Genomic DNA, 57671 nt, shown 5'->3' with positions numbered 1-57671 from the left:
ATTGGGCAGCATCCACTAAGATTGGACTTTAAGCCCATATTGGATCAATGAACCGGGAGTATATTGCGGATCCAGATAATCGTCAAGGCGACATTCCAGAAGTCTGACTACCCGGCCAACGCCTGGAGCGACAGGAACCACCTGCATCCGTATTCCTCCTGACCAAACCTCCAGAAATTCATCCCGTTCTTCCTCTTTATTTTGGAGTACAAGCTCAAGCGGCATTGTTGTATACAAAGTCATATCGTCGCTCCTCCTCCCATAACAGGCGGCTGTCCAGCTAGCGGCAGCGGAGGCAATGGAGGAACGGGATTGCTGATATCCGGGGTTTGCCGTTTTTCAGCAATGAGGGCGTTCAGCGTCTTCAACGCATCACCCAGTCCTCCTACTGCATCAATTAGGCCGTATTTAACGGCGTCGGGGCCGATAATCGTAGTTCCAATATCCCTCGTCAGCTCTCCGGTTTTAAACATCAGCTCCTTAAAAGCATTTTCGCTGATGCCGGAATGGGAAACAACGAAACGGACAACTCTGTCCTGCATTTTGTCCAAATATTCAAAGGTTTGAGGAACGCTAATGACAAGGCCGTTTAGCCTTATGGGATGAATCGTCATCGTTGCCGATTCCGCAATCAAAGACCTCTTACCCGAAACCGCGATTGGCACGCCGATGGAATGGCCTCCGCCCAAAACAAGAGTAACCGTCGGCTTGGATAAGGAAGAGATCATTTCCGCAATGGCTAGCCCCGCTTCCACATCGCCGCCCACTGTATTGAGGACAATCAACACACCTTCGATTTTTTGGTTTTGCTCCGCCGCTACTAACTGCGGAATGATATGTTCGTATTTTGTCGTTTTGTTTTGTGGCGGCAAAATCAAATGTCCCTCAATTTGGCCGATGATGGTCATGCAAAAAATATTGGATTCCGACGGTGCAGGCAGCCCCGTCGTGCCAAGCTGCTGGATGCTTTCCGTCAGCGGCGCCAGCTTCCTTTCGTCGCCCGCAGCGCCCGGCTGCTGCTCTTGTCCGATTAATGGATTAGTCCCAATCTGGCTCATATTTCACTTCTCCCTTGTACTAATGCCCATTTTTGAATACGCGCCCTTAGTATGGAGCGGGGCCGGGATTTTATTCATGAAGGGCCTGAACATTCCGCAAACGCAAACAATCGCTCCCAACGCCTACGAAGGCGCACAGGAGCGATTGTTTCATGTGATGGGTCGGATCGTGTTAAACCTCCATGATAATCGGCAGAATCATGGGGCGGCGCCGCGTCTGTTCGTACAGGAAACGCCCAAGAGCATCTTTTACGTTTGTTTTAAGTGAAGCCCATTCATTTACTTTGTCGTTCATCAGCTTATTAAGCGTGGATGTAACGATACGATTAGCCTCGTCAAGCAGGCCTTCGGATTCGCGGACATATACAAAACCGCGGGATATGATGTCCGGACCGGACAAAATGGTGCCGTCTTGCTTGCTTAGCGTAACGACAACAACCAATATGCCGTCTTGAGACAGAAGCTTGCGGTCGCGCAATACGATATTGCCTACATCGCCTACGCCAAGGCCGTCAATCAACACATTGCCGGCTTGAACCTTGGCGCCTTTGCGGGCGACTCCACCCTGAATTTCAACGGTATCGCCATTGTCGACGATAAAGATGTTTTCGCGTTCGATTCCGATTGCTTCTCCCAGCTTGGCGTGCAACCGGAGCATCCGGTATTCGCCGTGGATCGGAATAAAATATTTCGGCTTAATCAGATTAAGCATCAGCTTGAGTTCTTCCTGGCTGCCGTGACCCGAGACGTGAACGCCGGATACGGAGCCTGGTCCATAAATGACATTGGCGCCTAAGCGGAACAATTCGTCGACTGTACGGCCAACATAACGCTCATTGCCAGGGATTGGCGTTGCGGCAATAATAACCGTATCCCCGGGCAAAATATCAACCTTGCGGTGAGTGGAGCGAGCCATGCGCGTAAGCGCAGACATCGGTTCGCCTTGGCTGCCCGTACACAAAATGACCACTCGGTCTGCAGCCAGCTTGTTAACTTCCTCTGGCTCAATCAACATGCCTTCCGGAATGTTGAGATACCCCAGCTCCGATGCAATGCCGACCACATTGACCATACTTCTGCCCACAACCGCGATTTTGCGGCGAGTAGCAATGGAAGCGTTAATGATTTGCTGAATGCGATGCACATTGGACGCAAAGGTAGCAACTACAACGCGCTGCGTGGATTTGCGGAAGATGTCTTCCAGCTCGTCCCCTACTTTGCTTTCCGATGGCGTATAGCCCGGACGCTCTGCGTTTGTGCTGTCGGACAACAGGGCAAGCACGCCTCTGCTTCCGATCTCCGCAATACGCTGCAGGTCCGCGAATTGATCATTTACAGGCGTATGGTCAAACTTGAAGTCGCCTGTGTGAACAACGATGCCTTCCGGAGTATCCAGGCATACGCCGACGGAATCCGGAATACTGTGGTTCGTTTTGAAGAAGGTAGCGGTAATAGAGCCCAGCTTAACCTCGGAATCCGCGTTGATCAGAATCCGTTTGGTATCGCCCAGCATCCCTGCTTCTTTCAGCTTGCCTTCGATAAGACCTAGCGTCAGCTTGGTTCCATATACAGGCACGTTCAGATGACGAAGCACATAAGACAAACCGCCAATGTGGTCCTCGTGACCATGTGTAATCAGGATACCGCGAACCTTGTCGCGGTTTTCCGATAGGTAGGAAATATCGGGAATAACAATATCAATGCCCAGCATATCTTCCTCCGGAAATTTCAATCCGGCATCTACTACAACAATATCGTTATTGTACTGGACTACGTACATGTTTTTGCCAATTTCGCCTACACCGCCTAGCGCAAAAATAAGCAGCTTGTCCTGGTTATTCTTTTTTGACAATTGAATCTATACCTCCTGACAGTTATTGGAACGTGACTTAAAACTCCGCAGGGAGGGGATGTTACCGAATTTTCGTTCCATGCAAGGCGCTTTTTCGCAGGCTTACCGGGGTAAGTCAAGGAAAAGTAACGCAGCATGGGGCGAAAAGGCGGTGATAGAGGCCCCTAAGCGGGATTTAAGACACGTCCTAGTAAGCAATATTAAGTAAACGTCAGATGCCGCTCTGACGGTTTCTTCCAACTTTTCACTTGCCGCACCCAATCACTTGAAATCATTATACATGATGAAAAAGCTTCAACACAAGTGACTGCCTGCCCTTAAATTGAAAATAGATTTCCTAAAAAAAAACCGATGCAATCCGCATCGGCTCTTTGCAAGGATGATGGCAACTATTGAATTAGTTTGCGAATAAATTGCTGCTCGGCTTCATCGGCGTCCACAAGCGGCAGCCTTACCCCGCCAACAGAAACGTCTTTTAGGCCAAGCGCGTATTTAACCGGTACCGGGTTTGGACATATAAAGAGGCCTTTGAATATAGGGAACAGCTTGCCGTGCAAAGCAGCAGCCAGCTTGGTGTCCCCACTCAGGTGGGCATGAATCATTTCTTTCATTTCCTGGCCGATCACATGGCTTGCAACGCTGATAATGCCGTAAGCCCCCACCGATAAAGCTGGCAAGCCAGCGCTATCTTCGCCGCTGTATACTCTGAAGCTTTCCGGCGCGCCGGCCGCAATCAGCGTAAGCTGCTCCAGCGATGCGCAGTCTTTGGTCGCAACAATGTTAGGGATTTGAGCCAGACGAAGCGTAGTTTCCGCAGAAATATTGACAGCCGTTCGCCCTTCGACATTATAGAGAATGATGGGAAGATCAACAGCTTCCGCAACAGCTTTGAAATGCTGGTAAAGACCCTCCTGAGTCGGACGGTTGTAGTAAGGAGCAACCAGCAACAGTCCGTCTGCGCCGCAATCCTTGGCAGCTTTGGACAAGTGGATGGAATGCGCCGTATTGTTGCTTCCGGTTCCGGCAATTATTTTGCAGCGGCCGGCGGCGTATTTGACGACGAACGAAAACAATGCTATTTTTTCATCGTCGCTAAGCGTCGGGGATTCACCCGTTGTTCCGCATACGACAAGGCTGTCGCTTTTTTGCTCGTCGATTAAATAATCAATCAGTCGTTCCGTTGCGCTCCAGTCAATTTGCCCCTCCGCATCGAAGGGGGTCACCATTGCGGTTATCAATCTTCCGAAATCCATTGATACTCCTCCTATATGCCTACAGTGATAAATGCAGTTCAAACTTGGCATGCAGCGAACGCAGCGCGTTCACCATGTCGCTTTCGCGAACCAGCACCCAAATCGTGGTATTGGAATCTGCCGATTGCATAATGGGAATTCCTTGCTCTGCCAGCGCTTCAACGATTCTGGCCATAACGCCCGGCTGCCCGTTCATGCCTCCGCCGATGACGGATACTTTGGCGCAGCCCGGCACTGCAACTGGAGCAAAGCCAGCTCCCTCCAGCAGTTCCACCGCTTTTTGCGCATCGCGGTCAAACACCGTATACAACGCTCCGCTTGGCGTTACATTAATAAAATCAACACTGATATGATGGCGCGCCATCGTCTGGAATACTTGAAGCTGCATGTCTCCCGCTGCACTCTGCGCATTAACCGAAATTTGCGTTATTCCGGCTACATGAGCGATTCCTGTAACATGACGGTCCTTCACCAAAGAGCTTCCGCCATATTCCCCCTTGTCCGTTACCAGGGTGCCGCTTTCCTCCGTAAAAGTGGAACGCACGCGAATGGGGATCCTCGCCTGTTGTGCAATCTCAACAGCCCTAGGATGAATAACTTTGGCTCCTTGTCTTGCCATGTTGCAAATCTCAGCGTACCCCACAACGGAAAGTTGACGCGCTTCGCTAACAAGCCGGGGATCGGCGGTCAAAATGCCGTCGACATCGGTATAAATGTCAACCATATCGGCATGAAGCGCCGAACCTAATGCGGTTGCCGAAGTATCGCTGCCCCCTCTGCCCAACGTTGTTAACTCGCCGCTGTCCGTAATGCCTTGAAATCCGCAAACAATGGCAACAGCACCGTTGTTCAGATGTTTTGTTACATGTTCAGGCTCTATCCGTTTGATTCTTGCGGATCCAAAATGATCATCGGTCCGGATTCCGGCAGCGCCGCCTGTAAGCGCCACCGCAGGAATCCCTCTTTCCAGCAGCAGGCTGCACAATGTTGCGGCGGAGATAATCTCGCCGCAAGCCATCAGCATATCCCGCTCCCGCGCTGGCAGCAGGCCCCCGCCGCCTGCCTCCAGCAACGTATCCGTCGCGTAGGGAGCTCCCTTGCGCCCCATCGCGGATACAACTACGGCCAGACTGTATCCATTGTTCCGCTCCCGAATAATATGTCCGATAACGCGCTCGCGGGAATCAGCGTCGGCAAGCGATGTCCCGCCAAACTTTTGAACGAGGATCCCCATTACAGGCTCCGCTCCACGAGAACGGGTTGAAGCTGTTTCCCCTGCAACGCCGCTTCGCAAGTCTCCATAACCAAATCCATTTTGGCTACAAGCGAGTTTGGTTTCTGAATCGGATTATCCTGGCCAAACGGAACAAAATAAATATGTTTAGCCACCAGCAATTTTGCGATGTTGGCGGCATTTAAACCAAGTCCGTCGTTTGTGGAAATGCCCAGCACCACCGGCCTGCTGTTGCGCATCTGCGCCTTGGCAGCCATAAGTACGGCACTGTCCGTAATCGCATTGGCAAGCCTGCTCGTCGTATTTCCCGTGCAAGGAGCGATAACCAGCACGTCTAGCAGCAAGGAAGGACCCAGCGGCTCCGCCTGAACGATCGTTGAAATAATTTCATTGCCGGTGATGCCCGTTAATTGCTCCTGCCATTCCTTTGCCGTGCCAAACCTCGTGTCGGTCGTAATCAGCGTTTGGCTGACAATCGGCACAACATTGGCTCCGGCATCCACAAACCGCTTGATCTGCGGCATCACTTCAGCAAAGGTGCAGTGAGACCCCGACAGGGCATACCCAACCGTAATTCCGTTCCAATTCATATCCCATTCCCCCGCTTATTACTGTCGTCCATAATCAACTGAGCCAAGCAGTCCGCTATAATAAGTCCAGCTGTTTTGGGTGCGACGATACCGGGGAGTCCGGGAGCGAGCATCGCTTTAATGCCCCGCTTCTCGGCAAAGCGGAAATCCGTTCCGCCTGGCTTGGAGGCAAGGTCAATAATGACGGCCCGCGAAGGTAAATTAGCGATAATTTGTGCTGTGACTATCATAGTCGGAATTGTATTAAAAAGCAAGTCAATATTACCCGATTCAGCCAACAAACTGTCCATATAAAACGGCTCAAATCCCATCTCTAAAGACCGTGCAAAATGCTCCGAACGCCGGACTCCGACCTTGACGCGCGCTCCTACTCCCTGGAGTGTCCGGGCCATCGTGAAGCCGGTCCGGCCAAACCCCAGCACCATGCAGACGGAGCCGTGAATGGTAATATCGGTGTGCTGGATCGCCATCATCAATGCGCCTTCCGCCGTCGGGATGGAATTGTGAATCGCCACATCATCCCGGTCAAGCAGCTCCGTCAGCACAAGGCCGCGGCTTTCGCATAGCTCGCTAAGATAAGGTTTAGCCATCCCGGTGTACACCTTGCAGTGCTGGGGCAGCCTTGCCATATGGCTAGCGGTCAGAATCATTTCGCGATCGCTGAACACAGCAGGGATTACGCCTTTGTCGTCGGTGCCGACAACTGGCAGCACGAGGGCGTCCACCCCCTCGAACAGCTCTTCGCCGAACTCTCCGTGAATCGCTCCGTCAAGCGGAGAATGCAGCCCGTCAAAGCCGCATACCGTCAAGGAAGCGTCAAGCATGCCCAGCTTGCGGATGACCTCCAGCTGCCTGGCGTCGCCTCCAAGCAAAAGCACCTGAACGCCGGTAAGCATCAGGCTTCACTCCTTTCTGGCCAGTGGATATAAAGCATCTTATGCCGTTGCCCAAACGGGGGTGAGGAAATGGGAAAGAAAAAAAGCCGCGCTCCCGGGCTGCCTGAACAGCAATCCGGTAACACGGCTCTGCATAACAATATAATTGCAAATCAGTTTTCACTTCACTCCGGTGTGGCCAAACCCTCCGGCTCCCCTGACCGTATCGGGAAGCTCCTCAGCTTCCTGAATCTCAACCTGGGGAATTTCCTGAAAGACCATTTGAGCGATCCGCTCGCCCCTTGTAATCACAAACGGCTCTTGGCCATGGTTAATCAACAGCACTTTGACTTCACCACGGTAATCCGCGTCAATGGTTCCCGGGGAATTCAACGAGGTAATGCCGTGCTTAAACGCCAAGCCGCTGCGAGGACGAATTTGCGCCTCCAGATTTGCCGGCATTGCCATGGCAAAGCCCGTTGGAATCAATTTTCGTTCGCCCGGGTTCAGCGTTACGGGTTCCCCGACTGCAGCCTGCAGGTCAAATCCTGCGGCCCACTCCGACATTTTGCGAGGCAACTGAATATCTTCATTGCCTTCAAGCCGCTTAAACAGAACTTGATACAAATTGGTCCCTCCTCAATCCCGAAGCATCCTTGTCGCTATTGCCCACCATTGCAACCGCAAATGGCTGGGACAATATTCTGCGGGTTACTTCCTGTATATCTTCCATTGTCACATTGTCAATTCGGGCAAGAAGCTCATCCAGCGTATAATGGCGTCCCAGCATCAGCTCGTTTTTGCCAATTCGATTCATACGGCTGCTGGTGCTTTCTAGGCTGAGGATCAGCGATCCCTTCAGTTGCTCTTTGCCCCGGAACAACTCTTCCTCCGAAAGACCTTTGACGGAAAGCTCTCCAAGCTGCTCCATAGTGAGATCCAGCACTTCCTTTGTTTGCTTCGGAGCTGTGCCGGCATAGATGGTAAACAATCCGGAATCTGCATATCCCATATGATAGGAATACACGGAATAAGCAAGGCCGCGTTTTTCTCTGATTTCCTGGAACAAGCGGGAGCTCATACCGCCTCCAAGCGCGTTGTTCAGCAAAATCATGGCATATAGCTTGGCATCCCGATTGGAGCAGCCCGGGAATGACAGACAGAGATGGTTTTGCTCCGTCTTTTTTTTGTAGAAAATATAATCCCCTTGAAACGCCGGCGCATCCGGGACGATTGGGGAGCTATGCCGGGAGAAAGCGCCAAAATGCTTCTCCAGCAGCTCCAAAATGTCCGCTTCCTGAATATTGCCCGCCACGCTGATCACTACGTTTTCGACCGTGTAACGTTCATTTATGTACGATCTAAGCGTATCGGAATTCATGAGCAAAAGGCGCTCTTCCAGGCCCAATATCGAATAAGCCAATGGATGATCGCCAAACGCAGCGCGCGAAGCTTCATCATGGACCTTGTCATCCGGAGTATCCTCATACATGGAGATTTCTTCCAGAATCACGTTTTTTTCCTTCGCCAGTTCGCCTTCATCCAGCTGCGAATTAAAAAACATATCGGCTAACGCGTCAACGGCAATGGGCAAATGCTGATCCAGCACCTTGGCGAAATAGCAGGTATACTCCTTTGAAGTAAATGCATTGACATTGCCGCCGATACCATCAAACAAATCGGCAATATCTTTTGCGGAGCGGGTATCCGTGCCCTTAAAAAGCATATGTTCGATAAAATGGGAAATCCCATTATTGTCTTTGGTTTCATGGCGCGATCCCGTTTTGACCCAAATGCCGAAGGAAACGGATCTTACCGTAGGTATGTATTCCACAACGACTCGCAATCCATTGCTAAGATTGTATTTGTTCACCAAGCGTCCCCCTATAAGTTCGTGAAATTCATGAATGATATCACTATATCAGAATCTCCCTATCCCCTCAACATTTGGAGCCAGCCGCGCCGGGGATAAGGTTTCGCTTACCGTACCTATGGCATACCCTTTACGTTTGGCAGCTGCGATCATGCCCGGCAACGCATCTCTGGAGGATTTTGTCGGATGCATCAAAATCAGTGCTCCCGGCTCCAGCTTCCGATCGATTTTGGCAACGATGGAATCAGGCGGCGGTTTCTTCCAGTCCACGGTATCGATGGTCCATAATACAGTGTGCAGCCCCAATTCCCGGGCGATTTGCACGGTTGTTCCGTTGAAGGAACCCGATGGCGGCGCAAACCATTTGTTCTGTACAGCAAGCTTTTCCTTCAGCAATTTTTCCGTTCGGCTGATTTGGTTGTATTGCTCGCCGCGGCTTAACGTAACCATATCGGGATGGGAATATGCATGATTGGACAGCTCATGGCCTTTGGCCGCAATTTGTTCCGCCAGCTCCGTATTTTTGGCTAACCAGCTGCCATCCAGAAAAAACGTCGCTTTTACATTTTCCCGCTCCAGCGTCTCCAGTATACTGGGCAAATACTCATTGCCCCACGCCACATTTACCATAAACGAAATCATTTTTTTGTCGGAATTTCCTCTATAGATCGGCTGGGCGCCTAGCTGCTGCAAGTTGATTCGCGGTTCAATTTCCTTATACCGATAGACGATGGAGCTGCCCCTTGGCGATGACAAGGTGTCCAGATAAGTTTGTTCGATATCCACCTCAAGACCGTTATATCCCGGTATAGCGTGCCAAACCCGGTCGATCCGTGCATCCACGGGAGGAATTCTGCTGCTCTCCGCAAATTGCACAATGGTGTTGTATAGCTCAAGCTTGTCTTGCTCGTTCAGCGACGGAGCTGCAAGAACCGTTGTTGCGTCGCTTCCCTTCACTGTTGCGATAAAGGAGCGGACATCCCCGTTCATTTTAATAAAAACAAGCAGCATGAGCATACTGGCTGCGATTACCGTTGCTTTTCGCAAAAACATGTCCTTCACTCCCGGTCCGCAGCTTAAATCTGCTGCGCTTGTCTCTTACGACCAAGTTTATGAGACGGCGGACAAGAATATAACCCCCGCAAAAAGCAGCGCACAGCAAAAAGAGACAGATGGACTCTGACTCTTCGGCAAAACTGTATGGAATTTGAATGTTTTCCGGCGATTACGTTTGGCTTGTCTCAGGAGCTGTCAGCAGCACTTTACGCGACAGGTTGACACGGCCTTGTTGATCAATTTCAGTAACCTTAACCGTAATTTGATCGCCGATTTTTACAACGTCTTCGCATTTAGCCACACGTTCCGTTGAAAGCTGCGAAATATGAACCAGTCCGTCTTTGTTAGGAAGAATCTCAACAAATACGCCGAACTTTTCAATTCTCTTGACTGTGCCAAGGTAAACTTCGCCAACAACAACTTCCTTCACAATGCCTTCGATAATGGATTTGGCTTTTTGGTTCATCTCTTCGTTGGAGGAAGCGATAAATACCATGCCGTCTTGTTCGATGTCGATTTTCACGCCTGTTTCTTCAATGATTTTGTTGATGATTTTGCCGCCTGCGCCAATAACATCGCGGATTTTGTCCGGGTTAATGCGAAGCGTCAAAATTTTCGGAGCATATTTGGACAGATTGCCGCGCGGCTCTTTCATCACTTCAAGCATTTTGCCCAGGATATGCAGACGTCCAAGACGAGCTTGCTCCAGCGATTGCTGCAGAATGCTGCGGTCGATGCCGTCGATTTTGATATCCATCTGAATAGCCGTTACGCCTTGAGCCGTACCCGCTACCTTGAAGTCCATGTCGCCCAGGTGATCTTCCATGCCCTGAATATCGGACAAAATGGAGAAATGCTCGCCGTCTTTGATCAAGCCCATCGCGATACCCGCAACCGGAGCTTTAATCGGAACGCCTGCATCCATCATTGCAAGTGTGCTTGCGCAAATGCTTGCTTGCGATGTAGAACCATTGGATTCCAGTACCTCAGATACCAAACGAATGGCATACGGGAACTCGGCTTCAGACGGAATTACTTTGGACAATGCCCGTTCGCCAAGCGCGCCATGACCGATTTCTCTGCGGCCCGGAGGACGGAGCGGTCTTGCTTCGCCTACGCTGAAAGGCGGGAAATTGTAGTGATGCATAAAACGTTTGGTTTCTTCCGGCGAAATGCCATCCAAAATTTGAACGTCACCCATAGCACCCAATGTACAAATGCTAAGCGCTTGCGTTTGTCCACGTGTGAACAAGCCGGAGCCGTGCGTACGCGGCAAAATCGAAACGTCGCAATCAATTGGACGGATTTCATCCAAACCGCGACCGTCAGGACGGACCTTGTCATGCGTAATAAGACGACGAACTTCTTCTTTAACGATATCGTACAGTACCTCTTTAACATCGCCAAGCAGTTCAGGAGTCCCCGCGTATTGCGCTTCAAAATGAGCTACGGCATCGCCGTTAACAGCATCGATTGCTTCTTGGCGAGCATGCTTTTCGGGTATGCGAATGGCTTCTTGAAGACGCGCGGATGCGAATGCACGAACAGCAGCATTCACTTCGGCGTTTACGCTATGCAGCTTAACAGCCATCTTTTCCTTGCCGGCAACTGCCTGCAGGTTGTTGATGGTTTCAACGATACCTCTGATCGCATCATGACCAAACATGATTGCTTCCAGCATCACTTCTTCGGAAACTTCGTTAGCCTCGGCTTCCACCATCATGATGGCGTCTTTTGTTCCGGACACGACAACAAAAATGTCGCTTTGCTCCTGTTGCTCAACAGTCGGGTTAATGACGAACTCCCCGCCGATACGTCCCACGATCACGCCGCCGATTGGGCCGCTGAAAGGCACATCGGAGATCGTCAAAGCAGCTGAAGTACCGATCATCGCAGCGATTTCCGGCGAACAATCCTGGTCAACGCTCATCACGATATTCGCGATTTGCACATCATTACGGAAACCATCAGGGAATAGCGGGCGAATAGGCCTGTCCGTCAAACGGCTGGACAGAATCGCTTTTTCGCTTGGACGTCCTTCGCGCTTGATGAAACCGCCTGGAATTTTGCCTACAGCATACATACGTTCTTCATAGTTAACAGTCAACGGGAAGAAATCAAGATCCTTTGGCTCCGTTGAAGCTGTAACGGTACACAAAATAACCGTTTCCCCATATTGCACGGTCACGGCTGCATTAGCTTGCTTCGCCAGGCGTCCTGTTTCCAGAATAAGCGGCCGTCCGCCCAACGTCATTTCAACACGTTTTGTCATGTACGTAAATCCCTCCTTTTCCTATTGCAAAAAGCAACCCGACACCCCCTTGTCCAGTTCATCCGGACGGCAGGACAATCAGGTTGCTTTTCGATACGCAGCTTAACGGCGCAAGCCGAGTTTTTCAATCAATGCGCTGTAACGTCTAACATCTTTGTTCTTCAGGTATGCCAACAACTTACGGCGTTGACCTACCATCTTGAGCAAACCACGACGCGAATGATGATCCTTCTTGTGCGTCCGCAAATGATCAGTCAAGTTAACAATGTTTTCCGTAAGGATAGCAACTTGAACTTCAGGGGACCCTGTGTCGCTTGCGTGCGTCTTGTGAGTCTCGATCAGTTCTTGCTTGCGTTCTTGAGTGATAGCCATCCTTGTTCACCTCCCTCATTATAATCGCCATTGGCCTCGCCGCCGTCGGTGAGAACGATCAACCAAGCCAAGGTTCAATGTACGGCTCCATTGCAAAACAATGGGAAACAGCCGCAACCTCAAACATCATAGCATATATAAATGCCAATGTACAGCCAGACAAAAAAATAAGCCTGCAAGAGCCTTGTCAGAGATTGTACGGATATATGAATAATTCCCCATTTTCTTGCATCTTAAACCATTCCTGTTGCTGGAACAAAAAATCGCCCCAAAGAAACTTTTCAGCTCCTTCGGGACGATGCTTGATTATTTCAAATGCTGATGAAGCCAAGACTCCGCCGTATCCCGGTCAAGCCCGATTTGCTGAATCAGTTCGGCTGCAGAAGAAAACTTCCGCTCCGCCCGTATAAAATGCCTAAACTGTATCTTCATGCTCTGACCGTAGATTTCGCGGTTGAACGAAAATAAGTGAGCTTCCATTACCGGCTTAATTTCACCCGTATTAAATGTTGGTTTCATCCCGAAATTCAATACGCCGCCATGCCGCTCTCCGTTTATCCATGCCGTGATTGCATATACGCCAAGCCGAGGCTGAACGTATGCGCCGTCAAGCTCCAGATTTGCGGTAGGAAAACCGATAGTCCGCCCTCTTTTGTCGCCATGAACAATAACGCCAGACACTTCATAAGGTCTTCCCAGCAGTGTATTTACCACTCCAAGTTCGCCTTGCTCAAGGGCTTCCCTCACGCGGGTGCTGCTGACCTTTTGCCCTTCCAAATGGAACGGCTCCACGATGTCAACGGAGATAGCGGGATTGCAAAGCTCCTGAAGCGTCTCAGCCTTCCCCGCTCCCTTGCTGCCAAACGTGAAGTCAAAACCAACAAAGGCATGAGCGACGCCGAGCGGCTCCAGAACGCTATCTACAAATGCTTTTGGCGGAAGCGCCGCAAACTCGTGATTGAACTTCATAATATAGACGACTTGCACGCCAAGTTCAGCAAACTGCTCCATCTTGATAACAGGAGGAGTCAGGCAGCTGAAGTAATGCTGGCCATGGCCCAATACTTCCTTGGGATGAGGCGAAAAGGTTAAAACCGCAGGCTTTAAGCCACGTTCCTTACCTGCATTGACCGCGCGCGCAATGACGTCCTGATGACCGCGATGTACGCCGTCGAAATGGCCGATGGCCATTGAAAGCTGCTGAATCGTTTCTCCTGATTCCGTTCCGGAAAGCGGATAAGAGATATGAATGATTTCCACAGATGACACACCTGCATTCCCTGATTGACCATGACGGGAAAACAATCGTTATCTTTCACCGGCAGGCCATACGTAATGTTAACTACTAAGGCAAAAATACCTTGACCGGCACAAAAAGTCCCGCTTCAACATCGCTGCGGTAGATACCCAGAAAGGTACCATTGCCGTCGTACAGACGAGCAAGTCCGTCCTGATTCAACGTCTCCGTGACTTCAGCGGCATCAAGCGGCAGCTTTTGTCCCAACAAAGCCTTTTTGGCAGCCCAAGGAGGGAGCGTGCCCGCAGGGATATGGGAAATCCCCTGGTCGGCTGGAATTAGACGCCCTTCAAGCTCGCCCGCGTCCGCTAGCTCCTGAATTTGCTCCAGCGTCAAGCAGCTTTCCGCCGTAATCCCGCCGGACATGGTGCGGACCAGCTTGGCCATTGTTGCAGGAAGCTCAAGAGCTTTGCCGATATCAACACATAGTGTTCGTATATAAGTCCCTTTTGAGCAAACGACCGAAAACGCAATTTCAGGCTGATCCATGTCCAGCTTTGCACTCAACAATTGAATCTCGTGAATGGTAACTTCTCTGGACTTGCGCTCCACCTGTTTGCCTTCGCGAGCAAGCTCGTACAATCGCTTGCCGTCCACCTTGACGGCGGAGAACATCGGCGGCACCTGCTGAATGGTTCCTTGAAACCGCTCCAGCACTTCCGCGATCTCCTCCTGCGTCAATGCGCGGACGGGACGCTGCTCAATAATCTGGCCGGTCATATCCTCCGTGTCAGTGGCAATGCCAAGCTTCAACACGGCTTCATACGCTTTTGGCCGTTCCTGAACATATTCCACCACGCGGGTGGAACGTCCTAGGCAAAGCGGGAGCACGCCAGTAACCATCGGGTCAAGGGTTCCGGCGTGGCCAATCCGCTTTAACCGGAGGATTCGCCGGACTTTTGCGACAACGTCATGCGAAGTCCAGCCTTCCGGCTTCCAGACTGCCAAAATTCCGTCCATGAATTAAATCAACGCCTTTCTTACGGCTTCCACCATTGCGGCCATAGCCTCTTGCAGCGGCCCTTCCAAACGGCAGCCCGCTGCGCGGACATGTCCGCCTCCGCCAAACGCTTGGGCGATAGCAGCTACGTCAGCTTTGCCTGCGGAGCGCAAGCTGGCTTTAACAGAACCGTCTTCCGCTTCCTTGAACAAAATGCCGACTTCGACGCCATCTACATTGAGGGCATAATTGACGATTCCCTCCAAGTCTTCCGGCACCGCGCCGATTTCGCTCAAATCGTTGCGGGTAACATAAAGCCAGCCAATTTCCAGGTTGTCGCTAAACACAAGACGGCTAAGCGTTGTTTGCAGCAACCGCAGCTTGGCGATTGTCATCCGCTCCAATAACAAGTCCGCAAGCTGGCTGCCGGAAACCCCTATGGCCAGCAAGTTTGCCGCGATTTCCATCACACGAGGGCTTGTATTGGAATAACGGAAACCGCCCGTATCTGTAAGCAATCCGGTATAAATAGCGGTAGCGCAATCCAGATCCGGGGTGAAGCCGGCCCGCAAAATCAAATCGTACAAGATCTCCACTGTTGCCGCTGCGTGCGGAACGATAACGTTCACCAACCCAAAAGAATCGTTTGTGGGATGGTGATCGATATTCAAAATTTCAGCCTGCGGTGCAAACAGCGCATCGGTTGCGCCTACCCTGCGGTAATCAGCGCAGTCCACCGTTATAACGGCATCAAAGGAGCCCTGTAGCGGGGACTCCTTCAATACGTTGATGTCGTGGAAACGATGCAAATATTGGAGCCTGGAAGGAAGCGGGCTTTCATTGACCAGTACAAACGTCTTGCCCAGCCGCTCCAGCAGCCATGACACCGCCACGGTAGAACTGATGGCATCGCCGTCCGGCTGTACATGAGAAACAACAAGAAAGGAAGAATGCTTCCTTATAAAAGCCAATGCGTCATCCAGCTGCTTGTTGTACTTTTCAGCTTCCGTCACTTGTCGCCGTTCCCTGTATTAATGCTTTCCAGCAGAGATTCGATTCTGCTGCCGTATTCAATACTGCTGTCGAACTTGAACAGCAGCTCCGGCGTATGGCGAAGCTTCATTCGCTTGCCAAGCTCGGAACGCAGGAAGCCCGTTGCGCTAGCAAGCGCTTTGAGCGTAGCTTCCTTCTGTTCGTCGTTGCCCAGCACGCTCAAATAGATGCGAGCCTGAGACAAATCGCTGGTTGTTTCGACGCCGGTTACCGTAATAAATCCGATGCGCGGGTCCTTCAACTCCGATTGAATAATTTGGCTCAATTCCTTTTTAATCTGCTCACTTACTCTTCCGACACGGATTTTTGCCATGTCTTATCACCTCTCTACCGTTTCCATGACGAAGGCTTCAATCATATCTCCTTCTTTAATATCGCTAAAGCGTTCCAGCGTTATACCGCATTCGTAGCCTTGCGCCACTTCTTTGGCGTCATCCTTGAACCGTTTCAGGGAATCGACCTTGCCTGTATAAACGACGATGCCGCTGCGCACAATGCGCGCTTCAGCTGAACGAGTGATCTTGCCATCAACAACCATACAGCCGGCGATTGCGCCAACTTTGGTTACTTTAAATACGTTACGAACCTCGGCATGACCGATAACCACTTCTTTGTAAATCGGATCAAGCATGCCTTTCATCGCTTGTTCGATCTCGTCAATCACGTTATAGATGACGCGGTGCATGCGAACGTCAACCTTCTCCTGCGCAATTGTAGCTTCGGCCTGCGGGTCAGGACGAACGTTAAAGCCGATCACGATTGCGTTGGAAGCCGATGCCAGAATAACGTCGGATTCTGTGATTGCGCCTACGCCGCTGTGAATGATTTTGACGCGAACGCCTTCGATGTCGATCTTGGCCAGAGAGCCTTTAAGCGCCTCAGTGGAACCTTGCACGTCACCTTTGATGATCACGTTCAGATCCTTGATTTCGCCCTCTTTAATATGGTTGTACAGATCGTCAAGCGTAACGCGAGTATTTGCGCCCATCTCCGACTGGCGGTGTTTGATGGCGCGTCGTTCAGCGATTGCCCGAGCTTTGCGCTCATCTTCAAATACCATAAACGGATCGCCTGCAAGAGGCACTTCCGTCAAACCGGTAATTTCAACAGGAGTGGACGGACCCGCTTCTTTCATGCGGCGGCCGCGGTCGTTGACCATGGCGCGTACACGGCCGAAACAGTTGCCCGCTACGAATGCGTCTCCTACCTTAAGCGTGCCGTGCTGAACCAGAATCCGCGCTACAGGGCCTTTGCCTTTGTCGAGCTCGGCTTCAATAACAGTCGCGCGAGCGCGCTTGTTAGGGTTCGCCTTGAATTCGTTAACTTCCGCAACGAGCAGAATCATTTCCAGAAGCGTCTCCAGGCCGATGCGCTGCTTAGCAGAAACTTCTACGAAAATGGTATCGCCGCCCCATTCTTCCGGAACCAGCTCATATTCGGTCATTTCCTGCTTGATTTTATCAACATTGGCTTCCGGCTTATCGATTTTGTTAACCGCAACGATAATCGGTACGCCAGCGGCTTTTGCATGGCTGATAGCTTCCACAGTTTGCGGCATAATGCCGTCATCCGCAGCAACTACGATAATGGTAATATCCGTTACTTGTGCGCCGCGCGCCCGCATGAGCGTAAACGCTTCGTGGCCCGGAGTATCCAGGAACGTAATTTTTTTATGGTTGATCTCGACTTGGTAAGCACCGATATGCTGCGTAATGCCGCCCGCTTCGCCGCCGGTTACATTGGTTTTGCGGATGGCGTCCAGCAAGGTTGTTTTGCCGTGGTCGACGTGGCCCATAATGGTAACAACCGGAGGACGACCAAGCAAGTTTTCTTCCTCATCCGTTTCTTCAACGGTTTCAAACGTATCTTCTTCAACCGGAATTTTCACTTCTACTTCAACGCCGTATTCGCCTGCAAGCAACAAAATGGCGTCCATGTCGATTTCCTGGTTAATGGTAGCCATAACACCCAGGAACAACAGCTTTTTGATAACCTCGGACGCGTCTTTATGAAGCAGTTTGGCCAGTTCGCCAACCGTCATTGTGCCGCGGACGATAATTTTCTTCGGTGTGTTGTCGATTTTTTCACGCGGAGGCGACTGCTGCTTGCCTCTGCCTTTTCCGCCACGGTTGCTGTTTCTGCCAAAACCGCCGGAACGTCCGTCTTCAAAACGTTTTTGTCCGTTTCCGCCTCTTGCTTTATCTTTGTTGAAACGGTCATCGGAGCCGCTGCGCGGCTGCGTGCCTCTGGAATCAAAGCTGCGGCTTTGTCCCTGGGAAGGAGCAGAGGAAGTGCGATTGCCTGCACCGCCCGTGGAAGCTCCGCCACCTTGACCGCCTCGGTTTTGGCCGCCGCCTCCGAAGGAGCGGTTTCCGCCTTGACCGCCGCTATTGCCGCCTTGGCCAAAGCCAGAACGTTGGCCGGAGCCGCCGCCTTGGCCTGCCGGACGATTGCCGCCTTGACCGCCGGTTGGGCGATTGCCGCCCTGGCTGCTTTGCGGACGGTTACCCGTACCTTGTCCGCCGGATGACGGACGGCTGCCTTGGCTTGAGCCGTTGCGATTTGAACTTTGGCTTCCTTGCGGACGATTATTTCCTTGGCCTTGACCGCCGCTGCGGTTCTGACCTTGACCTTGTCCTTGACCCGCGGGCCGGTCGCCCTGCTGTGGTCTTGGCTCACGTTGTTGTTCCGTTGGTTGTGTTTGAGTTTTCGTATTAATAGAGTTCATTGTCCCCTGTCTGTCTTGAGTTGTATTTCGATTGGCGCTTTGCTGCGACTGCGACTGCGGCTTTGCAACTGACGATGCCGATGCCGTACCGCTTTCTTGAGCGCGCTTTGCCGCTGCATTTGCCTTAATGTCGCGGAAAAAGCCCTCGACCTTGTGAACCATTTCATTTTCCATAACGCTCATATGATTATTGACGGGCAAGCTCAGCCGTTTCAATATCGTAATGATTTCTTTGCTGCTCATATTGAGGGATTTGGCGTACTCATAGACTCGCAGCTTGTCTTTATTGTCCTTGCTGTCCTGTTTGTTGCTCAATAGAATCCACCTCCGTATTTTGGCTCAGATGATGTGAGATCATTTTTCCGAATTGCACATCCGTAACGGCCAGCACTACGCGCTCGGACTTGCCAATCGCCTTTCCAAGCTGTTCACGGTGAAATGCCTCGGCGAGTTGTATTCCGTAGGTGCCGCATTTATCTGCGAACTTTTTTTTAGTATTGTCGGAAGCGTCTGCCGCGATGATAACCAGATGCGCCTTGCGGCCGCGAACGGCTTTCAGCACGATTTCATCGCCGGATATTAGCTTCCCCGCACGCATTGCCATGCCAATCATCGACAGCGCTTTATCAGGCTTCATCCTGCTCCAGCTCCTTTGCAGCTATAAATTCGTCCTCTACTGCTGCAAATTGCTTCTCCAGGCTGTCGTAGATGTCATCGCCCACGGGCAATTTAAGCGCACGGTCAAGCGCCTTGCTTTTCCGGGCCAGCTTGAAGCAGCTCGCCTTGCCGCACAAGTATGCGCCGCGCCCGGCTTTTTTTCCTTTGAGATCGATTTCCACCTCGTCGGACGGTGTCCGCACGACCCGAATGAGCTCCCTCTTCGGCATCATTAATTGACAAGCTACGCATTTGCGAAGCGGCACTTTCCTCGGTCTCATGTCACACCCTCCTCAAGCAAACCGCTAGTCGATGGAGACAGAATCCTGATGCATCGTTCCCGACGCCGTTTTTGGACGACCGTACTCCTGCTCCGCCTGGGTTTCGCTTTTGATATCAATTTTCCAGCCGGTCAGCTTGGCGGCTAGGCGGGCGTTTTGGCCCTTAATGCCGATCGCAAGCGAAAGCTGGTAATCCGGCACGATAACACGCGCCATTTTTTCATTTTCAAACACAATGACTTCCACCACTTTGGATGGGCTCAGCGCATTGGCTACGTATTCCTCGACGTTTTCAGACCAACGCACGATATCGATTTTTTCGCCCTTCAGCTCGCTGACGATCGTCTGGACGCGAATGCCCTTTTGACCAACGCAGGAGCCAACGGGATCAACCTCTTCGTTGCGGGAATGAACCGCGATTTTGGAACGGAAACCCGCTTCGCGGGCAACGGAGCGAATTTCAACCACGCCGTCGTAAATTTCCGGAACTTCCAGCTCGAACAACCGCTTCAGCAAGCCAGGGTGGGTACGGGACATAATAATTTGCGGCCCCTTGGTTGTATTCTCCACCTTGGTAATAAACGCCTTAATTCGATCGCCGTGCTTAAACTTGTCAGTCGGCATCATTTCGGTAAGCGGCAGCACAGCCTCAACCTTGCCCAGATCAACAAACAGGTTGCGAACGTCTTGACGCTGCACGATTCCGTTGACGATATCCTCTTCTTTGTCGATAAAAGCGTTGTAGACCAAACCGCGCTCCGCTTCGCGAATACGCTGCATGACCACCTGTTTGGCCGTTTGCGCCGCAATACGTCCGAAATCCCGAGGCGTCACCTCGATTTCGGCGATATCGTCGATCTGATAATGAGGATTGATTTCCCTGGCGGCTTCCGCCGCAATTTCAAGGCGTGGATCAAGCACTTCATCCACAACCGTTTTGCGTGCATAAACCCGAATAACGCCAGTATAACGATTAATATCGACTCTCACGTTTTGCGCGGTGTTGAAGTTGCGCTTATAGCTCGAAATCAATGCAGCCTCAATCGCTTCAAGCAGCACTTCCTTGGCTATTCCCTTGTCTCTTTCGATCTCTTGCAAGGCTTCAATAAAATCCATACTCATTGGAATGTTGTTCCCCCTTTCATAATAGAAACCATGTTAAAATACGACGGCCAGACGGGCGCTGGCTACCTTGCCATACGGAATGGACACTTTTTTCTTTCCTTCTTCCACAACGACAACATCGTCTTCGAAGGAGAGCAGTCGCCCTTCAAATTCTTTGGCTCCGCCAACCGGCTCGTACGTCGTTATAAAAACATGCTTGCCAACCGCCTTGCGCACATCTTCCGGTTTCTTCAGCGGCCTTTCGGCTCCGGGCGACGAGACCTCCAGAAAATAAGCTCCGGAGATGGGATCGTTTCCGTCCAGCTGTTCGCTGACATATTCACTTATGCGCCCGCATTCGTCTATGTCAATGCCGCCTTCTTTATCCACGAAAATACGCAGAAACCAGTTGCTGCCTTCCTTGATATATTCGATATCGACCAGTTCAAAGCCATTGTCAATGAGGTAAGGCTGCACCATGTCCTCAATGACGGATTTGATTTTGGATGTGCTCAACTTGAATGAACCTCCTGTTTGTGGCTGCGCCGTGCGCAACGTATAATACCGTAATACAAAACGTAAAGAGTGGGTTTCCCCACTCTTCTGCATCAAGATTCTATCCCCATCATTGCCACAAAAATTATATCATAATCGTAAAATCGTGACAAGAAATGATTTCTAGTTCTAAAACAGGGAAAGCTGATTGGATTCCGGCAAGCCGCGGAAGCAGCCCATGCCGCCAAGAACCTCAATAATGGTTTTGGTCGCTTTGGACTTCATTTGGAAATCCTCGATGGACAGAAATTCCCCTTCCTCTCTGGCGGCCGCTATATTGCGTGCGGCGTTATCGCCGATGCCGGCAATTGCCGCAAACGGAGGAATCAGACTGTCGCCGTCCACCTGGAATTTGGTCGCATGAGAGCGATACAGGTCAATCGGCTTAAAGGAAAAACCCCGCGCCGTCATTTCAAGCGACATCTCCAATTGGGAGGTCATGGCTTTTTCCTTTGGCGTAGCGCTGAAACCCTTGCCTTCAATTTCGATCAGCTTGCGCAGGATAGCGTCATAGCCCTGGCACAGCAGCTCCAGATCAAAATCGTCGGCCCGCACGGTAAAGTAAGTCGCGTAATAATGGATCGGATAATACAGTTTGAAAAAGGCGGTCCGCACGGCGGAAATAACATATGCGGCGGCATGCGCCTTCGGAAACATGTATTCAATGCGCAGACAGGAATCAATATACCAAGCCGGCACCTTGCAATTTTTCATTTCCTCGATCCACTCCGGCGTCAAACCTTTGCCTTTACGTACGCTTTCCGTTATTTTGAATGCCAGCCCGGCATCCATTCCCGCTTTATAAATGAGGTAAAGCATAATGTCGTCACGGCAGCCAATAACAGTTTTGATGTTGCAGGTGCCGTTTTTGATCAATTCCTGCGCATTGCCAAGCCATACGCCGGTGCCGTGCGACAAGCCCGAAATTTGCAGCAAGTCGGCAAATGACGAAGGCTGGGTTTCCTGAAGCATCTGGCGCACAAATTTGGTGCCCATTTCCGGCACGCCATAGGTCGCCACCGCCGAGCGGATCTTCTCCGGAGCTACTCCCAACGCCGTCGTGGAGTTGAACATGCTCATCACTTTGGGATCGTTCATCGGAATCGATGTTGGATCCACATCCGTCAGATCCTGCAGCATCCGCATCATCGTGGGATCGTCATGTCCCAGAATATCGAGTTTGAGCAGGTTTTCGTCGAAGGCGTGATAGTCGAAGTGGGTCGTTTTCCACTCCGCGCTGGTGTCGTCGGCCGGGTATTGAACCGGCGTTACATCCTCTACTTCGATATAATCCGGCACAACTACGATGCCGCCGGGATGCTGCCCCGTGCTGCGCTTGACGCCCGTACAGCCGCTTGCAAGCCGCGCGAGCTCCGCTCCGCGCCATTTTTTCTGGTGCTCTTCTTCATATTTCTTGGCAAACCCGTAAGCCGTTTTTTCGGCAACCGTACCGATTGTCCCGGCGCGAAACACGCTTTTTTCGCCAAAGAGAACTTTGGTATAGTTATGGGCCACCGGCTGGTATTCACCGGAAAAGTTAAGGTCGATATCGGGAACTTTGTCGCCCTTAAAGCCCAGGAACGTCTCGAACGGAATGTCTTGCCCTTCGCCCTTCATCGGCTTGTCGCAATGCGGGCAAAGCTTGTCCGGCAGGTCAAAGCCGCTTGGCACGCTGCCATCAAGAAACCATTCGCTATGCTTGCATTCCGGGTTTTTGCACAGGTAATGGGCTGGCAGAGGATTAACCTCCGAAATGCCCAAGAAGGTGGCAACAACCGACGATCCTACCGAACCCCGCGAGCCTACCAGATATCCGTCCTGATTGGACTTTTTAACCAGTTTCTCCGAAATGAGATAGTTGGCCGAAAAGCGATATTTGATGATCGGAACCAGTTCCTTCTCCAACCGGTCGATAACTACCTGCGGCAAATCTTCGCCGTACATCGACTTGGCTGTGTTGTAGCATGTGCTGCGGATTTCCTCGTCCGCCCCATCAATATTAGGGGTAAACAGTTCTTTCGGAAACATGTCGTAAGCCTCAAACCGGTCAGCGAGCTCCGACGTGTTGGCAACCACAACCTGGTGCGCCCTTGCTTCGCCGAGGAAGCTGAATTCCTGAAGCATTTCCTCCGTTGTCCGGAGATGGGCCTCCGGCTTCCGCATTCCTTTGAGCGGACTAAAGCCCGTTATGCCGTGAATCGTAATATCCCTGTACATTTTGTCCCTTGGGTTCAGATAATGGACATTGCCTGTCGCAATAATCGGCTTGCCCAGGCTGTCGCCGATTTCGCATACCCGGCGCATTGCGCCTTCCAGCTCTGCGCGGCTGCCTACCAAACCTTTTTCCACCAAATGCATGTAGAAGTCAAGCGGCTGGATTTCCAGCACATCGTAGAACTCGGCGACCTCCGTCGCTTCCTCCTGGGACTTGTTCAGCACCGTTTCGAAAAACTCGCCTTTTTCGCAGCCGGATATAACGAGGAGACCTTCTCTCAGTTCCCTCAGCTTGCTTTTTGGTATGGTTGCGACTCTTTTGAAATGTTCGGTATGGGATAAAGAAATCAGTTTGAACAGATTTTTTTTGCCCACTGCATTCAGCGCGTAAATATTGCAATGAAACGGCCTTGCATTGGACAAGTCAAGTCCGACATAGTCGTTCAATTGGTCCAGATTGCGGATGTTTCGTTCCGACGCATCCCCGATGAGACCAAACAAAACGCCGCCCAACGCCACGGAATCGTCTACAGCGCGGTGATGGTTTTCCAGGCTGATCTTGTATTTGTCCGACAACGTATTCAGACGATGATTCTTCATCGTTGGATGAAGGAATCTCGCAAGCTCCAGCGTGTCCAATACCGGGTTTTGCACCTCGGGCAAACCTATCGATTTGCAATTCGCCTGGATAAAGCCAATATCGAACCGCGCGTTGTGGGCAACCAGGACATCGTTTCCGATGTATTCCACAAATTCGCGAAGCTTGGGTTCCAGTTCCGGCGCATCCTTAACCATGTCGTCGTTGATGTTGGTCAATTGCTGGATGTGATACGGAATTTTTTCATGCGGATTAATAAAGGTCGAGAAACGGTCCACTTCCTTGCCGTTTTTCATCCGGACACCCGCAAGTTCGATAATTTTGTTGTTGACGACGGAAAGGCCCGTTGTCTCAATATCGAATACGATATAAGTGGTGTCGGCCAACACCTCGGAGCGGGGATTCAGCACCATGGGAACCGCGTCGTTGACAACATTGGCTTCCAATCCGAACAGCACCTTCATCCCATGCTTTTTGGCGGCTTTTACAGCGTCGGGATAACATTGAATGTTGCTGTGATCGGAGACGGCAATCGCTTTATGGCCCCATTTGGCTGCCATCTTCACATATTCACCGATAGGCGTTACCGCATCCATGGTGCTCATGGTGGTGTGCAGATGGAATTCCACCCGCTTTTCCTCTGCATTGTCCATCCGGTCTTTAGGCGCCCGCACCTCGTGAAGGTCGTTCGGCATCATGACAAGCTCGGGCTCCTGCATAAAGCGGTCGTATTCGATACGGCCCCGTGCTTTCACCCATTTGCCATTGGACAGCTGGGACAACACTTTTACGTCGTCCTTGGTTTTGGCAAACATCTTCATCGCGACGGAATCCGTAAAGTCCGTCACGTTAAATATAAACAATGTGCTGCCATTGCGAAGCTCTTTGACGTCCAGGCCAAACACCATGCCCTGTACCGTTATTTTCTTTTCTTCATCCTGTATATTCATAAGCGGAACGGGTTCTTCCCGAATATCATAGCCAACCGCCAACGGCACTGCCTCTTCGCCTTCAGGTCCCGGCTCCAGAGCTTCCGCGGCGCTTTCAGCCATCAATTGCTGGACGGCCTCCCGTTCTTCCTGCTCGATTTTCTGCATAAATTGATCGTAAACTTCCTGCCGCGGCTCGCCGACGGACAAGCTGACTCTGCAATCACGATCGAAATGACGTTTAAAAAAAGAAATGATGGCTTGATCAACCGACTTCCGCTTGGCGAGCTCCAGTCCCGTCGCATCCAGAAGCGATAGCGTAATGGCGCTGCCCTGCGCCTCCATGGAGGCCTTGGTTAACCATCCATTAACAGAGGACATTTCGCGTTGCGCCCACTCCAGAAAAAGCGGCCAATATTGCAAGATAATATTTTCCGTCTCCACGACGTCATCATAGTTCAGAACAAACGAAACCGCGGCGATATGCTGAAACTTGTTGCGTACCGCCTGGCAAAAGCCGTTAAAGGCCTGTAAAGGAACCATGGACGCTTTGCTTATGCAAAACGTCCACTCCTGATTGGATTTGCCAACGATTACCTGATCGATTTGACCATCCTGAAAATAGTTCTGAACAAGCTCCAGCGGCAAGCCTGCCTGCTGCAGCAGAAGCTCGAAGCTTTCGCGTTTGGATAATTTCAATGCCGATCTCACCCCTTGTTCAGTTTAAAGCTTAAATGGAATTTGGTGTGTCTTCAAACTCCGCAAGGAGCGAAAAGGCGGTGATCGATGCCCTTGAGTGAGTTTGAAGTCACGCCTCAATAAGCGCGGGCGAACACTACGGTGTGTTTGGCCGAATCGCCGCATACAAGACAATTTGATTTATGCGTGGAAGGATTAAATGGAATGTTGCGGCTTGTAGCGCCTGTTTCTTCCTTCACTTGCTTCTCGCAAGCTTCGGAACCGCACCAGCCTGCTTCAACAAAGCCGCGTTGCTCTTCCAGGAAGCTTTTCATCTCATCCAGCGTATCAACCGAACGGGAATTGTTTTCACGGAAGGACTTGGCTCTGTTAAACATCTCCGTATGGGTTTCGTCGAGCATTTTTTGGACTTCTGCAACCAGGTCGGCTTGCTGTACAATGCGCTTTTCACCGGTGATGCGTGATACTAGCACAACAACGCCATTTTCCATATCGCGTGGTCCAAGCTCCAGACGGAGCGGCACGCCGCGCATTTCATATTCATTAAACTTCCAGCCCGGGGATACGTCGCTGCGATCGTCGACGCGAACGCGAACACCGGCTTTTTTCAATTCGCTATAAAGCTCGTCCACGCGTCCAACAACTGCTTCGCGAGTTTTTGGAGGGCCGATCGGAATCATGATCACTTGAGTCGGCGCTACTTTTGGCGGCAATGCCAAACCACGGTCGTCACCATGCACCATAATAAGCGCCCCGATCAAACGGGTGCTGACGCCCCACGAAGTGGTGTGGGCAAACTGCAGCGTATTTTCACGGTCCAGAAACTTGATGTCAAACGCAACCGCAAACTTGGTTCCCAGGTAATGCGAGGTGCCAGCTTGTACAGCTCTTCCGTCCTTCATCATAGCTTCGATGGAATACGTATCAACAGCTCCGGCAAAACGCTCCGAAGGCGTTTTTTCGCCTTTAATAACCGGAATAGCGAGGAACTCTTCCACAAAGTCCGTATATACCTGAAGCATCTGCATCGTTTCCTGGCGCGCTTCTTCTTCCGTCTCGTGAGCCGTGTGGCCTTCCTGCCACAGAAACTCGCTTGTGCGCAGGAATGGAAGGGTCCGCTTCTCCCAACGCACAACGTTAGCCCACTGATTAATTAACAGGGGCAAGTCGCGATAGGACTGAATCCATTTGGCATACATATGGCCAAACATCGTTTCCGAGGTCGGGCGGATGGCAAGGCGCTCCTCCAGCTTTTCGCCGGCTGCTTCCGTCACCCAAGGAAGCTCGGGATTAAAACCTTCGACATGCTCTTTTTCCTTCTGGAAAAAGCTCTCTGGAATAAACAGCGGAAAATAGGCGTTGCGATGTCCCGTTTCCTTAAAACGTCTGTCCAGGTCGCGTTGAATATTTTCCCAAATTTCATAGCCCTCGGGCCGGAAAATGATACAGCCGCGCACAGGCGAATAATCCATCAGTTCTGCTTTTTTGATTACGTCGATATACCATCTCGAAAAATCTTCGCTTTGCGGAGTAATCTCCGTTACAAATCCTTTATCCTTAGACATGGGCTGGCCAGCTACTCCCCTCGAACTAAACGTAATATATCATTATAGGTGACTACCAGCATGAGCAGCATCAGCATCGCAAATCCGACAAAATGCACCATGCTTTCCTTGCTGGGGTCCAGCGGCCTTCTGCGAACCGCCTCAAGTCCCAAAAAGATCAATCGGCTTCCATCCAGCGCCGGGATCGGCAATAGGTTGAAAATACCGAGATACAGACTGAGCAGTGCGGTCCAGGATGTCAGCTGAACAATACCCTGTCTTGCGATTTCGCTGGTTACTTCTGCCGTTCTGACGGGCCCGCCGATATCGTCGAGCTTGAACTGCCCTGTAATCAACATTTTGAAGCCGTCAAAAATGTATACCGTCATATCCTTCATCAGCGTGGCGGAGCGGGTTATCGTCTCGCCAAAAGTCGCTTTCCGAAGCTCATACTCCGGCGTTACGCCGATTTTTCCGATACCCTTGTCATCCGCAAGCGGCGTTACATTGAGCTGCATGCTTTGGCCGTTTCGGACAATATCAAGCGTAACGGTTTTGTCGACCGATTCGCCGATCACATCCACCATCCGACCAAAATTGGTTCCGATCTCTTCTCCATTGACGGCAACAAGAATATCGCCTTTCTGAAGCTGAACGCTTTCCGCCGGGCTGCCGGATGTTACCGAACCAACCATCAACTTCTCTGCAACACCAGCCATCTGGACATATGCCGCAAAGAGCACAAATGCCAAAATAAAGTTCATCAGCGGACCGGCAAAAATCGTCATGGCCCGATGGCGAAGGGGTTTGCTGCCGAAGTGGCGGTCGATTGGCGCCACCTGCGTTTCTTTGCCTCGCGAAATAACCAGCGCCTCTCGATGGACGCTATACCGTTCGCTATCGCCCTCGACATTCAGCGTTATGCTCAGAGCTCTTTCCAAATCAACGGCTTCGACCTCGCCCCTTACGGCGCCGCTGCGCTCATCCAAGCGGTCCAGGTATATGCGGGTTACCTTATCGTCCTTCAGGCGGACGGCAATCGTCTGCCCCTCCTGAACCTCAACGATTTCGGGATCTTCGCCAGCCATTCGAACAAATCCGCCCGCGGGTATAAGGCGAAGCGTATAACGCGTCTCTCCCCTTTTAACGGAGAGAAGCTTGGGCCCAAAACCAATCGCAAACTCGCGCACCAGAATACCTGTGCGTTTGGCAAAAAAGAAATGTCCCCATTCATGAATGGTCACAATAACAAAAAACACCAGCACGGTCATAAAAACGACCTGAATTGTTCCCATGTATGGATTTCCTCCTGTTCGTTAAGGCCTGTACATAGATTATCATTATTCTCCCGCCCGAAACAAGAGAACCCCTTTTTTGGATTCGCTTTACGTGCATGTTCCAATTGCTCGTTATATACTTGCTGCCTCCGAACGCGCCCAGCTGTCAGCTTCCTTAATGACATCGAGCCCCGTAATCGGAAGCACAGTATGTCTCGCAACCGTAGTCTCCAATACTCTTTCGATTTCCAGGAAAGAGATTTCACCGTTTAGGAAGCGTGCGACCGCCACTTCGTTTGCTGCATTATAGACGGTTGGCGCCGTACCTCCAAGCCGTCCGCATGCATACGCCAGAGCCAGGCATGGATACCGCTCAAAATCCATTTCGCGGAAATTCAATTTGCCGATGGCGGCAAGATCAAGCCTGCCTGTACCTGATGCATGTCGCTCCGGGAAAGTTAGCGCATATTGAATCGGAACCCGCATATCCGGCAAGCCGAGTTGGGCTATGATGCTATGATCGGAAAATTCCACAAAAGAATGGATGATGCTTTCCGGATGAATCAATACATTGATCTCATCATAGGACAAGCCGAACAGCCAATGGGCCTCAATCACCTCAAGCCCTTTGTTCACCATCGTTGCGGAATCAATCGTAATTTTGGCGCCCATGGACCAGTTGGGATGATTCAAAGCCTGCTCAACCGTCACACCCTGAAGTTCGGCACGGGTGCGGTCGCGGAACGAGCCGCCTGAAGCGGTCAGCGTTATGCTTTTCACATCAACCCGCCGTTCACCGTTCAGGCATTGGAAGATGGCGGAATGTTCACTGTCGACCGGAAGTATGGCAACGCCGCGTTCCTTCGCCCTGGCCATCACCAATTCACCGGCGGTCACCAGCGTTTCCTTGTTGGCAAGCCCAATCGTTTTGCCTGCGTCAATGGCGGCCAGCGTTGGAATAAGCCCCCTGCTGCCGACAATCGCGGTAATCACAATATCCGCTTCGCCAAAAGAGGCGGTTTCCACCAATCCCTCTTCTCCATAAAGGACTGTCGTTACTGGGGATACATGGAGCTTTACCTCGTCTGCCAGCTCTTTGGTCGCTACGCTGACAAGGGCGGGCTGAAATTCCTTTGCCTGCGAAATGAGCAACTCGCTGTTGCTTCCCGCTGCCAAAGCAACTACTTTAAACCGTTCAGGACTATTGCGCACGATATCAAGACATTGGGTGCCGACAGACCCTGTTGAACCAAGCAGTGCAATTTTTTTCACGATTTTACCTCCAAGCTATGTACCGGACTCACGCTACTCGGCACTGAAAACCGAATCTTTTGAACATGCATGTTAAGCCGGAACGAGGCCGGTAAGAAGCAGTAGCGGGAACACGATCAGCCAACTGTCGCAGCGGTCGAGCACTCCGCCATGTCCCGGCAGCAGTTTGCCCGTATCCTTGATACCCCGGACTCTTTTGTATGCGGACTGGATTAAATCGCCAAACTGCCCCGCAACAGCCGCTACGGCGCCTATTAACAAGGCTCGTCCAATGCTTGCGCCGTCCGGTCCAAAAAGTGCGAACGCAGCGCCAACAAGTAGAGACAGCACAACGCCGCCTAATGCGCCTTCAATTGTTTTGTTAGGGCTTATAGCCGGCCACAGCTTATTGCGTCCGATTGCTCTCCCCGCAAAATAGGCTCCGATGTCGGATGCCCAAATGCACGAAAACGATAGGAACGTCCAGAATAAGCCATTGTTTTCAATCAGGCGCATATCAATCATAGCTGCAAAACCAAACCCAACATAGATGACGCCTAAAATCATTAGACCTACGCCATCAATGGTCGTTTTGTTTTTGGTTACGACCGTTACGGCAAACATCAAAAACGCCAGCACCCATACCACGGTTGACAACGGAGGCAGTTCAACGCCCCATTGCGACCAAGGCAGCACAAACAGCGCAACGCCGGCATAACCCAGCAGCGCAAGAGGATGAAACGGCGAAACGCCATTCATACGCACGTACTCGGTAAAGCCGATTATAGCCAAAAGGATGAGCAGTCCGGTATAAAACGCGCCTCCAACAACAGTCAGAGCCACAAACAACGCGCCAGCCAATATCCCCGTTATTAATCGCTGTTTCAAAGAATCGTCACACTCCATCAACTGCGTGCTACAAACCGCCGTACCTGCGCGCACGCCGCCCATATTCCGCTATGGCTTCATAAAAATGCTTTTCCGTAAATTCAGGCCAATATACATCCGTAAACCATAGCTCGCTGTATGCCAACTGCCAGAGCATAAAATTGCTCAGACGCAGTTCACCGCTGGTCCGAATAAGCAAATCAGGGTCCGGCAGCGTTGTGGAGAGCAGATGACGCTCCATCTCCGCGTCATTGATATCCTCCGGCAACAGCTTCCCGTCCCGAACATCCGCAGCAATTGCGCGGACGGCATTCACCATCTCCGCACGGCTGCCGTAATTCAGCGCAAAATTGAGCACAAGCCCGGTGTTATTCGCTGTTTTAACGACGGCTTCTTCCACTGCTGCAAGCGTATGAGGCGGAAGCTCGCTGCGATACCCCATCATTCTGACTTGAACATTATTTTCAATCAGCTCTTCAAGCTCGATCTCCAGAAATTGCTGCGGCAGCTTCATCAAGAAGTCCACCTCGGCTTTAGGACGTTTCCAGTTTTCCGTTGAAAAAGCATAAAGAGTCAAATATTTAACGCCAAGGTCATTGGCCGCCATTGTAATTCGTTTGACGGCTTTCATACCGGAGTGATGGCCTGCCACTCGGGGCAATCCGCGCCCCTTCGCCCACCGGCCATTGCCATCCATAATGATGGCTACATGCTCCGGCACGTGCTCGAAAGTCGGCGAATCGGCAGACGGCACGTCTTCCCGCCTTTGTTTGCCCCAAAAGCGCTTAATCATCCCGCTTCCTCCCAACACAAATGAGAAAACCCCTACCGCGCCTTCACTGATGAAAGGCTGCGTTTAGAGGCAAGTTTATCGCCAAAGTACATGCTGTATAATGATGTGATAAAAGCGAACCCCACCTGACGGAGGGGCATAAAAAACCAAACTTTTAAACTTCCATAATCTCTTTTTCTTTGCCGGACAATACTTTTTCGACTTCAGCAATAAACTTATCCGTCGACTTTTGGATGTCCTCTTGATGACGGCGCGATTCGTCTTCAGAAATCTCGCCTTTTTCCAGCTTTTTAATATCATCGTTAGCATCGCGGCGAATGTTGCGGATCGCCACTTTGGCTTCTTCGCCAAATTTCTTCGACTGCTTCACGAGGTCAGCACGGCGCTCTTCCGTCAATGGCGGCACCGAAATACGGATAGCGGAACCATCGTTGGAAGGCGTTAAGCCGAGATCCGATTTCAGAATCGCTTTTTCGATAGCAGCTACCGAAGATTTATCCCAAGGCTGAATCATCAGCGTGCGGGAATCCGGCGTATTAATGTTGGCCAACTGGTTAAGCGGCGTTTGAGCACCGTAATACTCCACTTGCACCCGATCCAGAAGAGCCGGGCTTGCCTTGCCGGCGCGCAGTGTAGAGAGGTCGCGTCTCAATGCGCCGATGGCTTTGTCCATCCGATCTTCCGCGCTTTTTTTGATGCTTTGCGGCATTATTTTGCACTCCCTTTCACGATTGTACCGATTTTTTCTCCCAGCACAACCCGTTTAATATTGCCGTTCTCCGTGATGGAGAAGACGATAAGCGGAATATTGTTGTCCATGCACAAGGAGGATGCAGTCGAATCCATTACCCCGAGGTTCCGGTTCAACATATCCATGTAGGTAAGTTCTTCAAACTTCTCAGCCGTTTCATCCTTGAACGGATCGGCCGAATAAACGCCGTCTACCTTGTTTTTCGCCATCAAAATAACTTCCGCTTCAATTTCAGCAGCACGCAAAGCGGCTGTTGTATCGGTGGAGAAAAACGGATTTCCGGTTCCGGCGGCAAATATAACGACCCGGCCCTTTTCCAAATGGCGGATTGCTCTCCGTCTAATATACGGCTCGGCAATTTGCTGCATCGCGATTGATGTCTGCACGCGCGTTGGCACATCAATTTGCTCCAGCGCATCCTGAAGCGCAAGCGAATTCATGACCGTCGCCAACATGCCCATATAGTCGGCCGTAGCACGGTCAATTCCTTTGGCCGAACCGGCAATCCCTCTCCAGATATTGCCTCCGCCTACGACGATTGCAACCTCTACGCCCAGGTCAATTACTTCCTTCACTTGATTGGCAATCGATGAAATGACAGTAGCTTCAATGCCGTAGCCTTCCTGGCCGGACAACGATTCTCCGCTCACCTTCAGAACGATGCGTTTATATACTGGATGTTCCAACGTTTCTACCTCCATCATGCACCTCAAAAGCGAGGCTGTTCGTATTAAATTTGAATAGGGTCGGGTTGATACTCTCTGATTCCAAAAAACAAGGCGGGGCGGACGCCCCGCCCCGCCTTTGCGATCGGATTAAAGTTTCGCTTGAGCCATAACCTCTTCAACGAAATTGTCGACTTTTTTCTCCAAGCCTTCGCCAAGTTCGTAACGAACGAAACGACGGATCGTGATGTTTTCACCGATTTTGCTGATTTTTTCGTTCAGCAGCTCGTTAATCGTTTTGTCCGGATCTTTAATGAAAGACTGCTCCAGAAGGCAATACTCTTCATAATATTTCGAGATGCGGCCTTCAACGATTTTTTCCACGATTTTTTCAGGCTTGCCTTCGTTCAGGGCTTGAGCCTTCAAAATTTCGCGTTCTTTATCAAGCTCTTCGCCGGAAACTTCTTCGCGGCGAACAAACTTAGGATTAGCAGCAGCGATTTGCATAGCGATGTCTCTAGCAAATTCTTTGAACTGATCCGTTTTGGCAACAAAGTCTGTCTCGCAGTTAACTTCAACGATTACGCCAATACGGCCGCCGGCGTGAATGTAGGATTCTACAACGCCTTCTGTTGCAACGCGACCAGCTTTGTTAGCTGCCGCGGCAAGGCCTTTTTCACGAAGCAATGCAACCGCTTTGTCGATGTCGCCGCCTGTTTCGTCGAGCGCTTTTTTGCAATCCAGCATGCCCGCTCCCGTTCTTTCGCGTAGTTCTTTTACTGCGCTAGCGCTTACTGCCATAAAAAAATACCTCCCGTTATTGTGGATCGTAATTTTGTTCAAAAAAAGGGTAGTGAGAGGTTTTCACCATCTGACCACCCTTTGTTGTTTGCTTCATTGTTGGTTATGAAATCCTAAGCAGTTGTTTGCTCGCCTTGGTTAGCTTCAACGATTGCGTCAGCCATCTTAGCAGTCAACAATTTAACGGCGCGGATAGCGTCGTCGTTGCCAGGGATTACATAATCGATTTCGTCAGGGTCGCAGTTTGTATCTACGATACCAACGATTGGAATACCAAGTTTGCGAGCTTCCGCAACAGCGATACGCTCTTTGCGTGGATCGATGATGAACAGCGCGCTTGGCAGACCTTTCATGCCTTTAATGCCGCCCAGGAATTTCTCCAGACGATCTTTTTCTTTGCGAAGAATGATAACTTCTTTCTTAGGCAGAACCTCGAAAGTGCCGTCCTCTTCCCACTTTTCAAGTTGTTTCAGACGATCGATACGCTTTTGAATCGTTTGGAAATTCGTCAGCGTGCCGCCGAGCCAACGTTGGTTGATGTAGAAGTTTCCGCAACGCTCAGCTTCTTCCTTAACGGAATCTTGAGCTTGCTTCTTTGTGCCTACAAACAGCATAGTGCCGCCTTCAGCTGCAATCGATTTAACAAAGTTGTATGCTTCGTCAACTTTCTTAACCGTTTTTTGCAAGTCGATAATGTAAATGCCGTTTCTTTCTGTGAAGATATAACGATCCATCTTTGGGTTCCAACGACGAGTCTGATGACCGAAGTGCACCCCAGCTTCAAGCAGCTGTTTCATGGAGATAACCGCCATTCTTCAACACCTCCTAATAATGGTTTTGTGTGTCCCTCCGCCGCTCGCATTTTCTGTCGTAACCTTCGCCGGGCGAAAGCAACCTGACAGAATTGATTGGCGTGCGTTTTTAACACCGTCAATTAATATACCATATCTGAGAACGCGGTGCAACAATTGGTTGGCAATCTCTTCATTTAACCGCGCCACAGAAGGTTATCCAGCTTCTCCGCTTCTTTGGGAGGCAGCGGAATTCCCGTAATGATTTCAATTACGTCATCACGCGAACTCACTCCCGGAGGAAATAAAAAATACCCGGCGCGAACAACCTTGTTCCGGGATTTCATTTCATTCGCAAACGATTCCGCCGATTCCAGCACGCCTGCAGCCGCCAGCATTTCTGCCGCTTCGGTCAGACTGCTTGCATACGGGATACGCACGATAACGGAAGACGATTCATTGTGGCCCGGATCCTGCGAAGCAGGCGTGGACGCCTCCGACTGGGCGGTCTCTCCGCCTTGCTCGTCTGTAGATTCAGGCGCAACATCCGGTTTCTCTGCAGAGGTTTCCTGATCAGCTTGTTCCGGTTGCGGGGAAGGCTCCGGCGTTGCCTGCCCGGCATCGCTTTGCCTATCATTATTGGAGGAATCCAGTTCAGGTGACGAAGACGACGTCGCCAAAGGCTGCTGCGTCGCCTGCTCCAGTTCTCGTCCGATACCTTCAAGCCCGCGCTGGCTTGCTTCGCCCATATAAAAAAGCTCAAGCAGCAAAGCTCCAATAATAATCCCCAATCCTAACCCGATCAAAAAGGAGCGTTTATTAACCATGAACGCCTCCCTCTTGCTTGGCCAAGCCGATGATAAGAGATACTTCTCCTTTGTTCATGCCCAGTTTTTTGGCGATTGCTTCAATCGATTTCCCTTCCCGGTAAAGCGTAAAAAGCTCGCCGTATCGGGATTCAATGGAGCGAGTGGGAACGGAATGCTCTGCAGCCACTTGCACTTGCTCAACCGCCATTGTTCCAGCGGGCGGAGCAGAAGGAGCAACAGAGGCCATTTGGCGGCTTGCGGCCGCCTCCTTAATGAAAATTGCAGCAGCTTGAAGCTGACCGTCCAGCTCTTGGCAACGGAGCTCCAGATCAGCGATGCGCTCTTCGAAGGCGGCATGGGCCTTCCGGTTGCTTTGCTGGGCGTTTTTGACCAGCTCCACCAGATCTTCATTGTCTCGCTCCATATTTTCCATAAACTGCTCCAAAGCCGTTTCCATGTTCTGCGCGCTTTGGCCGGGCGAGCCGGAGCCAGTCGCTCGTTTGGGCAAAATGATCGCGAAAACAACAACCACAGCTCCTAGCAGCACGATATATTGCCAAGCATCCATAATAATCAGCCTACCGCCCTTCGATAGTTCCTGCAGCTCTTTTAAAGCTACAACTTGATGTCCAAATGATGTCCTTTATAGGGATGGGCCGGTTCCTGCGGCTGCTCTTGCTCGGTTTCCGCCGACGCCTTTTTTCCTTGCCGGCCTTTGCTCCCTTCGCCGCCCTCGCCGTCTTTGTCCGTTCGCATGCTGCTTTTGGCTGTGTTTTCCGTTTCCGTGCTTTGCGTCCGAAGTTCTTCAGTACGTTTGTTTGTACGGTCTGCCAAAATGTTTTGTTCGGTGATCGGTCTTTGCGCGGCTTGCTGCTGCATGCTGCTGAACTCTTGCGTACGAGGTACCGATATTTGCAAGTCAAGCGGTTGAAACGTCACTTGGACCACCCCTTCCGAAATAGACGTTTGGCTTATCCTTTTGGCTGGTACGGCACCAGAGCAATATCGCCTTCCATCAGCCTGAATGAAATGCGCTGAGCGCTATCCTTAACAAACTTGGTATAACGTCCGATCACGATTTTTACGCCTGGAAAAACGGTTCCGCTTACATCAACTCTGGAACGGCCTGTTTCTTCAAGCGTTTTTTCGATTTCAAACATGCGCTCCTTGGCTTCTTCAATCTCTGCGGCATTTTGACGTTTGGTCGTGTTCAGCTTGATCCTCATAGCCAGTCTGTCCGGAGAAAGCTGGCCTGCTGCCGCAAGCTGGTCCAGAATAACCAGAGCTTTTTCTGTTTTTTCAAGCGCCTCGTGATTGGTTTTGATGGATGCGCGCAGCTCCAGCAGCTCCTCGCGAAGCTGAGGATTGACCCCCACCTCAATCGCGGTCGTGGTCGACATGGCGTTGCCTACCGTACGCGCGGTCACCAGTTCGCCAGCCTGTACCGAGCCTCCAACAATAATTCCTTTAGCGCCTGAGCAAACGACGCTTTTTCCCGCTTTAACAATGGAATGCATGATGCTTTGACCAACGATTACATCTTCGCCTGCATAGACATGGGCGTCCTGGATAAAAGCGCTTTTGATGTTGTTCCTTGCTTTGACATGTCCTTTATTGCTCGCCAAAATGCCGCCAGTCACTTCGATGGAGCCTTCCGACTCCAGCTCGGCCCCCTCCACGCCGCCGATGACGCGAATATCGCCGGAAGCGCGGACGCGAAAGCCGTTGAGTACGTTGCCCCGTATAACAACCGTTCCGACAAAATCAATGTTTCCAATTCCATAGTTGACATCGCCGTTTACTTCATACACGGGAAAAACATTAATTTTCCCCTTTTCGGTAAGGGTGATCAGGCCGTCGATAGCGGCATAAAGACCGGCACCATCACCGCCAGGAACGACATTTTTGCCAACTTTGAATCTTGCGCGTTTGCCAAGCTTGGGCGGGATCATCTCGCCGGTGACGGTTTGTCCCGGCGGTCCAGCCGTTGGTTCCACAAGTTCCGCTATCAACTGGCCCTTCATAACGTTTTTAAGCTGCGTTACCTGCTTCAGGTCCACATTGCCGTCCTGGTCCTCTGCGGGACGAATGGAATCATCTCCCATATTAACGGTAAACCGAACAATGCCATCTTTGCCGTTCTCAGGGTTTTGTCCCTGCGCGATAAGGGTTTGCTCTCTGCAATACGCAAGCGGGTTAATGCTAATCTGTGACAGCACATCGCTGCGGAGCCCATGGACAATCCCTTTGCTTCGAACAAATAGTTCCAACTCTGCTGGCGTGCAGGCAAACTCATCCGTCATCTTACTAAATAATAGAAAGGCAGACAGCTTGTCTGCGGTTGTCTGAACTTGCAAATATGATTCCAGCTGGTGATTGTCCACCTTAATCCCCTCCTTTGCTTAATGCTGCATCAGTTGATCTTTATGTTTAGCCAACGCTCCCCTAAGCCTCAATATGGCTTTGGAATGGAGCTGGGAAATTCTCGAAGGTGATAGCGACATAACCTCGGCTATCTCGCTGAGCGAAAGCTCCTCGTAATAAAAAAGCGAAACGACAATTCTTTCTTTCTCCGTCAATCGTTCGATGCCTTTCACAAGCGACTCTTTCAAATAGAATTCGTGAACCTTGTGATCCGGGTTTTTCGCTTTGTCATCCACAAGCAGCGACATGCGCGTTTCGGACTCTTCTTCGCGGATAGGGTCCTCAAGTGAACAAATCGTAGCTACGGAGATATCTTGAAGCATGGTCGTAAACTCTTTTTCGGTTACGCCCAGGTAAGCGCTGACCTCGTTATCGGTGACAGAGCGCATATACTGCTGCTCCAAATGCTGGTAGGCATCCTCAACCCGCTTTGCCTTTTCCCGAACGGATCTTGGCACCCAGTCTCCCTGCCTCAATCCATCGATAATCGCACCGCGAATACGCCAGGAGGCATAGGTTTCAAACTGCAATCCCCGCATATAATCAAACTTTTCGATTGCGTCAATAAGTCCCATTACGCCGTTGCTTGCAAGGTCGTCCTTGATGACGTTTTTGGGCAAGCCAATCGCCATCCGGTTTGTGACATAATCGACAAGCGGCAAATAATTTTCAATTAGCGCCTTTTTGGCATCGAGCTCTCCTTGCTCTCTCCATGCCTGCCACATCCCGATGTTAGTCAAATGAGGCGTTTTAAGCTCAGTCATCGACTCACTCTCCTGTCAGGTGACGTAGTACGTGTGCCAACTGCTCCGGGCTTTTGTTGTCTGCAGTGACCAGTTGCGGAGGATTAAGCGGCTTAAAGTCGCCACCCCGTCCTTCGCTTTCCGGCACGGCTTCCGCCGCTGCCGCTGTTCCTGCTCCGCCCTGCATTTGCGCTTTCAGCAAATCGTTTAATTCGTCAGGGTTGTCCGGCGTTGTGTAATCAAGCTGCGTGCCGGCATTTTCGGTACCTTCGTCGTGCGCCGCCAAGATGCCCGGCGGTTTTAGAATGAAGCCAAGTATAGCACGGGCTGCGTAAGCCAGAATAAAAAAAGCAATAAACGCGTACAAGCTTCTGAGCAGCATAGTGGTCAGAGGATTGCTGCCAATAGAGAACATGACGGTCAGTCCGGCGCCCAAAAACCCAAATCCCGTATTCCATCGCCAAGTTCCTATCATACTAAATCTCCTTTACTCCGTGCTGCATGCTGCGGATAAGCAATATGCCGCTGACGCTGTCAAATTCAACCGTTCTTCCATAGTTGCCGCCCGTATCCTGCGATCGGACGGGGATGCGATAACGCTGCAGCAAAACCAGGCAGGATTCTACATTGCGTGGTCCAATACGCAGGGAGTCTCCTTGTCCCGAAAAGGCAAACATCTGAGCGCCGCCGGCCATCTTGGCCTCCATGCGAGGCACCTTGGCTCCGCTGCTTTCCATACGCTGCAACAACAATGGTATTGCCGTATCCGCATATTTCGCTTCATTGATTTGTGCTTCCCTGGCAATTTCGGAAGAGGGCAGCATGACATGCGCCATACCAGCCACTTTTGCCACAGGGTCAAACAAGGTTAATCCTACACAGGAACCCAGTCCTGTCGTTTTCAGGATAGCTCCGGCCAGTCCAATGTTGAGATCCGCCATCCCTACTTTTACAAGAGTCTGTCCCGTCATTCCTGAACGACTCCCAGAGCCTTAAAGATTTTGCCAAAGGAATCCGGATCGGGAATAAGGAAAAAATGTCCTTCGAGAGACTGGCGGTCTTCCAGAAATTTGGATTCGATCAGCAGGGCGGAATCGCCCATTTCGCCGTATTGCATCAAGCCGTAGCTAAGAATGGCTCCGGCCATATCATGCGCCATTGCAGGAACGGATGGCGACATCGGAAGCTGTGTAAGATCGGCAAGGGCGGACAAGTAAGATCCTGCCATGATGTTGCCGATTTCGCATAACGCCGATAGCTCCATCTCCGAATATTCTTCGCCATCCAAATGGTTAATCCCTACCAATTGGTTCAAAATTCGTTTAGCCGACGGCTCATCGATAATAAAAAACAGGTTTCCAGGCGCTTCGCCTTCAACGCGCAGAAATACGGCCAATACGATTTGTTCCGCGCCGCCCACGCAATCCGCTACCTGCTCAAAAGGAAGCAGGCTAACTTTGGGCACCGCCATATCAACGGGTTTGTCCAACAGCTTGGATAACGCGGTAGCGGCATTGCCCGCGCCAATATTGCCGACCTCCCGAAGCACATCCAGTTCAAATGCTTCAAATGAATTGAATTTAGGCACGATTAAACCTCTAACTGCTCAAGCTGAATAATTTCGCTTTTATTGAGCACTTCGGACAGATTCAGCATGATAAGCAGTCTTCCTTCGCTCAGCTTGGCGATGCCGCGCAAATATTTGGCCTTGATGCCGCCTACGATTTCCGGAGGAGATTCGATCGCGTCGCTGTCAATATCGATTACATCATTTGCGGAATCTACGATAAAGCCCACTTCCAGCTCGTCAACCGCAACTACGATAATACGAGAATTTTCGGTAGGCTCAGTCTGTTCCAGACCAAAACGTCCACGCAAATCAATGACCGGCACAACTACACCGCGCAAGTTGATTACGCCTTTAATAAATGCCGCAGTTTTTGGCACTCGCGTGATCGGGGACATCCGTTCAATCGTGCGAACCTTGTCCACTTCAATGCCGTACTCCTCTTGGCCAAGCGCAAATACGATAACCTTCAATTCTTCTCCCATCGCAATAACCTCCTTATTTGATAAGCGCGTTTGGATCAATAATAAGCGCTACATAGCCGTCGCCCAGAATGGTTGCTCCGGAGATGCCGTATACGTTTGTCAAATATTTGCCAAGCGACTTCAATACGATTTCGCTTTGGCCGATAAATTCGTCTACCATTACCGCTGCCCACTTTTCGCCTTTTCGGATAACGATAATTTCCGTTTCCTGCTCCCGGCTTTCGTCATAGTCCGGAGATTCCAGCACCTGGCTAAGCGAAACGAGCGGAATGATGGAACTGCGGAATTGAATCATACGGTTGCCGTGCACGTTCAGGATTTTATCCCGTTGAATGATGCCAGTCTCCACAATGGAAGACAATGGAATCGCATATTTTTCGGAGCCAAGCTTGATCAGCATGGCGGAAATGATCGACAGCGTCAGAGGCAGCTGAACCGAAAATTTGGTGCCCTTGCCGTATGCCGAGGTGACAGTTACGTTGCCGCCAAGCGAGGTGATTTTGGTTTTCACCACGTCGAGTCCTACGCCGCGTCCCGAAATATCGGAAATTTTGTCCGCGGTGCTGAAGCCTGGCGCAAACAGCAGCATATTGATTTCATCCGGCGAAAGCTTGTTCGCCTCTTCTTCCGTTACGACGCCGTTTTTGATGGCAATGGATTTTACTTTTTCCTGATTGATGCCATGACCATCATCTTCGATTTCGATGAACACATGATTGCCGCTGTGATAAGCTCTCAAATGGATGGTTCCCGTCTCTGGCTTGCCTGCGGCCAAACGGTCCTGAGGCATCTCCACGCCATGGTCGCCGGAGTTCCGAATGAGATGGACGAGCGGGTCGCCGATTTCATCGATGACGGTACGGTCAAGCTCTGTTTCCGCACCGGTGATAATCAGATCCATTTTTTTATCCAGCGTTTTGGCAAGATCCCGCACCAGACGAGGGAACCGGTTAAATACGGTGTCGACTGGCACCATGCGGAGCTTCAGCACGATATTCTGCATATCGGATCCCACACGGGACATATGCTCCACCGCTTCCGTCAAATCGGTGCGTTTGATCTCGCTTGCCAGCTGCTCCAGCCGAACCCGGTCAATCAACAGCTCGCTAAACAGATTCATCAGCGTGTCCAAACGTTCGATGTCAACGCGGATCGTACGGCCAAGGCCGCCCCCCTGCTGGGATTGGTTTTGCGCTGCAGGAGCTTTCCTTGTTTGCTGCTCCGCTTGCGGTTGAGGAGATGCCGCTTGAACAGGCTCAGCCGGCGCTGCCGCTGCAGCAGCCGGAGCCGCCGTGAGTGCGTTTAGCGACTCCACGTCCAACGGAGTTACCGTAACGGACGCAATTTCGGAGATATTGGAAATTTGCTCGGTAAGCACTTCGACAGAAGCTGTGGATATCGTAAATACCGTAAACGAACGATCGAATTTCTCTTGCTCCAAATCCTGTACGGTCGGCTCGGACTTCACAATTTCCCCGTTTGCTTCCAGCAAGTTGAATACCATATAGGCGCGGGCCGCCTTCAGCACGCAATTTTCGTCTATCGTGACTTGTATGTAATAAGGCTGATGCCCGCTTTCCATCGACTGCATCATAATGGAGGTTTGGAATTGGTCCAGCAGAGCAGTACCCAACTCCGCGCTTGCCGCATCTTGAACGGCTGCCGCCGACACAGCCACTTCTGCCGCACCGCTCCGGTAATCGCTGTTTACGATTTTTTGCAGCGAAGCAACGATGGACGTAACATCCGCTTGCCCTGTGCCTCCGCCAACAATGTCATGAACCATGGCCTCCAATGCGTCAAGCCCTTTGAACAACGTGTCAAAAATAAAGCTGTCCATCTTCAGCTTGCTGTTGCGCACCAAATCCAGCACGTTTTCCATTTCATGCGTAAGCGACGCAAGGTCCTCGAACCCCATCGTTGCCGACATTCCTTTGAGCGTATGAGCGGAACGGAAGATAGACTGAACGATACTCAGGTCTTCGGGACTGCCTTCCAGTTGAAGCAGATTTTCATTTAAAGATTGAAGATGATCGTTTGATTCGTCGATAAACATGGACAAATACGCATTCATATCCAATTTCCAGCACCTCCTGTTAGTGTATTCGTTCAATCACTTCCTATTTGGACACTGCACTCACAAGCCGTGAGGCAATATGCTGCAGCGGCAATACCGTTTGGACACAACCGACTTCAACCGCGGAACGCGGCATCCCGTAAACAATACATGTTTCTTCGGCTTCCGCAATCGTTGATGCGGCGCCGCTATTGGCCAGCGACTTCATGCCTTTGGCGCCGTCGCTGCCCATGCCGGTCATAATGACCGCATGTCTGGTCAATTCCGTTAATGGAACAAGCGACTCAAACATGACGTCTACGGACGGCCTGTGGCCGTTGACCTGCGGCTGGCTGCCCAGTTGAATCCAATATCCCAGCGAATCCCGGGCAAGCTCCATATGATAGCCGCCTGGGGCGATGTACACCGTGCCCGCCGTCGCGCGCATGCCTTGCTCCGCCTCGACAACCCTTAAAGCGCTAAAGCTGTCCAGGCGCTGCGCAAGCGACTTCGTAAACCGCGGCGGCATATGCTGAACCACCAGCACAGGCGCCGGGAAATCGGCAGGCAAGGAGCAAATGACTTCATGAAGCGCCCGCGGACCGCCCGTCGAAGTGCCGATTGCAACCAAATGCTTGAAGGAACCAGCCGCTTGCGGCCTTGACTCCGGCTTGGGCGGAAGCGGAGCTTCCTTGGGCCGGGCGAAGTTCGGGGCAGGCTGCGTTGTCGCCGTTTTATCTTCAACGGTTTTCTTGATCCTTTCCGCCAATCCGGCAATACCGGAAACAGAATCTGCTTTAGGCGGAGCTTTTGGTTCAAGCGCCTTGCGATCAGGCACCGGTTTTTGCAACGGTTCCGCTTTGCCGAGCGGCTTGGGTTCTGCAACGATGTCCTTCGCTATAAACCTGCCAGGCGGCAGGTCTTGTTCCATCTGCGCCGTCGCTTTTTGCGGGATCGTCTCCGGCGGGGTTTCCGGCGAAGATAAGGCAGCCGTACCGCCCGTTGCTTCAGAAATGACGGTGCGGCTCGCGGCTTTAACGGAATCAATCGCCGCCCTCAGTTTGTCGCGCAATAACTCGCCAACTTGATAAATATCGCCGGATGCCGGCCCGGATGGCTTGCGGATAAAATCGAATGCGCCGTATTCAAGCGCCATGATGGTATCCCTTGTATTGGCTTCACTAATGCCTGACAACATGATCACCGGCAGCGGGCAATTTTTCATAATGTACTGTAGCGCCTGAAGGCCGTTCATAACCGGCATTTCGAGGTCCATCGTAACCACATCCGGCTTGTAGCGGGTTATGGCGGATACCGCTTCTATACCGTTAACGGCAGTTGCCACGATCGTAAATTGCTTGTCCCGCAAAATAAGATCGCCTATGATGGTCCGCATAAAGGCGGAATCGTCGACAATAAGCACACGATAAGGAGCCATCTTTTTTCCTCCTTCATTCAAAGGATTACCTTGATAGTCTGAATAGTTTTGTCAAAAATCCTTTGACGCCGCCATCCGCCTTGCTTTGCGGAATCGCCAAGAACGATTGGGCAATCCCGCCTACGGCAGCTGCAGCATCACAGTCCGGATATGCGAGAAGAAACGGAACTTGTCGTTTTACTGCTTTTGACACATGGCTGTCGTCAGGAATCATTCCCAGCCAAGGCAATTCCAGCTTGAGAAATTGACTTGCGACCAGTTGGAACTTCTCTGCGGTCTCCTTGCCTTCCCGGTTGTTGCTCGCCCGGTTGACGATCAGCCTGAACTCTGCCTGCACGTCCTTCATGCCGCTTACCATCTTGATAAGGGCGTAAGCGTCGGTTATCGACGTTGGTTCAGGCGTCGTCACAACCAGCGTTTCTTGGGCCGCCGCAATAAACTTTACCGTTTCTTTGGACAACCCCGCGCCTGTATCAAATAAAATAATGTCGTATTGATCATGAAGCTTTTCGACCTCCGTGGCAAAGCGGTTAAGCTGAGCTTCGGACATGTCGATGAGATCGTGGAAGCCCGAGCCTCCGGCAATGTAATGCAAACCCTCGGATCCGAGCTGAATAATGTCCCAAATGCTTTTTTCCTGCTTCAACAGATGGTATAGGCTGTATGTCGATGTTCGGCCCATCAAAACGTCGATATTGGCCATTCCGATATCGGCGTCGAACAGTAGGACCTTTTGTCCCAGCCTCCTCAAGGATAAAGCAAAATTCAAGCTAAAATTGGATTTGCCCACCCCGCCTTTGCCGCTTGTCACGGTAATGATCCTGGCGGATTTGCGTTCCCTTTCGGGATCATGCTGTCTAATGAGATGTCTTAAAGCCTCCGCCTGATCATTCATGCCGAGCCTCCCCCAGCAACATCGCTATGTAGGACTTTGCATGAAAGGGAGCGATGTCGTCCGGGACGGTTTGGCCGCTTGCCAAATGGGTCGGGTGCAATTCAAACCGGAGGATCAGATTCAGAATGGAGCCATAAACTTCTGTTTCATCCAGCTTTGTAAATAGTACCTTTTGCACGCCGTATTGAATAAAGCGTTCTGAAATAGCAACCATATCCGCCGTTTTTCCGGTCATGCTGAGCACCAGCACCGTTTCACCGGGCTCGCTTGACTGAAGCAGGCTGTTCACTTCCGAAACATGCAGCTCGCTGCGGAAATTGCGCCCCGCCGTATCCATGAGGATAATATCGCGTTCCTCCAACTGTCGATAAGCTTTTGGCAAATCCATTGGCGAAAATACGACTTCCAGCGGTACATTCAAAATATTGGCATAAGTCCTGAGCTGATCGACGGCGGCGATTCGGTAGGTATCAGAAGTAATAAATCCGACCTTTTTGCCCAGCTTGATGGTTTGCTCCGCCGCAAGTTTGGCAATGGTAGTTGTTTTGCCAACCCCTGTCGGGCCAACAAAATGCACAACGCGAGCAGTTGGATTAATGACCTTATTGTTGAAGGGTTCAAGCCATTCCTCCAGCTTCTCTGCCGACAACCGCCAAACCGTTTCGGACTCAAATTCCTGGGACTGTTGGCTTTGCTCTTCCTGCAGCCAATCCAGCAGCTTGTCTATCAGCTCTTCGTCCACCTCTTGCTTCAACAGCCTTTGCTTCAACGCCAGAATAGGCGGAGACATGGCATGAAGATCGCTGCGATCCTTCGAGAGCTTTACCATAAAGGAGCGCAGCTCGCGAATTTCATCAATAATAAATTGTTCCTTATCCCCCTGCTTGTCCTGGGGGCCTTCGGGCTTAGGGGACGCTGGTTTGGGTGGCTCGGCAACCGCGGTCGCCGAACGTTGCGCGGTTTGCAGAATCTGCTCTACCACGGCGGCCACTTCCGGTGCAGGTTTTCGCTGGGGAGGCTCAGGCGCTTTAGCAGCGCTTGTTTCCACCGCAGCAATAACCTCCATCTTTCGTTTGCGGAACATCCCCATAAAACCGCCAACCTTGATTTCTTTTGTTTCCAAGATAATGGCGTCTTTGCCAAGCTCAGTGCGAATGAGGGAAACCGCTTCGGGCAAGGCTTCTACTATGTAACGTTTCACTCTCATAGATTCACCACCCCGATGCTTTGCACTTCAATATTAGGCTCAAGCTCGCTGTAGGAAAGAACGGGCACTTCCTGCATTGTGCGTTCCAAAATCTGCCGCAGATACATCCGAATGGTTGGCGAAGCCAATACGATCGGCTGCTGCCCGGATTGGATTTGGCGGTTTACGTGTTCTCCTAACCGCTGGTAAATCTGCTGAGTCGAAACGGGATCAAGCGCAATGTAGCTTCCGGTATCGCTTTGCTGCACGGATTCCGCAATTTTTTTCTCGAGCTGCGGGCCAACGGTAATGACTCGCAGCGTATCGCCGCCCGGCGAAAACTGCTGAGTGATTTGGCGGGAGAGCGACTGGCGGACATATTCCGTCAAAATATCGTGGTCCTTCGTATATTGGCCATGGTCGGCCAATGATTCAAAAATCGTAACCAGGTCCCGAATGGATACTTTTTCTTTCAATAGCTTGGATAGCACCTTCTGCACATCGCCAACGGTCAAAATGGAAGGAATGAGTTCATCCACCAGCGCCGGGTAGGACTCCTTGACGTTATCGATCAGGAGCTTCGTTTCCTGGCGTCCGATCAGCTCGTGGGCGTGGCGCTTGATGATTTCCGTCAAATGAGTGGCTACAACCGAAGGAGGGTCAACCACGGTATAGCCTGACAGCTCCGCTCTTTCTTTGGTAGCTTCATCAATCCAGATTGCCGGCAAACCAAACGCGGGTTCCGTCGTTTCAATACCGGATACGGAATCATCCTCAAAGCCGGGACTCATGGCCAAATAGTGATTGAGCAGCAAATCGCCTCGAGCCACGGTATTGCCTTTGATCTTAATGACATATTCATTGGGCTTCAGCTGAATGTTGTCGCGTATCCGAATTACCGGAACGACAAGGCCAAGCTCAAGCGCGCATTGCCTCCGGATCATGATAATCCGATCCAGCAAATCGCCTCCTTGAGTCGTATCCGCCAGAGGAATCAATCCATAACCAAACTCGAATTCGATTGGATCAACCTGCAAGAGACTGATGACGCTCTCCGGACTGCGAACCTCTTCGATCTGCTGTTCCTCTACCATCATCTCGTCTTCAACCTGCTGACGATCCAATATGCGCTGCATATAATAAGCCCCGACAGCAATCGCAATAGCAAACGGCCACGTGCTCAAAACGCCAATTGGCGTTAAACCCAACACGGCAATTGTTCCCGCCGCGATATAGAGCATTTTGGGATAACGGAAAAGCTGACCTGTCAGGTCATCCGCCAAGTTGCCATCCGAAGCTGCGCGAGTAACGATCATGCCCGCGGCAGTCGAAATCAGCAAAGCGGGAATTTGCGAAACCAGGCCATCACCAATCGTCAAAATGGAAAAGGTTTCAAGGGATTCGCCAAAGCTCATACCGTGCATCGCCATACCGACGATAAAACCGCCGATCAAATTGATGATCAAAATAATGATCGTAGCGATGGCATCGCCTTTAACAAATTTGCTGGCGCCGTCCATGGAGCCGTAAAAATCGGCTTCGCGCTCAATTTTGGAACGCCGTTCGCGCGCTTGCTGCTCATTGATAAGCCCGGAGTTGAGATCCGCGTCGATACTCATCTGCTTACCCGGCATCGCATCCAGCGTAAAACGTGCGGCTACTTCGGCAACGCGCTCCGAACCTTTTGTAATAACGATAAATTGCACAACGACAAGGATTAAAAAGACGATAAACCCGATCGCTACCGCTCCGCCGCCGACCCAGCTGCCAAAGGTCGCTATGACCTCGCCGGCTTCTGCATGCGTCAGGATGCTCCGCGTCGTGGAAACGCTAAGCGCCAGCCTGAACAAGGTCGTAATGAGCAATATCGTCGGGAAAATGGAGAAATCCAACGCTTCTTTTGTATTCATCGCAACAAGCAAGATCATAAGCGCAAGCGAAATGTTCATTATAAGAAGCAAGTCAATCAGAAAAATCGGGATCGGGATAATCATCATGAGCACGATCCCGATAATGCCTATAATTATGAATAGATCTTTAATTTTCATGACGTCGCCTCCTCCCGCCAAATGATGTCTACTTGATGCGACCTTTTACCTTATATACGTATGCCAGCACTTCCGCCACAGCCTGGAACAGATCCCCCGGTATGACATCCCCGATTTCGGCCCGTTCATAAAGCGCTCTGGCTAGCGGCTTGTTTTCCATCGTAATGACGTCGTGCTCCTTTGCGATTTCTTTAATCCGCAAGGCTACATGATCCATCCCCTTCGCCAGCACCTTCGGCGCTTCCATCTGCGATGCGTCATATTTCAGGGCGATGGCAAAATGCGTGGGGTTCGTAATTACGACGTCGGCTTTTGGCACTTCCTGCATCATGCGCTGCAGCGCCATTTTGCGCTGCCGTTCGCGGATGCGGCCTTTAATCAGAGGGTCGCCCTCCGACTTTTTATACTCGTCCTTAATATCCTGCTTGGACATTTTAAGGCTTTTTTCATGCTCGTACTTTTGGTACATAAAATCCAGAAAAGCCAATACAATCAACACAGCGCCGATTTTAATGCCAAGATTAATCGTAATTTTTGCTGCAAAGGCAAAGATGGCGGGGATCGGCTGCATCGGCAATAGCAGCAGCTTTTCCCACTCGCCGGCTATCGTGGAATACACCATAACCGCGATAATCGTCACCTTGAGAATGCTTTTTAAAAATTCCGCAAGACTTCTCATCGAGAAAATCCGCTTGAAGCCTTGAATAGGATCCAGCTTTTTAATATCCGCCTTAAGCGATTCGCCCGTCAACAAAAAGCCGAATTGGGCAACGTTGCCGACCACGCCAACAACCATGGCGATTGCAAAAATAGGGAGCAGAAGCAACAGAACCTGCCAAATGATGTTCAGAAACAATCCCATGATGTTTTCGGTAGTCAGTTCCATCGTCAGCCAATCCTCAAACAGGCTTCGGAACAGCCCCATCACTCCGGAGCTATAATGATCACCCAGCATGAGGAACGAAGCGAACACAAAAAGCAGAATAAACGCGCCAGGCAAATCGGCGGATTTGGCAACTTGACCCTTTTTACGGGCATCGCCTCGTTTTTTGGGCGTTGCTTTCTCCGTTTTTTCCTGGTTGAACAGCTGGAGGTCAAGCTTTAAGCGATAGTTGCGCATTACGGCTTCCCCCCTATTCTCCGGATGGCGGCCCCTGCACAATGCCGAACAGTTGCTCTAGAGAATCAAACATAATCGAAAAGAGCTTTTCAAACAAAGCACCCATGCCCGGCATTATCAGGATCATAAGGAATATGCCAATTAACAATTTCAGCGGCAGGCCAATAACAAAAACGTTGAACTGCGGTGCGCTTTTGGTCAAAAAACCAAGTCCAACGTCGGTCAGAAACATGGCCACCATAATGGGAGCGGCGATCTGGATTGCAAGTACAAACGTGGTAGCAAAGGTCCGCACAAGAAAGTCTGAAATCCCGCCGCTCATCATGATGCTGTAAAACTCGTTGGAAAGCGGCATCCAGGTATAGCTGTTCATCAGCCCTCCCAGCAAGTAATGATGGCCGTTCATCATTAGAAAGACAACAAGCATTAGCATGTACTTGAAATTGCCCATCAAGGGAGCCGATATACCGGTATGGGGATCAACCACATTCGCCATCGCCAAGCCGATTTGCAAGTCCATAATGCCTCCGGCCATCTGAACGATGGCAAAGAACAAATACACTACAAATCCCAACAATACGCCAATAATGATTTCCCGCAGCACCGCCAGCACGTATTCTTCGTTCGGCATGGCCGATTCGCCTACTCCGTAGGTCAAATAGACCATAAGGGAGATAAAAAAGCCAAGGCCGATTTTAAAAGTATTCGGCACGCTTCGCGACGAAAAAATAGGCGCCACGACGAAAAAAGCGGTAATTCGACAAAATATTAACAAAAAAATAGGTGCTCCTTGAGCAATTGCACTCATCAGCTCACAGCCTAACCGATGTAGTTATGTAAGTTGCTGAACAACCTGTAGGTAAAATCAACAACTGTGTTTAAGATCCACGGCCCGAATATAATGACGGCAATAAATACCGCAACAATTTTGGGCACAAACGCCAGCGTCTGCTCTTGGATTTGTGTCGTAGCCTGAAAAACACTAATGAGCAATCCCACTACAAGAGCCAATACCAGCATGGGGGCACTGGCCTTTAATACCGTGTATAAAGCGCTGCTGGCCAGGCCGATAACAAAATCCGCGCTCATAACGCGTCCCTCCCGCCGTCATGTTGTATTAAAGCTCAGCAGCAATCCCCTGACAACCAGATACCAGCCGTCTACCATTACAAACAATAGCAATTTGAACGGCAGAGAGATCATAATCGGCGGAAGCATCATCATGCCCATCGCCATCAATGTGCTGGCTACAATCATGTCGATCACGAGAAACGGTATAAAAATTAGAAAGCCCATCGTAAAAGCTGTTTTGAGTTCGCTGATGGCATAAGCCGGAACCAGTACCGTGAGCGGAGTCTCCTGAATGGAAGCCGGAGGTTCCGTTTTGGTATAGTTCAGAAACAATTGCAAATCCTTTGGTCTGGTGTGGGCGCCCATAAACTCTTTCATAGGAATTGCCGCCTGCTCAAAAGCTTCCGTCTGGGAAATTTCTCCCTTTAGGTAGGGCTGAAGAGCTACATCATTCACCTGACCGAAGGTTGGAGCCATAATAAAAAAGGTCATAAACATAGCCAGTCCGATCAATACCTGATTGGGCGGCATTTGCTGCGTCCCTAGCGAGGTTCGGACAAAGCCGAGCACGATTACGATTCGAGTAAAGCTGGTCATCAAAACCATAATCGCGGGAGCTATGCTGAGCACTGTTATAAGAAGAAGCAGCGACAAGGCACTTGTACCCGGCTGGTCTCCCGAACTGTTGCCAATATTAATCGAAATATCCGGCAGCGGCTCCGCAAAAGCTTGTCCGTGAATGAACAGCGACAGCAGAAGAACCGTCAATAGGGTCAGCGTCTTCTTATTTCTCATCATCCATCAACCGTTCATGACTATTTTGAGTTTTGAGCAGCTGCTCAAGCTGTTGCTTGCGTTGCGATTGTCCATTAAGCTTCCCGTCCAGCATTTGCTGGAAGGAAGAACTCCCGTTGTCGCCGTTTTTATTGGAATCGGCGGCTTTACCCCGCCACTTGCCCAGCAATTCGGCGACGTTTCTGGGTCCCCACACGGCTGTCGTTTCCTTGTCCAAAACCTTCAAGATTTCGTCGACTTGCGCAGCATCATCAACCTTGTCCAACAAGGTGACAGTATCTCCTACGCCTACGATATAAATAGTTCCGGCGATCTCCAACACCTGTACGGAACTGTTTTGCCCTAAAGCTATCCCGCCAAGCGAACGCATGGAACGATTGATTCCCCAAGCACGGCTCCCTTTGGAAAGCCATTTGATCACGATCAGTATCAGCACGATGACAATGGCTAGCGCGACCATCAGCCATGCAACGCTGCCCATCATATCCCCCGGACTGTCGAACGGAATTTGCGATTCCAAATTATCCGTCCCATTATTGCCGGATGCGGCAGCCATTCCAGGGAAAACCGTCGATGCCGCGGCCGTTAGAATGGCCGTCCGCTTTTGCAGTACGCTCATTAAGGCTGTCCTTATCCCAAAGCTTTCTTGATCGCTTCAATTACGCGATCCGCTTGGAACGGTTTTACGATAAAATCTTTTGCGCCTGCTTGAATCGCATCAATAACCATCGCTTGTTGCCCCATGGCGGAGCACATAATGACCTTGGCGCTGCCGTCCAGCTTCTTGATTTCCTTCAATGCCGCGATTCCGTCCATCTCAGGCATCGTAATATCCATTGTGATAAGGTCCGGCTTCAATTCTTTATATTTCTCTACTGCTTGTGCGCCGTCTGGCGCCTCCCCTACTACCTCGTAACCATTTTTCGACAAGATATCGCGAATCATCATGCGCATAAACGCTGCGTCGTCAACGATAAGAATCCGGTTTGCCATCTTCATTTCCTCCCAGGAGTTATTGTAATTTTTGAATTCGGTCCCATTGACTAACGATATCCGTTACACGGACGCCAAAGTTTTCATCGATGACGACAACTTCGCCCTTGGCGATCAGCTTGTTGTTGACCAAAATGTCGACAGGTTCGCCCGCCAGTTTGTCCAACTCAATAATAGAGCCTTGGGACAACTCGAGAATATCTTTGATTTGCTTCTGGGTCCTCCCTAATTCTACAGTGACCTTCAGCGGTATGTCGAGCAATAAATTTAGATTTGTTGTATCTGGCCCTTCATAAGCCTGTCCGCCGAAATTCGCAAACTGGACAGGCTGCACATTCACGTTTCGCGCAGGCGGTCCAGCATAAGCAGCTGGACTAGGATAGCCGGCTGGAGCCTCGTAGTAAGGCGCTTGCGGCGGGTATCCAGGCGGTGCTGCAGCCGGTTGCGGCGGAGGCTGGTGGTAAGCTGCCGGCGGCGGCGGGGCTACCGGAGCCGCTGCTGCTGCGGTCTGCTGAACCGCTGCTTGTGTCTCTGCCACAGCAGGCGGGGCCGCAGGTGCCGGCGGGGAGCTCTCTTCCACGCTTCCCATCAAGGTCGATACCATTTCCTTGGCAAAGGAAACTGGTAGCAATTGCATAATCGTAGAATCTATCAAATCCCCGATTGTCAAATGGAAGGAGATTTTGATAAATACATCCACCGGAGGCAAATGATCCATGCCATTGCCGGCGTCTACATCCAAGATGTCGATGCCTGGTGGCGAAATGTTGACAAGCCGATTAAAAATGGTGGACATCGATGTTGCCGAAGAGCCCATCATCTGGTTCATTGCTTCCTGAACAGCGCTGATGTGAATTTCATTCAGCTCTTCCGGCGTAACTACCCCTTCTCCGCCTAACATCAAGTCCGCGATAATCTGTGCGTCCTGTGTACGAATAACGAGAGAGTTGATGCCCTCAAAACCGTCCACATATTCTACGCTGACAGCAACATGAGGTTTTGGAAAAATATCGCCTAGTTCCTCGCGCTTGACCATCGTAACCTGAGGCGTCGTAATATCTACCTTTTTTCCCAGAAGCGTCGACAATGCGGTAGCCGCGCTGCCAAAAGTGATATTGCCGATCTCGCCCAGAGCGTCCTGCTCGATTGCCGACAAGTAATCCGACAGCTGAACCTCGTTAGCAGGGGCCGGAACATCGTCGGGCTCGTTAGAGGACTGCCGAAGCAACGCATCGATCTCCTCTTGGGACAAATAGTCTTTACTCGTCATAATCTTTTTCAGCTCCTTCGCTTACAATTTCGTCCACCTGCACAGCCAGCTTGTCTCTAATGGAACCCGGGCTGCCGATAAACTTCAGCTTATCTCCAACTTTTATATTCAGTCCTTCATCAACCGGCTTGTTTAAGGTCAGAACATCACCGATATTTAAGGTCAAAAACTCGTGGATGGTTATAGATGTCTCGCCCAGCTCCGCTACGATCGGCAACTTGGCTTTATGCAAGCGCTGCTCCAGTATTTCGACCTCTTCGGGCGCCCGTTCCTTCTTCTGCGACACAAACCAGTGATGCACGGACAGTCTTGGCATAATTGGCTCCAGTACGACATGCGGGATACATAAATTGATCATGCCGGTTGTATCGCCGATTTTTGTACTGAATGAAATCAGCGCGATCGTTTCGTTGGGAGAAACGATTTGCATGAATTGCGGATTGGTTTCGAGCGCCTCGAGTCTTGGCGAAATGTCGATAACCGTTTTCCACGCTTCCTGCAGGCTGTCAAAGGTTCTGGCGAAAACTCGTTCCATGACTGTTGTTTCAATTTCAGTCAAATTGTTGATTTTGGACGGTGCGGTTCCTTGTCCGCCAAGCATCCGGTCCAGCATAGCGTAGGCGACATTGGGATGCACCTCAAGGACCATGCGGCCTTCCAGCGGCTCCGCTTCAAAGATATTCAAAATCGTCATTTTGGGTATGGACCGAATAAACTCGTCATAAGGCAACTGCTCTACGTCTACTACATTGATCTGAACGAAAGTGCGGAGTTGCGCCGAGAAATAGGTTGTCAAAAATCGCGCGAAGTTTTCGTGAATGCGGGTCAAGCTCCGTATATGATCCTTCGAGAAACGGACTGCGCGTTTGAAGTCATAGACGCTGACCTTTCGTTGAACTTCTTCCTTCTTCAAGTCTTCCGCGTCCATTTCACCGGACGACAGAGCTGCAAGAAGCGCGTCTATCTCATTCTGCGATAATACATCAACCAATTCTCTCACCTCCTTCGGGAATATCGCGCCGAGGGCGTTACAGTTCCGTAATTATGATATCTGTAATTTCAACCTTGATCATCTTCCCTTTGGGGAGGATGGGATTCAGCAGATTGAGCAGCTTGGTTTCCAGCGCGTCTTCGCCTTGCGAACCTTCCAGTTCGCTAGCTGTCGTATCGGCCAAAGTCCGGCTGATGACCGGTTTAATTTCGAGATCCAAAATCTGATCAAATTCCTCTTTCGTTTTTTTGCTGTCCAATTGGAAAGCAAAGCTCAAAATAACAACATAATTTTGATCCTTCAAGTTCCGGCGGTATTCTGTTAAAACAGACGTTACCTCGACTCTTTCTTTGGCCGACAAGGTCTCCACCTTCACTTCAGGTTTCGCTTCTTCTTTGCCGTCTTTGTCACCAAAGAAGCTGTTATAAGCGATAACCGCCACAATGGCGATCAGTACAATCGAGAGAATAATGGAAACTAACCAAGGCAGCATTTTTTTCATGATGCCGGACCCTCCAATCTATCCAACTTATGGTTCGCTCCTACAAGACCGATCGTGCTCAGGTACTGACTACTCAATGAAACAATTTCGGCGGCCTTTTCCTTAACCACAAGCTTGTTGCCTGTTGTGAGCGAGATTACGGTATCTGCGGCCTCTTCAACCGATTCAATCAAAAGAGCATTGATAACAACCTTCGTACCGTTCAAACGCGTTACAGGAATCATTAAGCGGCCCCCTTTATGTAAGGGAGGCTGAACCAGCCTCCCGGCTTGCTAAAAAAAGAATTAACGTTTCAGGTTAACGACCTCTTGCAGAATTTCATCGGAAGTACTGATGATGCGGGAGTTTGCCTGGAATCCGCGCTGCGCTACGATCATTTCCGTAAACTCCGCCGTCAAATCAACGTTGGACATTTCCAGCTGACCTGCAATAACTGAGCCGGTTCCGGCGTCGGCATCATTAGCCGCAACGATTTCGAATTCCCCGTCCGGATTCGCGTTAACAGTCACCCGATATAAATTGCCGCCGACTTTTTCAAGACCGCTAGGGTTAACTACCTTTACAATACCAAGCTGTCCGCCTTCCATTGCTCCATCAGCGGTTACCCCGTTAATCGTGCCGTCTTGACCGAAGCTGAATGCTGTAATGGTATCGTCAAGAACGATTGGCGCTCCGTCGACGCCAAGTACGAACATGCCATCCGCAGTAACAAGCTGGCGTGCCGCATCAATAGTGAAATTGCCGGCGCGTGTCAAAAATTGCTCTGTGCCGTCTCCGGCCGATACAACAAAAAATCCGTCGCCGTCAATCCGCAAGTCCTTGGCATCATTGGTTGTCATGGCGCTGCCCGCTGTATGAATCGTATCGATTGCGCCAATAGAAACGCCCAGACCGATTTGGCGTGCATTTACGCCGCCGCGAGCTCCATCTTCAGGCGCCGTTACGCCGGATACGGTTTGGCTCAAAATATCCTGAAACATAACCCTTCCGGCTTTGAAGCCGACCGTGTTGACGTTGGCAATGTTGTTGCCGATTACGTCAAGTTTGGTTTGAAACCCTCTCATGCCGGAAACGCCTGAATACATTGATCTCAACATGGTTTCAATTCCTCCAATATGGGGTAATTAGTTCGCAAATGCGGCTGCATCTGTCGGTCCGCAGCCGCAGGCCTCCTGAATGGTCCAGCCTTATTTTAAAATAATTGCGCTGTCGATCTGGGTAAACACGTTGCTTCGCATGCCGCTTTCATCCATTGCCGTTACAACGGTGCGGCTTGGCACGTTAACAATCATGGCGATATCCTTATAAACAATAAGAGAATCGCGAGCGCCCTTGGATGCCGCATCATCCACTGCCTTCATAATTTGGGACAGCGACTCCGGCTTTAGCTTAATGCCGCGCTGCTCCATTCTCATTTCGGCATGGTGGCTGAATTTGAGCACTTTGGATTGCAGCAGGTCATGAAATTCGCCGCCTTGCCGTTTGACCTCGGCTTGCGTTTTTTGATAGCTTTTGTCAACCTGCAAAGGCGATGGACTTAGAGGAAATAGATGTCCGACCTTCATGCTGTCGCTCATGCTGTCTCCACCTCGCCGTCCTCTTCAGCCGATTCCGAGCCCGAGCCTTGTCCAGGCTGATCTTCGGAAATGGAAATCAGGTAATCCAATGCTACCTGGCTGTCGCCGATTTTGGCGTACAACACGCCGTCCTTGGATAAAATGGAGTCGACTTTGCCATTTAAGGACACAATCTGCCCATCCTCACTGTACTCCTGCCACTCTACCCACTTCCCGATCATGCTGGAAGCAGAGCCGATGCTTTGCCGCAGCTTGCCGATTTCCGTCGCCATGTTCATCAACTGCTCCACAGAAGTAAACTGCGCCATCTGTGCGATAAACTCTCTGTCCTGCATTGGCTGCATAGGGTCCTGATTGCGCAGCTGCGTTACCAGGATGGACAAAAACTGATCCTTCCCAAGCGTGTTGGATGATGACTTGTCCGCTGCTTTCTGGACGTTGTTCTGATGATAGTTGGGCCATACATTATTAGTAGATACACTGCCGGCCATTACTGTTCACCCCCGTTCCTGTCTCATCGGAAATGCGCTAAGCCGTTTCATTTATGCTTCTTCCAAAGCCAAGGCCTTGGATTGCAGCCTGTTCGGCAACTTCCGCCTCAAAGGCGTTGTCCGTTACACGGTCGTCCTCCTGCTGATTCTGAGAATTGCGGAAAGGATTGCGATTACCCTGCTCCTGACCGTTTTGCCCTTGAAGAACCGAAGCGGATTCGCTTTGAGTAACTTCAAGCTTGTCAACGTTTAAGCCTTGAGCCTGCAACGCCGATCGCAACTGGGCCATTTGGTTTTCAAGCATATCCTTGGCTTGGGCCGTATCCGTCATGAAAACAGCTGTCAGCACGCCGCCTTGCATCGAAATTCGCACATCCACTCCGCCCAAATGCTCCGGAAAAAGAGTTAAACGCGCTTCTGAAGCTCCGTTCATCGTTCGGATGTCAAATTTCTGGACAATCATACCGCGCATTGTTTCTGCAAAATCCTCAGCCAGAACAAAAGTGCTGGCGGTCTGGCTTGCAGCGGGCATTGGTACATGCTCACGCACCGTTTGCTGAGCCAGCAAAGATACCGGCGATGCTGCAACCAAATCTCCTTGTGCCTGCAAACCGGCATCAGCCTGAGTCGCCAACTCGCCGTTTTGTACAGCTGCCGCCAAAATAGACGGATGGACAGCTTGCTGGGACATACGCTGTAGAAAGGAAGATGCATCCTTGGCCGCAATCGAAGCGGAATTGATCCATGCCGGCGTCTGCGAGGCTTCCTTCTGCGTAGACTGCTGCGATGCCGGGGACGCTTCACCTTTCAACAAGGCAGCTAGTTCTCCCAGTTGCTTTGCAACAAGCGCAACAGGCTCTTGGCCTTGCACTTGCTTCTGCGATCCTTGCTGTAGCACTGTTTGCATTTGCAACAGCGCATCTTGAAGATTGCTCTTCAAGGCCAAAGTCGCGGAGCCC

At 50.9% G+C, this 57671-nt stretch carries 59 protein-coding genes (1 of these 59 only partly in view); all 59 read right to left on the bottom strand.

Annotated elements, in window-relative coordinates:
* Nucleotides 1-15: 15 nt before the first annotated feature.
* Nucleotides 16-243 carry a YlzJ-like family protein gene (locus ACX93W_RS03030; protein WP_459390833.1) on the bottom strand — a complete coding sequence of 76 codons (228 nt, stop codon included), beginning with the start codon at nt 241-243 and terminating at the stop codon, nt 16-18.
* Nucleotides 240-1058, bottom strand: coding sequence for a ClpP family protease (locus ACX93W_RS03025; RefSeq protein ID WP_459390832.1), 819 nt, complete (start codon nt 1056-1058; stop codon nt 240-242). The genes ACX93W_RS03030 and ACX93W_RS03025 overlap by 4 nt, the downstream gene beginning before the upstream one ends.
* Nucleotides 1059-1230: 172 nt before the next feature.
* Nucleotides 1231-2910, bottom strand: a complete 1680-nt coding sequence (locus tag ACX93W_RS03020; RefSeq protein WP_459390831.1) for a ribonuclease J — start codon at nt 2908-2910, stop codon at nt 1231-1233.
* 389 nt (nt 2911-3299) lie between these two features.
* On the bottom strand, nt 3300-4163 hold the full coding sequence (gene dapA, locus ACX93W_RS03015; RefSeq protein WP_459390830.1) for a 4-hydroxy-tetrahydrodipicolinate synthase: 864 nt from the start codon (nt 4161-4163) through the stop codon (nt 3300-3302).
* A 19-nt stretch (nt 4164-4182) separates the two neighbouring features.
* A complete protein-coding gene (dapG, locus tag ACX93W_RS03010) occupies nt 4183-5397 on the bottom strand; it encodes an aspartate kinase (RefSeq protein WP_459390829.1) in 1215 nt (404 codons plus the stop codon).
* Complete coding sequence (locus ACX93W_RS03005; protein WP_459390828.1) at nt 5397-5987, bottom strand: dipicolinate synthase subunit B; 591 nt, start codon at nt 5985-5987, stop codon at nt 5397-5399. The genes dapG and ACX93W_RS03005 overlap by 1 nt, the downstream gene beginning before the upstream one ends.
* Nucleotides 5984-6883 (bottom strand): dipicolinate synthase subunit DpsA, encoded by a 900-nt coding sequence (gene dpsA, locus ACX93W_RS03000; RefSeq protein WP_459390827.1) that lies wholly within the window; start codon nt 6881-6883, stop codon nt 5984-5986. Before dpsA ends, ACX93W_RS03005 begins: the two co-directional genes overlap by 4 nt.
* A gap of 159 nt (nt 6884-7042) precedes the next feature.
* Nucleotides 7043-7489 (bottom strand): dUTP diphosphatase, encoded by a 447-nt coding sequence (gene dut / locus ACX93W_RS02995; protein WP_459390826.1) that lies wholly within the window; start codon nt 7487-7489, stop codon nt 7043-7045.
* Nucleotides 7470-8735 (bottom strand): M16 family metallopeptidase, encoded by a 1266-nt coding sequence (locus ACX93W_RS02990; RefSeq protein ID WP_459390825.1) that lies wholly within the window; start codon nt 8733-8735, stop codon nt 7470-7472. Before ACX93W_RS02990 ends, dut begins: the two co-directional genes overlap by 20 nt.
* Nucleotides 8736-8783: 48 nt before the next feature.
* Nucleotides 8784-9788, bottom strand: a complete 1005-nt coding sequence (locus ACX93W_RS02985; protein ID WP_459390824.1) for a polysaccharide deacetylase family protein — start codon at nt 9786-9788, stop codon at nt 8784-8786.
* 172 nt (nt 9789-9960) lie between these two features.
* Complete coding sequence (gene pnp, locus ACX93W_RS02980) at nt 9961-12063, bottom strand: polyribonucleotide nucleotidyltransferase (protein ID WP_459390823.1); 2103 nt, start codon at nt 12061-12063, stop codon at nt 9961-9963.
* Nucleotides 12064-12165: 102 nt separating this feature from the next.
* The gene (gene rpsO, locus ACX93W_RS02975) at nt 12166-12435 is read right to left on the bottom strand and encodes a 30S ribosomal protein S15 (RefSeq protein ID WP_068681152.1); all 270 of its coding nucleotides are present in this window, start codon (nt 12433-12435) and stop codon (nt 12166-12168) included.
* A 306-nt stretch (nt 12436-12741) separates the two neighbouring features.
* Nucleotides 12742-13695 (bottom strand): riboflavin biosynthesis protein RibF, encoded by a 954-nt coding sequence (gene ribF / locus ACX93W_RS02970; RefSeq protein ID WP_459390822.1) that lies wholly within the window; start codon nt 13693-13695, stop codon nt 12742-12744.
* Nucleotides 13696-13780: 85 nt separating this feature from the next.
* Nucleotides 13781-14692 (bottom strand): tRNA pseudouridine(55) synthase TruB, encoded by a 912-nt coding sequence (truB, locus tag ACX93W_RS02965; protein ID WP_459390821.1) that lies wholly within the window; start codon nt 14690-14692, stop codon nt 13781-13783.
* 3 nt (nt 14693-14695) lie between these two features.
* Nucleotides 14696-15685: a DHH family phosphoesterase gene (locus tag ACX93W_RS02960; protein ID WP_459390820.1), complete on the bottom strand. Its 990-nt coding sequence runs from the start codon at nt 15683-15685 to the stop codon at nt 14696-14698.
* Nucleotides 15682-16038: a 30S ribosome-binding factor RbfA gene (rbfA, locus tag ACX93W_RS02955; protein WP_459390819.1), complete on the bottom strand. Its 357-nt coding sequence runs from the start codon at nt 16036-16038 to the stop codon at nt 15682-15684. The genes ACX93W_RS02960 and rbfA overlap by 4 nt, the downstream gene beginning before the upstream one ends.
* 6 nt (nt 16039-16044) lie before the next feature.
* Entirely contained in the window at nt 16045-18768 is a 2724-nt protein-coding gene (gene infB, locus ACX93W_RS02950) for a translation initiation factor IF-2 (protein ID WP_459390818.1), read from the bottom strand.
* A complete protein-coding gene (locus tag ACX93W_RS02945) occupies nt 18737-19090 on the bottom strand; it encodes a L7Ae/L30e/S12e/Gadd45 family ribosomal protein (protein WP_459390817.1) in 354 nt (117 codons plus the stop codon). Before ACX93W_RS02945 ends, infB begins: the two co-directional genes overlap by 32 nt.
* Nucleotides 19080-19391, bottom strand: a complete 312-nt coding sequence (rnpM, locus tag ACX93W_RS02940; RefSeq protein ID WP_459390816.1) for an RNase P modulator RnpM — start codon at nt 19389-19391, stop codon at nt 19080-19082. Before rnpM ends, ACX93W_RS02945 begins: the two co-directional genes overlap by 11 nt.
* A gap of 24 nt (nt 19392-19415) precedes the next feature.
* Nucleotides 19416-20513 (bottom strand): transcription termination factor NusA, encoded by a 1098-nt coding sequence (gene nusA / locus ACX93W_RS02935; protein ID WP_459390815.1) that lies wholly within the window; start codon nt 20511-20513, stop codon nt 19416-19418.
* Between the two features lie 36 nt (nt 20514-20549).
* A complete protein-coding gene (gene rimP, locus ACX93W_RS02930) occupies nt 20550-21011 on the bottom strand; it encodes a ribosome maturation factor RimP (protein ID WP_459390814.1) in 462 nt (153 codons plus the stop codon).
* Between the two features lie 168 nt (nt 21012-21179).
* The gene (locus ACX93W_RS02925) at nt 21180-25490 is read right to left on the bottom strand and encodes a PolC-type DNA polymerase III (RefSeq protein WP_459390813.1); all 4311 of its coding nucleotides are present in this window, start codon (nt 25488-25490) and stop codon (nt 21180-21182) included.
* A 116-nt stretch (nt 25491-25606) separates the two neighbouring features.
* Nucleotides 25607-27055 carry a proline--tRNA ligase gene (gene proS / locus ACX93W_RS02920; protein ID WP_459390812.1) on the bottom strand — a complete coding sequence of 483 codons (1449 nt, stop codon included), beginning with the start codon at nt 27053-27055 and terminating at the stop codon, nt 25607-25609.
* A gap of 11 nt (nt 27056-27066) precedes the next feature.
* Nucleotides 27067-28329 (bottom strand): RIP metalloprotease RseP, encoded by a 1263-nt coding sequence (gene rseP / locus ACX93W_RS02915; protein WP_459390811.1) that lies wholly within the window; start codon nt 28327-28329, stop codon nt 27067-27069.
* A gap of 114 nt (nt 28330-28443) precedes the next feature.
* Entirely contained in the window at nt 28444-29583 is a 1140-nt protein-coding gene (locus tag ACX93W_RS02910; RefSeq protein ID WP_459390810.1) for a 1-deoxy-D-xylulose-5-phosphate reductoisomerase, read from the bottom strand.
* 72 nt (nt 29584-29655) lie between these two features.
* Nucleotides 29656-30450 carry a phosphatidate cytidylyltransferase gene (locus ACX93W_RS02905; RefSeq protein ID WP_459390809.1) on the bottom strand — a complete coding sequence of 265 codons (795 nt, stop codon included), beginning with the start codon at nt 30448-30450 and terminating at the stop codon, nt 29656-29658.
* A gap of 28 nt (nt 30451-30478) precedes the next feature.
* Nucleotides 30479-31243, bottom strand: coding sequence for an isoprenyl transferase (locus ACX93W_RS02900; protein WP_459390808.1), 765 nt, complete (start codon nt 31241-31243; stop codon nt 30479-30481).
* A 154-nt stretch (nt 31244-31397) separates the two neighbouring features.
* Nucleotides 31398-31952, bottom strand: coding sequence for a ribosome recycling factor (gene frr, locus ACX93W_RS02895; protein WP_459390807.1), 555 nt, complete (start codon nt 31950-31952; stop codon nt 31398-31400).
* Nucleotides 31952-32680 carry a UMP kinase gene (gene pyrH / locus ACX93W_RS02890; RefSeq protein ID WP_459390806.1) on the bottom strand — a complete coding sequence of 243 codons (729 nt, stop codon included), beginning with the start codon at nt 32678-32680 and terminating at the stop codon, nt 31952-31954. The genes frr and pyrH overlap by 1 nt, the downstream gene beginning before the upstream one ends.
* Nucleotides 32681-32809: 129 nt before the next feature.
* On the bottom strand, nt 32810-33460 hold the full coding sequence (gene tsf / locus ACX93W_RS02885) for a translation elongation factor Ts (protein WP_459390805.1): 651 nt from the start codon (nt 33458-33460) through the stop codon (nt 32810-32812).
* Nucleotides 33461-33573: 113 nt separating this feature from the next.
* A complete protein-coding gene (gene rpsB / locus ACX93W_RS02880; RefSeq protein WP_068681116.1) occupies nt 33574-34272 on the bottom strand; it encodes a 30S ribosomal protein S2 in 699 nt (232 codons plus the stop codon).
* A gap of 176 nt (nt 34273-34448) precedes the next feature.
* Entirely contained in the window at nt 34449-35078 is a 630-nt protein-coding gene (locus tag ACX93W_RS02875) for a hypothetical protein (protein ID WP_459390804.1), read from the bottom strand.
* Entirely contained in the window at nt 35071-35628 is a 558-nt protein-coding gene (locus tag ACX93W_RS02870; protein ID WP_459390803.1) for a DUF6115 domain-containing protein, read from the bottom strand. Before ACX93W_RS02870 ends, ACX93W_RS02875 begins: the two co-directional genes overlap by 8 nt.
* Nucleotides 35629-35675: 47 nt before the next feature.
* Nucleotides 35676-35999, bottom strand: coding sequence for a hypothetical protein (locus ACX93W_RS02865; protein WP_459390802.1), 324 nt, complete (start codon nt 35997-35999; stop codon nt 35676-35678).
* Between the two features lie 32 nt (nt 36000-36031).
* Nucleotides 36032-37444: a DUF342 domain-containing protein gene (locus ACX93W_RS02860; protein WP_459390801.1), complete on the bottom strand. Its 1413-nt coding sequence runs from the start codon at nt 37442-37444 to the stop codon at nt 36032-36034.
* Nucleotides 37445-37462: 18 nt separating this feature from the next.
* The gene (locus ACX93W_RS02855; protein ID WP_459390800.1) at nt 37463-38248 is read right to left on the bottom strand and encodes a FliA/WhiG family RNA polymerase sigma factor; all 786 of its coding nucleotides are present in this window, start codon (nt 38246-38248) and stop codon (nt 37463-37465) included.
* Between the two features lie 4 nt (nt 38249-38252).
* A complete protein-coding gene (locus tag ACX93W_RS02850) occupies nt 38253-38702 on the bottom strand; it encodes a hypothetical protein (protein ID WP_459390799.1) in 450 nt (149 codons plus the stop codon).
* A 1-nt stretch (nt 38703) separates the two neighbouring features.
* Nucleotides 38704-39198 (bottom strand): chemotaxis protein CheD, encoded by a 495-nt coding sequence (locus tag ACX93W_RS02845; RefSeq protein WP_459390798.1) that lies wholly within the window; start codon nt 39196-39198, stop codon nt 38704-38706.
* Complete coding sequence (locus ACX93W_RS02840) at nt 39195-39815, bottom strand: chemotaxis protein CheC (protein ID WP_459390797.1); 621 nt, start codon at nt 39813-39815, stop codon at nt 39195-39197. Before ACX93W_RS02840 ends, ACX93W_RS02845 begins: the two co-directional genes overlap by 4 nt.
* A 2-nt stretch (nt 39816-39817) precedes the next feature.
* Nucleotides 39818-40279, bottom strand: coding sequence for a chemotaxis protein CheW (locus ACX93W_RS02835; RefSeq protein ID WP_459390796.1), 462 nt, complete (start codon nt 40277-40279; stop codon nt 39818-39820).
* Nucleotides 40280-40292: 13 nt separating this feature from the next.
* Nucleotides 40293-42359, bottom strand: a complete 2067-nt coding sequence (locus tag ACX93W_RS02830) for a chemotaxis protein CheW (protein WP_459390795.1) — start codon at nt 42357-42359, stop codon at nt 40293-40295.
* A gap of 40 nt (nt 42360-42399) precedes the next feature.
* Entirely contained in the window at nt 42400-43773 is a 1374-nt protein-coding gene (locus ACX93W_RS02825; RefSeq protein ID WP_459390794.1) for a protein-glutamate methylesterase/protein-glutamine glutaminase, read from the bottom strand.
* Nucleotides 43774-43798: 25 nt separating this feature from the next.
* Nucleotides 43799-44668 (bottom strand): MinD/ParA family protein, encoded by an 870-nt coding sequence (locus ACX93W_RS02820; protein ID WP_459390793.1) that lies wholly within the window; start codon nt 44666-44668, stop codon nt 43799-43801.
* Entirely contained in the window at nt 44661-45875 is a 1215-nt protein-coding gene (gene flhF, locus ACX93W_RS02815) for a flagellar biosynthesis protein FlhF (protein ID WP_459390792.1), read from the bottom strand. Before flhF ends, ACX93W_RS02820 begins: the two co-directional genes overlap by 8 nt.
* Nucleotides 45872-47902 (bottom strand): flagellar biosynthesis protein FlhA, encoded by a 2031-nt coding sequence (gene flhA / locus ACX93W_RS02810; RefSeq protein ID WP_459390791.1) that lies wholly within the window; start codon nt 47900-47902, stop codon nt 45872-45874. Before flhA ends, flhF begins: the two co-directional genes overlap by 4 nt.
* 28 nt (nt 47903-47930) lie before the next feature.
* Nucleotides 47931-49022 carry a flagellar biosynthesis protein FlhB gene (flhB, locus tag ACX93W_RS02805; protein WP_459390790.1) on the bottom strand — a complete coding sequence of 364 codons (1092 nt, stop codon included), beginning with the start codon at nt 49020-49022 and terminating at the stop codon, nt 47931-47933.
* 13 nt (nt 49023-49035) lie between these two features.
* Complete coding sequence (gene fliR / locus ACX93W_RS02800) at nt 49036-49830, bottom strand: flagellar biosynthetic protein FliR (protein ID WP_459390789.1); 795 nt, start codon at nt 49828-49830, stop codon at nt 49036-49038.
* Nucleotides 49831-49841: 11 nt separating this feature from the next.
* Nucleotides 49842-50111, bottom strand: a complete 270-nt coding sequence (gene fliQ, locus ACX93W_RS02795; protein ID WP_459390788.1) for a flagellar biosynthesis protein FliQ — start codon at nt 50109-50111, stop codon at nt 49842-49844.
* Between the two features lie 18 nt (nt 50112-50129).
* A complete protein-coding gene (fliP, locus tag ACX93W_RS02790) occupies nt 50130-50888 on the bottom strand; it encodes a flagellar type III secretion system pore protein FliP (protein ID WP_459391995.1) in 759 nt (252 codons plus the stop codon).
* A complete protein-coding gene (locus ACX93W_RS02785; protein ID WP_459390787.1) occupies nt 50878-51507 on the bottom strand; it encodes a flagellar biosynthetic protein FliO in 630 nt (209 codons plus the stop codon). Before ACX93W_RS02785 ends, fliP begins: the two co-directional genes overlap by 11 nt.
* 11 nt (nt 51508-51518) lie before the next feature.
* Complete coding sequence (locus ACX93W_RS02780) at nt 51519-51881, bottom strand: response regulator (RefSeq protein ID WP_459390786.1); 363 nt, start codon at nt 51879-51881, stop codon at nt 51519-51521.
* 19 nt (nt 51882-51900) lie between these two features.
* Nucleotides 51901-53151 carry a flagellar motor switch phosphatase FliY gene (gene fliY, locus ACX93W_RS02775; RefSeq protein WP_459390785.1) on the bottom strand — a complete coding sequence of 417 codons (1251 nt, stop codon included), beginning with the start codon at nt 53149-53151 and terminating at the stop codon, nt 51901-51903.
* Nucleotides 53141-54142, bottom strand: a complete 1002-nt coding sequence (gene fliM, locus ACX93W_RS02770; protein ID WP_459390784.1) for a flagellar motor switch protein FliM — start codon at nt 54140-54142, stop codon at nt 53141-53143. The genes fliY and fliM overlap by 11 nt, the downstream gene beginning before the upstream one ends.
* 37 nt (nt 54143-54179) lie before the next feature.
* A complete protein-coding gene (locus ACX93W_RS02765) occupies nt 54180-54644 on the bottom strand; it encodes a flagellar basal body-associated FliL family protein (protein WP_459390783.1) in 465 nt (154 codons plus the stop codon).
* Nucleotides 54641-54868 carry a flagellar FlbD family protein gene (locus ACX93W_RS02760; protein WP_459390782.1) on the bottom strand — a complete coding sequence of 76 codons (228 nt, stop codon included), beginning with the start codon at nt 54866-54868 and terminating at the stop codon, nt 54641-54643. The genes ACX93W_RS02765 and ACX93W_RS02760 overlap by 4 nt, the downstream gene beginning before the upstream one ends.
* 60 nt (nt 54869-54928) lie before the next feature.
* Complete coding sequence (flgG, locus tag ACX93W_RS02755; protein WP_459390781.1) at nt 54929-55741, bottom strand: flagellar basal body rod protein FlgG; 813 nt, start codon at nt 55739-55741, stop codon at nt 54929-54931.
* A 90-nt stretch (nt 55742-55831) separates the two neighbouring features.
* Nucleotides 55832-56221, bottom strand: coding sequence for a TIGR02530 family flagellar biosynthesis protein (locus ACX93W_RS02750; RefSeq protein WP_459390780.1), 390 nt, complete (start codon nt 56219-56221; stop codon nt 55832-55834).
* Nucleotides 56218-56712 (bottom strand): flagellar hook capping FlgD N-terminal domain-containing protein, encoded by a 495-nt coding sequence (locus tag ACX93W_RS02745; protein ID WP_459390779.1) that lies wholly within the window; start codon nt 56710-56712, stop codon nt 56218-56220. Before ACX93W_RS02745 ends, ACX93W_RS02750 begins: the two co-directional genes overlap by 4 nt.
* Nucleotides 56713-56749: 37 nt before the next feature.
* Nucleotides 56750-57671: the 3' portion of a flagellar hook-length control protein FliK gene (locus tag ACX93W_RS02740; RefSeq protein ID WP_459390778.1), read on the bottom strand. Its footprint extends 446 nt past the window's final position; 922 of the gene's 1368 nt are visible here — the last part of the coding sequence; its start codon lies off the right edge, out of view — the gene reads right to left on this strand; the stop codon is at nt 56750-56752.

Source organism: Paenibacillus sp. CAU 1782 (assembly GCF_054551715.1).
This window is presented reverse-complemented; position numbering and strand designations above follow the sequence as displayed.

What these genes read in the sequence shown, in the direction of transcription:
- ACX93W_RS03030 (WP_459390833.1), bottom strand. Translation starts at nt 243, where the DNA reads ATGACTTTGTATACAACAATGCCGCTTGAGCTTGTACTCCAAAATAAA.
- ACX93W_RS03025 (WP_459390832.1), bottom strand. Translation starts at nt 1,058, where the DNA reads ATGAGCCAGATTGGGACTAATCCATTAATCGGACAAGAGCAGCAGCCG.
- dapA (WP_459390830.1), bottom strand. Translation starts at nt 4,163, where the DNA reads ATGGATTTCGGAAGATTGATAACCGCAATGGTGACCCCCTTCGATGCG.
- dapG (WP_459390829.1), bottom strand. Translation starts at nt 5,397, where the DNA reads ATGGGGATCCTCGTTCAAAAGTTTGGCGGGACATCGCTTGCCGACGCT.
- ACX93W_RS03005 (WP_459390828.1), bottom strand. Translation starts at nt 5,987, where the DNA reads ATGAATTGGAACGGAATTACGGTTGGGTATGCCCTGTCGGGGTCTCAC.
- dpsA (WP_459390827.1), bottom strand. Translation starts at nt 6,883, where the DNA reads ATGCTTACCGGCGTTCAGGTGCTTTTGCTTGGAGGCGACGCCAGGCAG.
- ACX93W_RS02985 (WP_459390824.1), bottom strand. Translation starts at nt 9,788, where the DNA reads ATGTTTTTGCGAAAAGCAACGGTAATCGCAGCCAGTATGCTCATGCTG.
- pnp (WP_459390823.1), bottom strand. Translation starts at nt 12,063, where the DNA reads ATGACAAAACGTGTTGAAATGACGTTGGGCGGACGGCCGCTTATTCTG.
- rpsO (WP_068681152.1), bottom strand. Translation starts at nt 12,435, where the DNA reads ATGGCTATCACTCAAGAACGCAAGCAAGAACTGATCGAGACTCACAAG.
- truB (WP_459390821.1), bottom strand. Translation starts at nt 14,692, where the DNA reads ATGGACGGAATTTTGGCAGTCTGGAAGCCGGAAGGCTGGACTTCGCAT.
- rbfA (WP_459390819.1), bottom strand. Translation starts at nt 16,038, where the DNA reads ATGGCAAAAATCCGTGTCGGAAGAGTAAGTGAGCAGATTAAAAAGGAA.
- ACX93W_RS02945 (WP_459390817.1), bottom strand. Translation starts at nt 19,090, where the DNA reads ATGAAGCCTGATAAAGCGCTGTCGATGATTGGCATGGCAATGCGTGCG.
- rnpM (WP_459390816.1), bottom strand. Translation starts at nt 19,391, where the DNA reads ATGAGACCGAGGAAAGTGCCGCTTCGCAAATGCGTAGCTTGTCAATTA.
- nusA (WP_459390815.1), bottom strand. Translation starts at nt 20,513, where the DNA reads ATGAGTATGGATTTTATTGAAGCCTTGCAAGAGATCGAAAGAGACAAG.
- proS (WP_459390812.1), bottom strand. Translation starts at nt 27,055, where the DNA reads ATGTCTAAGGATAAAGGATTTGTAACGGAGATTACTCCGCAAAGCGAA.
- rseP (WP_459390811.1), bottom strand. Translation starts at nt 28,329, where the DNA reads ATGGGAACAATTCAGGTCGTTTTTATGACCGTGCTGGTGTTTTTTGTT.
- ACX93W_RS02900 (WP_459390808.1), bottom strand. Translation starts at nt 31,243, where the DNA reads ATGATTAAGCGCTTTTGGGGCAAACAAAGGCGGGAAGACGTGCCGTCT.
- frr (WP_459390807.1), bottom strand. Translation starts at nt 31,952, where the DNA reads ATGCCGCAAAGCATCAAAAAAAGCGCGGAAGATCGGATGGACAAAGCC.
- tsf (WP_459390805.1), bottom strand. Translation starts at nt 33,460, where the DNA reads ATGGCAGTAAGCGCTAGCGCAGTAAAAGAACTACGCGAAAGAACGGGA.
- rpsB (WP_068681116.1), bottom strand. Translation starts at nt 34,272, where the DNA reads ATGGCGGTTATCTCCATGAAACAGCTGCTTGAAGCTGGGGTGCACTTC.
- ACX93W_RS02875 (WP_459390804.1), bottom strand. Translation starts at nt 35,078, where the DNA reads ATGGTTAATAAACGCTCCTTTTTGATCGGGTTAGGATTGGGGATTATT.
- ACX93W_RS02870 (WP_459390803.1), bottom strand. Translation starts at nt 35,628, where the DNA reads ATGGATGCTTGGCAATATATCGTGCTGCTAGGAGCTGTGGTTGTTGTT.
- ACX93W_RS02855 (WP_459390800.1), bottom strand. Translation starts at nt 38,248, where the DNA reads ATGACTGAGCTTAAAACGCCTCATTTGACTAACATCGGGATGTGGCAG.
- ACX93W_RS02850 (WP_459390799.1), bottom strand. Translation starts at nt 38,702, where the DNA reads ATGATAGGAACTTGGCGATGGAATACGGGATTTGGGTTTTTGGGCGCC.
- ACX93W_RS02845 (WP_459390798.1), bottom strand. Translation starts at nt 39,198, where the DNA reads ATGACGGGACAGACTCTTGTAAAAGTAGGGATGGCGGATCTCAACATT.
- ACX93W_RS02835 (WP_459390796.1), bottom strand. Translation starts at nt 40,279, where the DNA reads ATGGGAGAAGAATTGAAGGTTATCGTATTTGCGCTTGGCCAAGAGGAG.
- ACX93W_RS02825 (WP_459390794.1), bottom strand. Translation starts at nt 43,773, where the DNA reads ATGGCTCCTTATCGTGTGCTTATTGTCGACGATTCCGCCTTTATGCGG.
- ACX93W_RS02820 (WP_459390793.1), bottom strand. Translation starts at nt 44,668, where the DNA reads ATGAATGATCAGGCGGAGGCTTTAAGACATCTCATTAGACAGCATGAT.
- flhF (WP_459390792.1), bottom strand. Translation starts at nt 45,875, where the DNA reads ATGAGAGTGAAACGTTACATAGTAGAAGCCTTGCCCGAAGCGGTTTCC.
- flhA (WP_459390791.1), bottom strand. Translation starts at nt 47,902, where the DNA reads ATGAAAATTAAAGATCTATTCATAATTATAGGCATTATCGGGATCGTG.
- flhB (WP_459390790.1), bottom strand. Translation starts at nt 49,022, where the DNA reads ATGCGCAACTATCGCTTAAAGCTTGACCTCCAGCTGTTCAACCAGGAA.
- fliR (WP_459390789.1), bottom strand. Translation starts at nt 49,830, where the DNA reads ATGAGTGCAATTGCTCAAGGAGCACCTATTTTTTTGTTAATATTTTGT.
- fliQ (WP_459390788.1), bottom strand. Translation starts at nt 50,111, where the DNA reads ATGAGCGCGGATTTTGTTATCGGCCTGGCCAGCAGCGCTTTATACACG.
- fliP (WP_459391995.1), bottom strand. Translation starts at nt 50,888, where the DNA reads ATGAGAAATAAGAAGACGCTGACCCTATTGACGGTTCTTCTGCTGTCG.
- ACX93W_RS02785 (WP_459390787.1), bottom strand. Translation starts at nt 51,507, where the DNA reads ATGAGCGTACTGCAAAAGCGGACGGCCATTCTAACGGCCGCGGCATCG.
- ACX93W_RS02780 (WP_459390786.1), bottom strand. Translation starts at nt 51,881, where the DNA reads ATGGCAAACCGGATTCTTATCGTTGACGACGCAGCGTTTATGCGCATG.
- fliY (WP_459390785.1), bottom strand. Translation starts at nt 53,151, where the DNA reads ATGACGAGTAAAGACTATTTGTCCCAAGAGGAGATCGATGCGTTGCTT.
- ACX93W_RS02765 (WP_459390783.1), bottom strand. Translation starts at nt 54,644, where the DNA reads ATGAAAAAAATGCTGCCTTGGTTAGTTTCCATTATTCTCTCGATTGTA.
- ACX93W_RS02760 (WP_459390782.1), bottom strand. Translation starts at nt 54,868, where the DNA reads ATGATTCCTGTAACGCGTTTGAACGGTACGAAGGTTGTTATCAATGCT.
- flgG (WP_459390781.1), bottom strand. Translation starts at nt 55,741, where the DNA reads ATGTTGAGATCAATGTATTCAGGCGTTTCCGGCATGAGAGGGTTTCAA.
- ACX93W_RS02750 (WP_459390780.1), bottom strand. Translation starts at nt 56,221, where the DNA reads ATGAGCGACAGCATGAAGGTCGGACATCTATTTCCTCTAAGTCCATCG.
- ACX93W_RS02745 (WP_459390779.1), bottom strand. Translation starts at nt 56,712, where the DNA reads ATGGCCGGCAGTGTATCTACTAATAATGTATGGCCCAACTATCATCAG.